Consider the following 54,538-nt stretch of genomic DNA (forward strand, 5'->3'; position numbering starts at 1 on the left):
GGGTCACCCCGCATGCTGCGGCGGCGGTCGCAAACTCTGCCGCGGTGGCCGGGCCCGACGGCACGACGCCAGCCCAGCAGACCATTGATGCCCATGCCCACCCCTTAGCGACAACGAGCGACAACGCGCGCGATCGTCCACAGGGCGCGGCCCACCGAGCAGTGAGGTCTCGGGGGTCACCCCGCATGCTGCGGCGGCGGTCGCAAACTCTGCCGCGGTGGCCGGGCCCGACGGCACGACGCCAGCCCAGCAGACCATTGATGCCCATGCCCACCCCTTAGCGACAACGAGCGACAACGCACGCGGTTGTCCACAGGGCGCGGCCGACGGGGCGGTGATTCGTCGGTGCCGCCCAGCATGCTGTGGCCATGACCGAACCACTGAAGCTGCGCGGCACTGCCCTGCGGTATGCGCTCACCAATCATCTGCTGCTCCATGGCATCTGCAGCGTGCAGGATCTCGTCGACGCACTCACCCGACAGGGCTTCGGCTTCTATGGCCGGCCCTCGAAGGTCGTCTCGGACGCGCTGCGCTGGGAGGTCCGCCGAGGTCGCGTGTGGCCAAGGGGCCGCGCCCTTTACGGCCCCGGCGAAATGCCGAGGAGCACCGAGCACCGTATCGGCCTGCGCGTGCTCCGCTTGCGCGAAGAAGCCGCGCTGAGGTGCAAGCCCGGCACCGAGCCACCCCACGTCCTGCGCCGCACGGACTGACCCGGATTGTCGCTCGGAGTCGCTACGAGGTGGGCATCACCGCTCATCCCCCGACCGAGCGCGGGACGCCGACCGCGCGCCGAATCTCCTCCACCGTCCGCATTGTCGCTCGGAGTCGCTACGAGGTGGGCATCACCGCTCATCCCCCGACCGAGCGCGGGACGCCGACCGCGCGCCGGATCTCCTCCACCGTCCGCATTGTCGCTCGGAGTCGCTACGAGGTGGGCATCACCGCTCATCCTCCGACCGAGCGCGGGACGCCGACCGCGCGCCGAATCTCCTCCACCGTCCGCATTGTCGCTCGGTGTCGCTACGAGGTGGGCATCACCGCTCATCCTCCGACCGAGGGCGGGACGCCGACCGCGCGCGGGATCTCGTCGACCGTCCGCAGGTCACGGGTGACCGAGATCCGCGCGACCAGCTCCGCGTCAGGCGGATAGTCGACACCGACGAGCGACAGCCCACGCGCCGGAGCCACCGCGAACGCGCTCGAACGGCGACTCTCGTCCAGGAACGCCGCGCACCGGGCCGGATCGATACGGCCCTCCCCCACCGCCAGCAGCGCCCCCACCAGCGAGCGCACCATCGACCAGCAGAACGCGTCGGCGCTCACGTACGCCGTCACCAGATCCCCGACACGCTCCCACTCGAGCCGCTGCAGGTCACGGATGGTCGTGGCACCCTCGCGGGGGCGGCAGAACGCCGCGAAGTCGTTGAGCCCCAACAATTCTCGCGACGCCGCCTGCATCGCCTCCAGGTCCAACGCCCGCGGCCACGGCGTGACGTACCGTGCCGCCGCAGGCTCCACGCCGTAGGGCGCCGTCGACAACCGGTACTCGTAGTGCCTGCGCAACGCCGAAAACCGCGCGTCGAATCCGGCCGGCGCGCGCACCACGTCGCGCACGCGGACGTCGGCGTCGAGCAACTTCGCCAACCGCCGCACCAGCGGTAGGAACTCGGCCTCTCCGGGACGCGGCGTCCGAGGATAGGCCAACGGCACGGCCGCCACGGGGACGTCGACGTGCGCCACCTGACCGGACGCGTGCACCCCCGTGTCGGTGCGCCCCGCCGCCCGCGTGACGATGGGCGTGCGGAACACCGTCGACAGCGCCTCGTCGATGACTCCCGCCACCGTGCGCTGCCCGGCCTGCGTTGCCCAGCCCGCGAAATCCGTTCCGTCGTAAGCGATGTCGAGCCGCAAACGAACATGCCCGCCACCGGAATCGGTGGCGGGCACGTTCACGACGTGATTACTTGGCGTCGTCGGCCTTCGCGTCGGCTGCCGCGTCGGCGGCCTGCTCCTCGGCGACCTCTTCGGCAGCCTCGGCAGCCTGACCCTCTTCGATGGCCTCGTCTTCGACCTTGGCGTCCTCGACGGTCTCCTCGCCCTTGGCGTCCTCGACGGTCTCCTCGGCCGCAGGCGCCGCCGCGGCAGCCGGAGCCTTCTTGGCAGCACGGCGAGCGCGGTCGGCCTCGGACGTCACGGTCTTCTCGCGCACCAGCTCGATCACGGCCATGGGGGCGTTGTCACCCTTGCGGTTCTCGACCTTGATGATGCGGGTGTAGCCACCCGCGCGATCGGCGAAGAACGGGCCGATCTCGGCGAACAACACGTGCACCACGTCCTTGTCGCGGATCTTCTTCATCACCTCACGCCGGTTGTGCAGCGTGCCCTTCTTGGCGTGGGTGATGAGCTTCTCCGCGTACGGCCGCAACGCCCGCGCCTTCGGCTCGGTGGTCTTGATGCGGCCGTGCTCGAACAGCGACGTGGCCAGGTTGGCCAGCAGCGCCTTCTGGTGCGAGGACGACCCGCCGAGACGAGGTCCCTTACTGGGCTTGGGCATTGCGACTATCTCCTAAATGGGGCCGGCCCCCGTATCAGGTAGGACCGGGACGGTGGTGTAGCTGGTGGTTGGAGCTGTTCGGCCTCGCGCCTAGAGCTGTTCGGTCTCGGCGAAGTCCTGGTTGTCGTCCAGGTCGTAGCCCGACGCCTCGCTGTTCCACGTGCCCGTGGCGACGTCGTAGCCGGCGACCTCCGACGGATCGAAGGTGGCCGGGCTGTCCTTGAGCGAGAGACCGAGCTGGTGCAGCTTGATCTTCACCTCGTCGATCGACTTCTGACCGAAGTTGCGGATGTCGAGCAGGTCGGACTCGGTACGCGAGACCAACTCGCCGACGGTGTGCACACCCTCGCGCTTGAGGCAGTTGTACGACCGCACGGTGAGTTCCAGGTCGTCGATGGGCAGCGCGAAGCTGGCGATGTGATCGGCCTCGGCGGGCGAGGGTCCGATCTCGATGCCCTCGGCCTCGACGTTGAGTTCCCGCGCCAGGCCGAACAGTTCCACCAGCGTCTTGCCGGCCGAGGCCAGCGCGTCGCGCGGGCTGATCGAGTTCTTGGTCTCGACGTCGAGGATCAGCTTGTCGAAGTCGGTGCGCTGCTCGACACGGGTCGCCTCGACCTTGTAGGTCACCTTGAGCACCGGCGAGTAGATCGAGTCGACCGGGATGCGGCCGATCTCGGCGCCGGAGGCCTTGTTCTGCACGGCGGGCACGTAGCCGCGGCCCCGCTCGACGACCAGCTCGACCTCGAGCTTGCCCTTGTCGTTGAGGGTCGCGATGTGCATGTCCGGGTTGTGCACGGTGACGCCGGCCGGCGGCACGATGTCACCGGCGGTGACCGCACCCGGGCCCTGCTTGCGCAGGTACATGGTGACGGGCTCGTCCTCCTCCGAGGACACGACCAGGCCCTTGAGGTTCAGGATGATGTCGGTGACGTCTTCCTTCACCCCGGGAACCGTCGTGAACTCGTGCAGCACGCCGTCGATGCGGATGCTGGTGACCGCCGCGCCCGGGATGGACGACAGCAGCGTGCGCCGCAGCGAGTTGCCCAGGGTGTAGCCGAAGCCGGGCTCCAGGGGCTCGATGACGAACTTGGACCGGTTCTCGGCCAGGTTCTCCTCGGACAGGGTGGGCCGCTGAGAAATCAGCATGGGTGTTCTTCTCCTTCTCGGCACCCGCTATTTGATGCCGTCTGGGCGGTGGCAGCGGACGCTGCCACCGATTACTTCGAGTAGAGCTCGACGATGAGCTGCTCGGTGAGCGGCACGTCGATCTGTGCGCGCTCGGGCAGCTGGTGGACGAGGACGCGCTGACGCTCGCCGACGACCTGGAGCCACGACGGGATGGGCCGCTCGCCCGCGGTCTGCCGCGAGACCTCGAACGGCAGCGTGTTGAGCGACTTGTCCTTGATGTCGATGATGTCGTACTGCGACACCCGGTAGCTCGGGACGTTGACCTTCACACCGTTGACGGTGAAGTGCCCGTGGCTGACCAGCTGACGCGCCATGCGACGCGTACGGGCCAGGCCCGCGCGGTACACGACGTTGTCCAGCCGGCTCTCCAGGATGCGGAGCAGGTTGTCACCGGTCTTGCCGGGAAGGCGCACGGCCTCCTCGTAGTACCGGCGGAACTGCTTCTCCATGACGCCGTAGGTGAAGCGAGCCTTCTGCTTCTCCTGCAGCTGCGTGCGGTATTCGCTCTCCTTGATCCGCGCGCGGCCGTGCTGGCCGGGCGGGTAGGGGCGCCTCTCGAAGGACTGATCTCCGCCGACCAGGTCGACGCCGAGGCGGCGCGACTTGCGGGTGACGGGTCCGGTGTAACGAGCCATGTGTCAGTTCCTCCCTAGACCCGGCGCCGCTTCGGCGGACGGCACCCGTTGTGCGGCTGCGGCGTGACGTCGGCGATCGCGCCCACCTCGAGGCCGGCGGCCTGCAACGAGCGGATGGCGGTCTCGCGGCCCGAGCCCGGGCCCTTCACGAAGACGTCGACCTTCTTGACACCGTGCTCCTGCGCCTTGCGGGCAGCGTTCTCCGCGGCCAGCTGAGCGGCGAACGGCGTCGACTTGCGCGAGCCCTTGAAGCCCACGTGACCCGAGGACGCCCACGCGATGACGTTGCCCTGGGGATCGGTGATCGAGACGATCGTGTTGTTGAACGTGCTCTTGATGTGAGCGGCGCCGTGCGGGACGTTCTTCTTTTCCCTGCGACGGGTCTTCTGACCCTTCTTGGCGCCGGTGCCCTTCTTTGCCTGTGCCATGAGGGGTTACCTGGCCTTCTTCTTGCCGGCGATGGTGCGCTTCGGGCCCTTGCGGGTGCGCGCATTGGTCTTGGTGCGCTGGCCACGCACGGGCAGGCCACGACGGTGGCGCAGGCCCTGGTAGCAGCCGATCTCGATCTTGCGACGGATGTCGGCCTGCACCTCGCGACGCAGGTCGCCCTCGACCTTGAGGTTGCCCTCGATGTAGTCGCGCAGCGCGGTCACCTGATCGTCGGTGAGGTCCTTGGACCGCTGGTCACGGCTGATGCCGGTGGCGTCGAGGATCTCCACCGAGCGGGTACGGCCGATGCCGTAGATGTAGGTCAGCGCGATCTCCATGCGCTTGTCGCGCGGGAGATCGACGCCCATGAGACGTGCCATCAGGCAGTGTTTCCTTCTTCTATGCGGAGGTCTGATCCCAGTCCGTTCCCCGTTCGGGGTCCGGCCTCCGTGCCGGACGTGTATGGGCGGCCCATCTCCGTTCGAGATGCCTGCCGCCCAGTGGTACTGGGAGGTCTGCATTCAGTTGTGGGTGGTGCGTGTCGGGCCCTCGGGCCCCGGGGCTCTAGCCCTGCCGCTGCTTGTGGCGGGGATCAGAGCAGATCACCATGACCCGCCCATGCCGGCGGATCACCCTGCACTTGTCGCAGATCGGCTTGACGCTCGGGTTCACCTTCACGGCTGTCGTCGATCCTTCTCGGTCTGGCCGTGACGCGCGGATGCGCGCCACGTCTCTGCTGGTGGTGCGGACGTGGGTTACTTGTATCGGTACACGATGCGGCCCCGGGACAGGTCGTAGGGAGAAAGCTCCACTACGACACGGTCCTCGGGCAGGATGCGGATGTAGTGCTGCCGCATCTTGCCGCTGATGTGAGCGAGTACCTTGTGACCGTTCTCCAGCTCAATGCGGAACATCGCATTGGGCAGAGGCTCGACCACGCGGCCCTCGACCTCGATGGCACCGTCTTTCTTGGCCATGCTCTTCGGCGATCCTTGCTTTTCGGTTTCGTATCGGGCTACGTCCGTAGCGCAGCCTTCGATCCGACTAAGAAACGTGAGTCGGTTCTCCGGAATCTCCGGGTGGATCCGGAATCCGAGACAGAGCACGCAAGAAGTCGGCGCGCAAGCCGCACCGTTGATCCATGGTACTCGCCGGGACGTCCTGCCCAAAATCGTGCTGTCAAGCACCTCGGGCAGATGAAAGGATCGTGTCCGGCACCCGTCGTCGGCAACGGTACTACGGGTGCCGGGGCCGTCGCGCACGATCGGCAGTCGCAGCACTCACGGGGGAAGGGGATCGCGTGACCGCGTACCTCGTCGCGTTCGTCGTGGGCGGCATCGCGGTCCTGGCATCGCTGCTGGTCGCCGAGTTCGACGTCGGCGGCGCCGGCCATCCGGGGCACGGGGACGGCCTGCCGTTCCTGAGCCTGACCAGCATCGCCGCCGCGCTGCTCGGCGCGGGTACCGGCGGCCTGATCGCCACCTGGGCGGGACTGGCCGCGCTGCCCGCGGGTGGTGTCGCCGCGGGCAGCGCCGCCGTGCTGCTCGGGGTGCTACAAGGCCTCGTCCTGCCCTACCTGCGCCGCCAGCAGGCCAATTCGCACACCGGCAGGCAGTCCTACGTCGGCAGGCTCGGCACCGTGACGCTCGAGATCCCCGCCGACGGCTGGGGTGAGATCGCGTTCGTCGACGCCGACGGCAACCGCGTACGGGCCCGTGCCGTCACCGCCGAACCCCACGCCCTGCCCAAGGCCGCCCGCGTGTACATCGCCGAAGCCGATGCCGACGTCGTGCACGTCGTCGCCATCCCCGAGGAATTCGACCCGGACCGACCGTTCCCATCAGAGAGGTACTGAGCCCATGTCCTTGCTGCTGATCGTCGTCATCGCGGTGATCGCCGCGCTCCTGATCTTCGTCGCGCTGCCCATCGTCTACGTGAAGAACTACATCAAGGTGCCGCCCAACGAGGTGGCCGTCTTCACCGGCCGCGGCACCCCCAAGGTGGTGCGCGGCGGCGCGCGGTTCCGGGTGCCCGGCATCGAGCGCGTCGACATCATGAGCCTGGAGCCGTTCAACGTCAGCATCAACCTGCAGAACGCGTTGTCCAACAACGGTGTCCCGGTCAACGTCGAGGCCGTCGGCCTGGTCCGCATCGGCTCGGCCGACGAGGCCGTGCAGACCGCCGTGCAGCGCTTCCTCACCTCCGACCTCAACGAACTGCAGCGCCAGATCAACGAAATCCTGGCGGGCAGCCTGCGCGGCATCACGGCGACGATGACCGTCGAGGACCTCAACTCCAACCGCGACAGCCTGGCCCGCAGCGTGGTCGAGGAGGCCGGCGGCGACCTCGCCCGTATCGGCATGGAGGTCGACGTCCTCAAGATCGCCGGCATCTCCGACGCCAACGACTACCTGAAGTCACTCGGCCAGCGGCGCATCGCCGAGGTCAAGCGCGACGCCACCGTCGGCACCGCCGAAGCCGAACGCGACGCGCAGATCCAGTCGGCCCGCGCCCGTCAGGAAGGCTCGATCGCCCAGGCCGAGGCCGACACCGCGATCGCCACCGCCAACCAGAAGCGCGACGTCGAACTCGCGCGGTTGCGCGCGCAGACCGAAGCCGAGAACGCACAGGCCAACCAGGCCGGCCCGCTGGCCAACGCCCGCGCCCAGAAGGACGTCGGCATCGCCACCGAGCAGGCCGAGGCCGCCCGCGTGCAGGCCCGCATCGAGGTGGAACAGCGACGCGCCGAACAGGCGCAGGCCGCGCTGCAGGCCGACGTGATCGCCCCCGCCGAGGCGCAGCGCCAGGCCGACGTCGCCCGCGCAGAGGGGCAGCGGCAGGCGACGATCCTGGCCGCGGAGGCCAACGCCGAGGCGCAACGGCGCGCCGGCCAGGCCGAGGCCGACGCCCGCAAGGCCGCCGCCGACGCGCTGCGCGTCGAGAAGCAGGCGGAGGCGGACAGCCTGCAGGCCAAGCTGGTCGCCGAGGCGGCGGGCAAGAAGGAACTCGCCGACGCCATGCGCGTCGAGCAGCAGGCCGAGGCCGCGGGCATCGAAGCCAAGCTGTTGGCCGAGGCCAACGGCAAGAAGGAGATCGCGGCCGCGCTCAACGGCTACACCGCCGACGCCGCCCGCCTGCTGATGCTGCCCGACGTCCTGGCGTCGGTGGTCAAGGCCACCGAGGCGGCCGCCGCACCGCTCGGCGAGATCGAGCGGCTGTCGATCGTCGGCGGCTCCGGCGACGCGCAGGACGCGGTGGGCGGCCTGCTGGGCGTCAGCCCGCTGGCGGTGGCGAAGATCCTGGAGACGCTCAAGGCGTCGGGCATCGACGTGGCCGCCCTGCTGGACCGCGACGGCCAGCGGCAGGGCTGACGCGTCAGCCCGCGTCGGCGGTGGCCTTGATGGCGGCGAGCGTCGCCGGGATGCCGCTCTTGGCCTGCTCGCTGCGCAGCGCGATCTGACGATCGGCGTCGTCGCCGAAACGGCCGCGGAAGCCCTCGATGCCCTTGGGCAGGAACTGCCACGACTGCGTCACCCGCGTGCCGCCGTCCTGCGCGCCGGCCGTGGCCGGCTCCAACGTGAACCCCCAGCGGACCCAGCCGTCGTTGACCTCCCAGGCGAACTCGCGCCCGGGGTCGGCGGCCACCACCTGGCTGCGCGTCTCCCACGTGCGCGCTGGAACGATGTCCCCGGTCGCTTCGCTCCTGCTCTCCGACAGTTCGTTGCGGCCCGTGAACCAGGCGCCCACCTGCCCTGCCTGCGCCTCGTCGTCCCACCAGCACGCCGTGCAGACGGGGCTCCACTGCCCCATCCGCGTGACGTCGGACAGCAGGGCGTAGGTGCGGTCGGCGTCGAGGGCGACGACGACCGAATCCGAGAAGGCGAGGTCGGTCATGGACGCCGATTCTGCCCTGGGCGATCGGGCGGTGCACCAGCGAGGTGTTGACCGGATACTCGCTGGACGCGCGGCGCATACTTGACGGTGATGACCGGACCCGAACACCAGCCCCGACGACCCGCGATCCTCACCGTCGACGACGATCCCGCGGTCTCCCGCGCGGTGGCGCGCGACCTGCGCAGGCACTACGGCGAGCGCTACCGCATCGTGCGCGCCGAGTCCGGCGCCGATGCACTCGACACGTTGAAGGAACTCAAGCTGCGCGGCGACACCGTGGCGGTGTTCGTGGCCGACTACCGCATGCCGCAGATGAGCGGCATCGAGTTCCTCGAGAAGGCCATGGACGTGTTCCCGCTGGCCCGCCGCGTGCTGCTGACCGCATACGCCGACACGCATGCCGCCATCGACGCCATCAACGTCGTCGACCTGGACCACTACCTGCTCAAGCCGTGGGACCCGCCGGAGGAGAAGCTCTACCCGGTGATCGACGGCCTGCTGGAGGAATGGCGCGCCGTCGGCGACCGCGGCATGCCCTACACCAAGGTGATCGGCCACCGCTACAGCGACCGGTCGTGGGAGGTGCGCCAGTTCCTGGCGCGCAACGAGTACTCGTTCCGGGCCATCGACGCCGAGGAGACCAAGGGCCAGCAACTGCTGCAGGCGGCAGGCCTCGACGACAGCCGCCTCCCGGTGGTCATCACCGAGAAGGGCGAGACGCTGGTCGAGCCCACCGACGTCGAACTCGCCACCCTGCTGGGGCTGTCCACCAGCCCCGCGCTGGAGATGTACGACCTGGCGGTCATCGGCGGCGGCCCGGCGGGCCTGGCGGCGGCGGTGTACGGCGCGTCCGAGGGTCTCAAGACCGTGCTGATCGAGAAGGCCACCACCGGCGGACAGGCGGGCCGCAGCTCGAACATCGAGAACTACCTGGGCTTCCCCACCGGCATCTCCGGCGCCGAGCTGACCACGTCGGCCCGCAGGCAGGCCGAACGCTTCGGCGCCGAGGTCATCACGACGCAAGAGGCCGGCAAGCTCGAGGTCAACGGCGTCGGCGCCGCCCACTCGATCGTGCTGAACGACGACCACACCATCGGCGCCCGCGCCGTCATCCTCGCCACCGGCGTCGACTACCGCCAGCTGCAGATCACCGGCTGCTGGGACGACCCCGACCAGCCCGACTGCAGCTACATCGGCCGCGGCGTCTACTACGGCGCCTCGGTGGCCGACAACAGCGAATGCGCGGGCGAGGACGTCTACATCGTCGGCGGGGCGAACTCGGCAGGGCAGGCGGCGATGTACATGTCGCAGACCGCCAAGTCGGTGACCATGCTGATCCGGGGCCCCTCACTGGAGGCGGGCATGTCGCAGTACCTGGTGGACCGGATCACCAAGTCGCCCAACATCGTGGTGCGGACCTGCACCGAGGTGGTCGACACCGAGAACGACGGCGACCGGCTGACCAAGCTGGTGCTGTTCGACAAGCGCTCCGAGCAACGCGAGACCGTGGCGTGCGACCGCATGTGCTGTTTCATCGGGGCCACCCCGCGCACCGATTGGCTCGAGGACGCGGGAATAGCCCGCGACGATCACGGCTTCATCTTGTCGGGACCGGATCTTCGCGAGAAGGTGGGCTGGACGCTGGACCGTCCGCCGCACCACCTCGAGACGAGCGTGCCCGGCGTGTTCGTGGCGGGTGACGTGCGCTCCCAGTCCGCGAAGCGCGTGGCGGCAGCCGTCGGCGAAGGGTCGATGGCCGTCATGCTGGTGCACAGGTATCTGGCGGAAGCCTAGAGAGAGGACCGCGATGGGCTCGAACGACCCAGGCTCGAACCACGAGGGGCCATGCGTCCGCGACGAGCTGCGAACGCTGTTCCTGTTCGAACACCTCTCCGACGAGCAGCTCGACGTGCTGTGCGCGAACGGGCACATCGAGACCTTCCCCGCGGGGCCGCTGCTGGTCGAGGGCGAGTCCGCCACGTGCTTCTACGTGCTGATCGACGGCGAGTTGATCATGTCGAAGCGTTCCGGCGGCGTCGACATCCAGACCAACCGGACCTCGCAGCGCGGCGTCTACTTCGGCGCCTGGTCGGCCTACGTACCCGGCGAGGAGCACCTCTACCAGGCGTCGGTCCGGCTGACCCAGCCGTCGCGCTGCTTCGTGCTCGACGCCGACGCCTTCGCCTGCTTCATGCAGACCCAGTTCCCGATGGCCGTGCACCTGCTCGAGGGCCACATGGTCGGCGGACGTCGCCAGAGCCAGATCATCGGGCAGCGTGAGAAGCTGCTGGCGCTGGGCACCATCACCGCCGGACTGACCCATCAGCTGAACAACCCGGCCGCGGCGACCGCGCGGGCCACCGCCGACCTGCGCGACACCGTCGGCAAGATGCGCCACAAGCTGGCCATGCTCGCCGACGGCAAGTTCAGTCCCGAGGCGCTGCGCGTCCTGGTGAGCATCCAGGAGGAGGTGGCCGAGCAGGTCGCCAAGCACAAGTCGGTCGAACTGTCCGCGCTGGAGGCCTCCGACCGCGAAGACGCCATCGGCGACTGGCTCGAGGATCACGACATCGTCGGCGCCTGGGACTACGCCCCGACGTTCGTCGACGCGGGCCTGGACACCGCCTGGCTGGAGCGCATCCTCGCCTCGGTCGACGACGTCGACGCCACCGCGTCCCTGCAGGGGGCGCTGGGCTGGCTGAAGTACACCATCGACACCGAGCTGCGGATGAACGAGATCGCCGAGGCCAGCAAGCGGATCTCGGCGCTGCTGGCCGACGCCAAGCAGTACTCACAGATGGATCGCGGTGCGTACCAGAGCGCCAACGTCCACGAGCTGCTGCGCAGCACGATCATGATGTTCGGCGACAAGATCGGCCACCCCGGCAAGGGCAGGCCGGTCACCCTCCACAAGGACCTGACCAAGGACCTGCCCGAACTGCTGTGCTACCCGGGCGACCTCAACCAGGTGTGGACCAACCTCATCGAGAACGCCATCCAGGCGATGGGCGGCGAGGGCAACCTCACCATCCGCACCGCGCGCGAGAACGAGGACATGGTGCGCGTGGAGATCTGCGACGACGGCCCCGGCATCGACCCCGACATCATCGACCGCATCTTCACCCCGTTCTTCACCACCAAGCCGTTCGGGGAGGGCACCGGGCTGGGCCTGGACCTGGCGTGGCGCATCGTCGTGGAGAAGCACCACGGCAACATGTCGGTGCAGAGCAAACCCGGTGACACCCGGTTCGTGGTGACCCTGCCGCTACAGGCGCCCGCGCCGGTCACGCCCACCCCCGGTGAACTCGCCGCGGCGGGCAGGGAATGACACTCGACCTCGGCCGCTACGGCGTCTTCGGCCACTACGAGCAGTGGCGACGCCTGAGCCCCGACCGGCTCCGCGAGATCGAGGCCCTGGGTTACGAGGCGCTGTGGGCGGGCGGTTCCCCACCCGCGGAACTCGATTGGGTGGATCCGATCCTCGAGGTCACCGACCACCTGAAGCTCGCCACCGGCATCGTCAACATCTGGACGGCGCCAGCCGATGCGGTGGCCGCGTCCTACCACCGGCTGGAGGCCGCCTACCCCGGCCGGTTCGTGCTCGGCATCGGCGTCGGGCATCCCGAGGCGCAGGGCGAGTACCAGAAGCCCTACGACGCCCTCAACACCTATCTCGACGACCTGGACCGCCACGACGTGCCCAAGGAGCGACGCGTCGTCGCCGCGTTGGGACCGCAGGTGCTCAAGCTGTCGGCCCGGCGGGCCGCGGGCGCCCACCCCTACCTGACCACGCCGGAGCACACCGCCACGGCGCGCGACCTCCTGGGCCCGGAGGCGTTCATCGCCCCGGAGCACAAGGTGGTGCCCACCACGGACACCACGGAGGCACGCGCGGTGGGCCGCAAGGCGCTCGACATCTATCTCGGGCTGGCCAACTACCTCAACAACTGGAAGCGGCTGGGTTTCACCGACGCCGATCTGGCTAAACCGGGTAGCGACGCGCTGGTCGACGCCGTCGTCGCCTACGGCACCACCGACGACATCGCGGCCCGGCTGGCCCAGCACGTCTCGGCGGGCGCCGACCACGTCGCGGTGCAGGTGCTCGCCGACCCCGACCGACTCGTACCCACCCTCGCCGACCTGGCCGGCCCGCTCGGGCTGCGCTGACCCCCGACCCAAAGGACCGACCACGTGACCGATGCAGTGTCCCTCAAGCCCGACCTCGGCCGCTTCGGCGTGTGGACGTTCGGTGCGCCGACGCCGGAGCAGGCCGCCGAGATCGAACGCCTCGGCTATGGCGCGGTGTGGGTCGGTGGGTCGCCCGCCGGCGATCTCGCCTTCGTCGAGCCGCTGCTCGAGGCCACCGAGACGCTGCAGGTCGCCACGGGCATCGTCAACGTCTGGACCGCCAAGGCCGACGAGGTCGCCGAGTCCTACCACCGCATCGAGGCCGCCTACCCGGGCCGCTTCCTGCTGGGCATCGGCATCGGCCATCCCGAGCACACGCAGGAGTACCGCAAGCCCTACGACGTGCTCGTCGAGTACCTCGACGCACTGGACGCCGCGAAGGTGCCCACCAGCAGGCGCGTGCTCGCCGCGCTGGGCCCGCAGGTGCTCAAGCTGTCGGCGCAGCGGTCCGCCGGCGCCCACCCGTATCTCACCACGCCCGAACACACCGGGCAGGCGCGCAACATCCTGGGCAAGACCGTCTACCTGGCCCCCGAGCACAAGGTGGTGCTCACCGACGGCTCCGCCGAGGAGGCCGAGCAGGCTCGGGCGACGGGCCGCGACACCGTCGACTTCTACCTGGGCCTGAGCAACTACGTGAACAACTGGAAGCGGTTGGGCTTCAGCGACGACGACGTCGCCAAGCCGGGCAGCGACAAGCTCATCGACGCCGTGGTCGCCCACGGCACCCCCGACGCGGTCGCCGCGCGGCTCGCCGAGCATCTCGACGCGGGCGCCGACCACGTCGCCGTCCAGGTGCTGGGCGGAGCCGACGCGCTGATCCCCACGCTCACGGCGCTCGCGGGACCACTCGGATTGAAGGGTGACGCATAGCCGCTAGGGTTTGACCCATGCGGTTGCTCGTCACCGGGGGCGCGGGATTCATCGGCGCGAACTTCGTCCACGCCGTCGTCAGGGAGCATCCCGAGGCGACGGTCACCGTTCTCGACTCGTTGACCTACGCGGGAACCCGCGAGTCGCTGGCGCCGGTCGCCGACGACGTCCGCGTGGTGCAGGGCGACATCGCCGACGCCGCGCTGGTCGACGAACTGGTGGGCCAGTCCGACGCCGTCGCCCACTTCGCGGCCGAGACGCACGTCGACAACTCGCTGCGCGATCCGGAGCCGTTCCTGCGGTCGAACGTGGTGGGCACGTTCGCCATCCTGGAGGCGGTCCGCAAGCACGACGTGCGACTGCACCACGTCTCCACCGACGAGGTCTACGGCGACCTGCCGCTGGACCAGGACGTGCGCTTCACCGAGACCACGCCCTACAACCCGTCGAGCCCGTACTCGGCGACGAAGGCCGCCGCCGACATGCTGGTGCGCGCCTGGGTGCGCTCGTACGGCGTGCGCGCGACCATCTCGAACTGCTCCAACAACTACGGGCCGTATCAGCACGTGGAGAAGTTCATCCCACGCCAGATCACCAATGTGCTCACCGGGCGGCGACCGATGCTCTACGGCGCGGGCGCCAACGTGCGCGACTGGATCCACGTCGAGGACCACAATCGCGCCGTCTGGCTGATCCTGCAGCACGGCGTGCTCGGTCAGACCTACCTGATCGGCGCCAACGGCGAACGCGACAACCTCACCGTGATGCGCGCCATCCTGCGGCTCATGGGCCGCGACCCCGACGACTTCGACCACGTCACCGACCGGGCGGGCCACGACCTGCGCTACGGCATCGACTCGTCGCTGCTCACCGAGGAACTGCACTGGTCCCCCAAGCACACCGACTTCGAGTCCGGGCTGGCCGAGACCATCGACTGGTACCGCGCCAACGAGGCGTGGTGGCGTCCCCTCAAGGACGGTGCCGAAGCCCGGTACGAGGAGCGGGGACGGTGAGCTTCCGCGAGCTGAAGGTGCCCGGCGCGTGGGAGATCACGCCCCGGATCTTCCCCGATCCCCGAGGCCTGTTCTACGAGTGGTTCACCGACCGCGAGTTCACCGAGATGACCGGTCACGGCCTGAACCTGCTGCAGGCCAACGTCTCGGTGTCGTCGGCGAACGTGCTGCGGGGACTGCACTTCGCGCAGCTGCCGCCCAGCCAGGCCAAGTACGTGACGTGCCTGCGCGGTGCGGTGTTCGACGTGGTGGTCGACGTCCGGGTCGGGTCGCCGACGTTCGGGCAGTGGGATTCGGTGCTGCTGGACACCCGCGATCGGCGCACCATCTACCTGTCCGAGGGACTGGCCCACGGTTTCCTCGCGCTCGAGGACGACTCGACGGTGAGCTACCTGTGTTCGGCGGGCTACTCCCCCGAGCGGGAGCACACCATCCGCGCCACCGACCCGGAACTGGGAATCGAGTGGCCCGGCGGCGAGCCCCTGCTGTCCGAACGCGACCTGGCCGCACCCACGCTGGCCGAGGTGCGGGCGGCGGGCCTGCTGCCCACGTGGGACGAGGCGCGCGCGTTCGACGAGAGCCTGCGCACGGGTTAGCACGATCAGGGGGTGGGCAGATGAGGCGAACGGCAGGCGGTGTGGGTGCCGGTGCGGGTGCGATCGTGGGCGCCGTGGCCGTCGCGGCGCTGGTGAGCGCGTGCGGCGGCGCGGCTGACGACACGGCGACGTCGTCGAGCACCGAGTTGAGTGCGCGTCCGCCGTCGAGCACGAAGGTGCCACCCGTCGCGAAGGCCGACGTGGGGCTCAATACCGCGGCGCGCGACGGCAACTTCGAGTTCGTGGTGACCGGCGTGCAGACGACGGTGGATCAGGCCGGGGACAACGCGTTCATCGACACCAGGCCCAAGGGCCAGTACGCGATCGTGGCGATGACCGTGACGAACGTCGGCACGACGGCGCAGCCGTTCAGCCCGTTCGCGCAGCGACTGGTCGACACCCGCGGCAGCGAGTACGAGAACAACACGCGCGCCCAGATCGCCATCGGCGGCGCCGACGTCGCCGCGTGGAACAGCGTGGCCCCGGGGACCACGCTGTCGGCGCGCATCGTCTACGACATCCCGCTGGACGCGGTGCCCGCCAGCATCGAGCTGCACGACTCGATGATGTCGGCGGGCGTGACGGTGTCGCTGCGCCCCTGACCAACGGCTGATTGCCAGCCACTTCACAGGCTGGTGCACTTTCATGGGCAGGGTGTCTGATCTCGATCGTCGCAGCCTGCTGTCACTGACCGGACTCGGCCTGCTGGCCGCCGCGGTACCGCTGGGGGCGGCCGCGCCGCAGGCCGCCGCCGCACCGTCGCCGCCGGCAGCACCGCCCGCCGGACGGAAGTACCTGTTCGTCGACGAGTTCGACGGCCCGGCCGGGTCCGCCCCGGACCCGTCGAAGTGGCTGGTGGCCAAGGCGCGCGAGTCCATGCAGGACCCGACGTTCTGGGAGCTGCCGGAGAACGTCGGCCAGTACCGCAACGACCGCCGCAACGTCTACGTCGACGGCAACTCCAACCTGGTGTTCCACGCCGCCAAGGACGGGTCGACGTATTACAGCGGCAAGGTGTTCAGCACGTTCTACGGCGGCATCGGCCACACGTGGGAAGCGCGGATCAAGCTCAACTGCCTCACCCCCGGCGCGTGGCCCGCCTGGTACCTGTCCAACGACAACCCCGTCAACGGGGGCGAGGTGGACATCATGGAGTGGTACGGCAACGGCAGCTGGGCACCGGGGACGGCGGTGCACGCCAAGCTCAACGGCGGTGAACACGTCAGCCAGACCATCTCCGTCGACAGCGCCTGGCACACGTGGCGCGTGACGTGGGACGACGCGGGCATGCGGTTCTGGAAGGACTATGCCGACGGCGCGCAGCCCTACTTCACGGTGCCGGCGAACTCGCTGCCGGACTGGCAGTTCAACGATCCCGGGTTCACGCTGTCGCCGGTGCTGGACCTCGCGGTGGCGGGCTCCGGCGGCGGCGATCCGCGCGGCGGCACCTACCCGGCGGACATGCTGATCGACTGGGTGCGCGTCTGGTAGTACCCCTCGGGTGCGCCTCTTGCGCGCCCACTCCCCCGATTACTAGGATTTCCTAGTATTCGGGCGGAAGGGGCTCCACGTGACCACTCAGATCACGCACTACATCGACGGTCAGCGCACGGCGGGATCGTCCCAGCGCACCGCGGACGTGTTCAATCCCAGCACCGGCGAGGTGCAGGCCCAGGTGGTCCTGGGCTCGCGCGCCGACGTCGACGCCGCCGTCGCCGTGGCCGTCGAGGCCCAGCGCGAGTGGGCGGCGTGGAACCCGCAGCGGCGCGCGCGGGTCATGATGAAGTTCGTCGACCTGGTCAACACCCACAAGAACGAACTCGCCGAACTGCTGAGCCTCGAGCACGGCAAGACGTTCGAGGACTCCCTGGGCGACATCCAGCGCGGCGTCGAGGTCATCGAGTTCGCGATCGGCATCCCCCACCTGCTCAAGGGTGAGTACACCGAGGGCGCGGGCACCGGCATCGACGTCTACTCGCTGCGCCAGCCGCTGGGCGTCGTCGCCGGCATCACGCCGTTCAACTTCCCCGCCATGATCCCGCTGTGGAAGGCCGGCCCCGCCCTGGCGTGCGGCAACGCGTTCATCCTCAAGCCCTCCGAGCGCGACCCCTCGGTGCCGGTGCGGCTGGCCGAGATCTTCGCCGAGGCGGGCCTGCCCAAGGGCGTCTTCCAGGTGGTCCAGGGCGACAAGGAGGCCGTCGACGCCATCCTGGAGCACCCCGAGATTCAGGCCGTCGGCTTCGTGGGCAGCTCCGACATCGCGCAGTACATCTACTCCACCGCCGCCGCGCACGGCAAGCGTTCGCAGTGCTTCGGCGGCGCGAAGAACCACATGATCATCATGCCCGACGCCGACCTCGATCAGGCCGTCGACGCGTTGATCGGCGCGGGGTACGGCAGCGCGGGTGAGCGCTGCATGGCCATCAGCGTCGCGGTACCCGTCGGCGAGGAGACGGCAAACCGGTTGCGCGCCAGGCTCGCCGAGCGCGTGTCCGAGCTGCGCGTCGGCCACAGCCTGGACCCCAAGGCCATCTACGGCCCGCTGGTCACCAAGGCCGCACTCGAACGGGTGCGCTCCTACGTCGACGCCGGGGTCGAGGCCGGTGCCGAGATCGTCGTCGACGGCCGCGAACGGGGCGCCGACGACCTGCAATTCGGCGACGCCAACCTCGAGGGCGGCTACTTCATCGGCCCCACGCTGTTCGACCACGTCACCACCGACATGTCGATCTACACCGACGAGATCTTCGGCCCGGTGCTGTGCATCGTCCGTGCGGCCGACTACGACGAGGCCCTCAGCCTGCCCACGAAGCACGAGTACGGCAACGGCGTGGCCATCTTCACCCGCGACGGCGACGCCGCCCGCGACTTCGTGGCCAACGTGCAGGTGGGCATGGTCGGGGTGAACGTACCGATCCCGGTTCCCGTGGCCTACCACACCTTCGGCGGCTGGAAGCGCTCCGGTTTCGGCGACCTCAACCAACACGGCCCGGCGTCCATCCAGTTCTACACCAAGGTCAAGACCGTGACGTCGCGCTGGCCGTCGGGCATCAAGGATGGGGCCGAGTTCTCCATCCCCACGATGAAGTAGGGCGCGTGCACCTCTACGATCTGGACGACGACGACCGCGTCATCGTCGAGGCCGCCACGGAGTTCGCCGCCAAGCGCATGGCCCCCCACGCCCTGGAATGGGATGCGGCCCAGCACTTTCCGACCGACGTGCTGCGCGAGGCCGCCGAGATGGGAATGGCCGCCATCTACTGCCGCGACGACGTGGGCGGCAGCGGGTTGCGGCGCCTGGACGGCGTGCGCATCTTCGAGGCGCTGTCATACGCCGACCCCGCCGTCGCGGCGTTCCTGTCGATCCACAACATGTGCACGTGGATGGTCGACTCGTTCGGCACGCCCGAGCAGCGCAAGACCCTGGTGCCCCGGCTCGCGACGATGGAGCTGATCGCCAGCTACTGCCTCACCGAACCCGGGGCCGGATCCGACGCAGGTGCGTTGCGCACCAAGGCCGTTCGCGACGGCGACAGCTGGGTACTCGATGGCGTCAAGCAGTTCATCTCCGGCGCCGGCGCCTCCGACGTGTACCTGGTGATGGCCCGTACCGGTGACCCGGAACGTGCCCCGGGACCGCGCGGCATCTCGGCCTTCGTCGTCGAGAAGGACGCCGCCGGGCTGAGTTTCGGCCCCAGTGAGCACAAGATGGGCTGGCACGCCCAGCCCACCGCGCAGGTGATCCTCGAGGGCGTGCGCGTCCCCGTCGACGCCATGCTGGGCGGCGCCGACGGCGAGGGCGCGGGCTTCGGCATCGCGATGCAGGGCCTCAACGGCGGCCGCCTCAACATCGCGGCGTGCTCGCTGGGCGGCGCGCAGGGCGCCTACGACAAGGCCGTGGGCTACGTGCGCGACCGCGAGGCCTTCGGCGGCACCCTGCTGGACGAGCCGACCATCCGGTTCACGCTCGCCGACATGGCCACCTCGCTGGAGACGTCACGAAACCTGTTGTGGCGCGCGGCAACCGCCCTCGACACCGATCATCCCGACAAGGTGGAACTGTGCGCCATGGCCAAGCGCTACGTCACCGACTCCTGCTACACGGTGGCCGATCAAGCGCTGCAACTGCACGGCGGGTACGGCTACCTCGACGAGTACGGCGTGGAGAAGATCGTGCGCGACCTCCGGGTGCACCGCATCCTCGAGGGCACCAACGAGATCATGCGCGTGGTGATCGGCCGAGCAGCCGCGGGCAGAGCCCGCGCGTCCTAGAGAAGGAGCAGCACCAGTGACGACGATCGCATTCCTGGGCCTGGGCAACATGGGCGGGCCGATGGCCGCGAACCTGGCCGCCGCCGGCCACGACGTGCGCGCCTTCGACCCGGTTCCTACGCTGCGCGAGGCCGCAGCGGCCAAGGGCGCCACCGCATTCGCCTCGGTCGGCGAGGCGGTCACCGGGGCCGACGTCGTCGTCACCTCGCTGCCCAACGGCCAGATCGTCGCGGCCGTGTACGCCGAGGCGCTGCCCGCGGCCGCGCCCGGCACGCTGTTCGTCGACACCTCGACCATCTCGGTCGACGACGCCCGCGCGATTCACGCCGACGCCGTCGCCGCGGGCTGTCAGCAGCTCGACGCCCCGGTCTCCGGTGGCATCAAGGGCGCTGCGGCGGGCACGCTGGCGTTCATGGTCGGCGGCGAGGACGAGGCGGTGGAGCGCGCCCGGCCCGTGCTGGAACCCATGGCGGGCAAGATCATCCACTGCGGGGCGTCGGGCGCGGGCCAGGCCGCCAAGCTGTGCAACAACATGGTGCTGGCCGTGCAGCAGATCGCGATCGGCGAGGCATTCGTGCTCGCCGAGAAGCTCGGGCTGTCCGCGCAGTCGCTGTTCGACGTCATCACCGGCGCGACCGGCAACTGCTGGGCGGTGCACACCAATTGCCCGGTGCCCGGACCGGTTCCGACGTCGCCGGCCAACAACGACTTCACGCCGGGATTCGCCACCGCCCTCATGAACAAGGATCTGGGGCTCGCGATGGCCGCGGTGTCGTCCACCGGGTCGGCGGCCCCGCTGGGCACGCACGCCGCCGAGATCTACGCCGAGTTCAACGAGGAGCACGGCGGGTTGGACTTCAGCGCCGTCATCGAGAAGCTGCGCGCGCAGTCCTAACGGCGCGCCCACCACCGGCGGTGCAGCCGCTCGCAGTCGGCGACCAGCAGCCCGTCGTAACCGGCCCGCACCTCGACGGCACCGACGTAGTCGGTGGCCGGTGCGGAGGTGACGACCAGCGTCGCGACCTTCGCGGCGCGCGCGGCGTGCAGACCGCGCCGCGTGCTGGTGAAGGCCAGCGCGCTCTCCGGCCCCAGGCCCAGCTCCCACAGCGCGTGCCCGTGCAGGTCCGGTTCACGGCCCGGCCGCTCCAGGTCGTCGGGCGTGACGACGGTGTCGGCGATGCCGTCGCCGACCAGCTGCCGGACCAGCGGCTCGACCCGCCCGCGGGCGCCCCGGCTCACCACCGCGATCGGGATGGCCGCGAAGTACAGGCTGTTCACCAGGTCGTCGAGACCCGAAGGGGCCGTCGCGTCGTCGACCGCCGTGTCGTCGAGGTCGAGCAGCACCGCCCCCAGCGGCTCGGTGGCGGCGTGCGCGGGCCGTCCGGCTTCCCACCAGAAGCCGCGCTGCGCTGGTTCACCGGACATGACATCAGAGTGGCCCACGTCACACGGCGGGAAACTCCCCCATCTGGGGGATTCGACAGGGCACCCGGGTGGTGAACTTCCTGAGCCAACCCGGGCGCCGACCCTATGGTGAACACATGCAGCCGGTGCGGTTGGTGCTGGTGGACGACCACGAGATGGTCATCGAGGGGCTCAAGGCCATGCTGGCGTCGTTCGACGACCGGGTGACGGTGGTGGGTCAGGCCATCGGCGCGGAGAACGCGCGGCAGGTGGTCACCGACCTCGACCCCGACATCGTGCTGTGCGACGTCCGCATGCAGGGCGCCAGCGGACTGGACCTGTGCGCCGCGCTGCGGGAACGCGAACCCGACCGCAAGGTCGTGATGCTGAGCGTCTACGACGACGAGCAGTACCTCTTCCAGGCACTGCGCGTCGGCGCGGCCGGCTACCTGCTCAAGAGCATCGGCAGCGAGGAACTGGTGCGGCAGCTCGAGCTGGTCCGCCGCGGCGAGACCGCGATCGACCCCGGCATGGCCGCGCGCGCCGTCGACACCGCCGCGCGACTGCAGCGCGACGAGTTCTGGCCCGGGGCCCGCCACGGCCTGACCCAGCGGGAGAGCGAGATCCTGTCCTGCGTGGTCAACGGGCTGTCCAACAAGGGCATCGCCACCCGCTTGGTCATCGGCGACGAGACGGTCAAGACACACCTGCGGTCGATCTACCGCAAGCTGGGCGTCAACGATCGCACCGGCGCCGTCGCCACCGCCCTGCGGGAAGGCATCTTCCAGTGAACGTGGGCGCGCGGGTCCTCGCCGCCGACCGCGAGCTGGCGCTGCTGCGCGAGCTGATCCAGGCCGCCTCCAGCGGCCCCGGCGTCGAACCCCTCGCCGCGGCGGCCGCGCGCATGATCACCGCCGCCACCGGCACCGACGTCTGCTTCGTGCACGTCCTGGACGACACCGAACGGTCCCTGACGCTGACCGGCGCGACGCCGCCGTTCGACAGCCAGGCGGGCAAGATCCGGCTGCCGCTGGGCCAGGGCGTCTCGGGCTGGGTGGCCAGCCACCGCGAGCCCGTCGTGATCATCGCCGACAAGGAGTCCGACCCGCGCTACCGGCCCTTCGAGTCGCTGCGCGGGTCCGACTTCACGTCGATGGTGTCGGTGCCCATGGAGACCGACCCCGGCGGCCTGGTGGGCGTGCTCAACGTGCACACCGTCGCCCGCCGCGAGTTCACCGCGCGCGACGTGGAGTTGCTGCTGGTCATCGGCAGGCTCATCGCAGGGGCCATGCACCAGGCACGGTTGCACCGCCAGCTGGTGGCCCGCGAGCGGGTGCACGAGAACTTCGTCGAACAGGTCATCGAGGCCCAGGAGATGGAACGCCGCCGCCTGGCCGGCGACATCCACGACGGCATCAGCCAGCGCCTGGTGACGCTGTCCTACCGGCTCGACGCGGCCGAGCGCGCGCTGAGCCGCGGCGCCACCGGGGCGGCGACGGCCGCCGAGCAGCTCACCCTGGCCAGGGAACTCGTCGCGCTGACCCTCGGCGAGGCCCGGGCGGCCATCAGCGGTCTGCGCCCCCCGGTACTCGACGACCTGGGCCTGGCCGGCGGGTTGGCCAGCCTGGCGCGGTCCATCCCGCAGGTCGCCGTCGACGTCGACCTCGCCGAGACCCGGCTGCCCGACCACATCGAGCTGGCGCTGTACCGCATCGCCCAGGAGTGCCTGCAGAACGTCGTCAAGCACGCACACGCCAGCCGCGCCCGGCTGGTGTTCACGGTGACCCCCGGTGAGCGGGTGCGGCTGGAGATCGCCGACGACGGCGTCGGCTTCGACATGCTGGAGAATCCGCTCGGTTCCGACGAGATGGGCGGCTACGGGCTGCTGTCGATGTCCGAGCGGGCCGAGATCGTGGGCGGCACCCTGAACATCCGGTCCCGACCGGGCGCGGGCACCACGGTGACGGCGACGATTCCGCTGCCGGGTTCTGCCTAGAAGTCGCCCGCGTGGTGGCGGAGCGACTCGATGGCCGCGGCCAGCGTGCGCGATTGGTCGTCGGACATGCCGATGTCGGCGAACACCTCGGCGTTCAGCGTCGCCGTCGCGTCCTCGACCGTCGCGCGTCCCAGTTCGGTGATCCGCACCAGCGTGGTGCGGCCGTCGGTGGGGTGCGGCAGCCGTTCCACCAGCCCGTCGGCCTCCAGCCGCCGGATGGCGTGGGTGACGCTGGTGACGTGCACCTGCAGCCGGTCCGACGCCTTGGTGATGGGCAGGGCCCCGCTGCGGGTGAACGCCAGCAGCCGCAGCAGCTCGAACCGGGAGAAGCTCAGATCGTAGGGTCGCAGCGCGGTCTCCACGCGGGCCAGCAGGATCTGGTGCGCCCGCATCACCGACGTCACCGCCACCATGCCGTCGGCGACGTCACCCCAGCCCGCCCGCTCCCAGTTCGCCCGCGCCAGCGCGATGGGATCCGGGTGATCGTCCGGGGCGTGGTTGGGCACGCTCCTTCATACCGCACGCCTCACTGCCGATGCTCCAGCAGCACCTGCCCGGTATCGGCCGAGACCAACTGCACCGCGGCGATGTCGTCGACCGCCATCGGGGTGTTGCCACTGGGCAGCGCCGTCGCACCGGACAGGCCGAGCCACGTCGCGATCTGGGTCCGGCTGCCGTCGCGCCCGACGACGACCATCCCGAGATTGCCGGGGGGCGGTGCCTCGCCGCCGGACCAGCTGCCGTAACTGCACGCCATGTCGACCCGCGTGCCCCAGCCGAACTGGCTGAGGGCGACCGAGGCGGCGAACGGGGTGTCGACGAGCTTGGTCATCGTCGTGCTCGGCGCCGCCGTCGCCGGCGCGCGGTCGTCGGGGTTCACCAGCAGCACCACCCCCACCGCCAGGACCGCGGCGGCGACCGCGACGGCGGCGACCGTGGCCGACGTCACCAGCCGGGATCGGCGCCGCCGCCGGCGTACCCGCTCCAGCACGGTGCGCCGCACCTCGGGGCGCGGCGGCGGTTCGGCGGCGGCCGCGCCAACGGTGCCGAGGTCGCGGACGTCGTCCGGGCCGAGCCGGGACAGTAGGCCGGGCATCCCGCCGATGTCGCACACCGCGGCGCGGCAGCGTGCGCACCCCTCGAGGTGGGCCTCGTACTCTCGGCGCTCGGCGCCCGACAGCGCCCCCAACACGTAGGCGGCATCCCACGTGGCGAACCGGTCCTCGTCCAGCGGGCCAGGTGTCGGGCCGTTCACCTGATCACCGAAGCGGGTCACCGTGTCACCCCCATCTCCTGCAGGTTCAGTCGGAGCGCGCGCACCGCATAGTGCAGCCTGGACTTGACCGTGCCCTCGGCGATGCGCAGGTCCGACGCGATCTGGGCCACGCTGTGCCCCTGGTAGTAGGCGCGCGTGATCACCGCGCGGTGGTCCTCGGAGAGCTGCCCGAGCGCCTCGGCGATGAGTATCCGGTCGAGCGCGAACTCGACGGCGTCCGGGCCGGGCCGGTCGACCACCTCGGCGACGTCGGCGGTCCCCGCCTCGTGCCGGCGCCGCGCGCTGCGGTGCTCGTCGATCACCATGTTGCGGGCCACCGTGAACAGCCAGGCCCGCACGGGGCGCTCGGTGTCCTCGGCGACCTCGGGATGCGTCCACGCCCGCAGCAGCGTCTCCTGCACGACGTCCTCGGCGCGGGCGGCGTCGCCGGTGAGACGCAGCGCGAACCGCCACAGCGCGGCGGCGTGCTCGTCGTAGAGCACCCGCATCATCGCGGCCTCGGGATCGTCCGACTTCATCTTCGCGTCACCCTCCACCAGGGACACGTGGTAGCGGCCCGGTGGGTTCAGCGTGCGCGTCAGGCAGGCAGCGTGAGGATGCGCGGCCCGTCGTCGGTGGCCGCGACGGTGTGCTCCCAGTGTGCGGCGCGCGACCCGTCGGTGGTGACCACGGTCCAGTCGTCGTCGAGCACGGCGGTGCGCGTGGTGCCCAGGGTCAACATGGGCTCGATCGCGAGCACCGACCCGGCGACGAGGTAGGGGCCGCGGCCCGGGGCGCCCTCGTTGGGCAGGAAGGGATCCATGTGCATCTCGCGGCCGATGCCGTGCCCGCCGTAGCCGGACACGATGCCGTAGCTGCGGCCGTGCCGTTGCTCGGCGGCGCGGGTGCCCTGCTCGATGGCATGGGAGACGTCGGTGAGCCGGTTGCCCGGGATCATGGCCGCGATCCCGGCCTCCATCGACGTCCGGGTGGCCTCCGACAGCGCCTCGTCGGCGGCGATCAGGGGGCCGACGCCGAAGGTGACCGCGGAGTCGCCGTGCCAGCCGTCGAGGATCGCACCGCAGTCGATGGACACCAGGTCACCCGCGGCCAGGATCTCGTCCTCGGAGGGGATGCCGTGCACCACGCGGTCGTTGACCGAGCTGCAGATGCTGGCCGGATAGTCGTGGTAGCCGAGGAACGACGGCACGCCGCCACCGTCGCGGATGACGGTCTCGGCGATGCGGTCCAGATCGCCGGTGCTGGCGCCGGGCACCGCGGCGGCGCGGACCGCGGCGAGCGCCGCGGCCACCAGCGCGCCGGCCGCCGCCATGGCGTCCAGTTCGGCGGGGGTGCGATGTGCGACGACCTTGCGCCCCCGCAGTCCGGGCAGGCCGATCACGTCAGCGTCCGAGTGCCCGCAGGGCCCTGGCGAAGACCTCGTCGAGGGTGCCGACGGCGTCGACGGTCTTCAGTTCGTCGGCGTAGTAGTCCAGCAGCGGCGCGGTCTCGTCGCGGTAGACCTTCATGCGGTTGAGGATCACGTCGTCGGTGTCGTCGGCGCGGCCGCGGCTCTTCAGCCGGGTCAGCAGCTCGTCCTCGGACACCCGGAACTCCAGCACCGCGTCCAGCGCCAGGTTGCGCTTGGCCAGCATCTCCTTGAGCGCCTCGGCCTGCTCCACCGAGCGGGGGTAGCCGTCGAGGATGAAGCCCTCGGCGGCGTCGGCGGCGTCGAGGCGGTCGTCGACCAGCGCGTTGGTCAGCGTGGCGGGGACCAGGTCACCGGCGTCGAGGTACTTCTTGGCCTCGAGGCCCAGCTCGGTCTCGTTGCTGATGTTGTGGCGGAACAGGTCGCCGGTGGACACGTGCGGGATGCCCAGCTTCTCGGCCAGCTTCTCGGCCTGCGTGCCCTTGCCCGCGCCGGGCGGTCCCAGCAAAACGATTCTCACCTGAGGAACCCTTCGTAGTTGCGCTGCATGAGCTGGCTTTCGATCTGCTTCACGGTGTCGAGGCCGACGCCGATCATGATGAGCACCGCGGTGCCGCCGAACGGCAGGTTCTGCACGGCCCCGTTGTTGCCCATCTCGAGGAACAGGTTCGGCAACACGGCGATGACACCCAGGTAGATCGAGCCCGGCAGCGTGATGCGCGACAGCACGTAGCGCAGGTAGTCCGCGGTGGGCCTGCCAGGACGGATGCCGGGGATGAAGCCGCCGAACTTCTTCATCTCGTCGGCGCGTTCGTCGGGGTTGAACGTGATCGACACGTAGAAGTACGTGAAGAACACGATGAGCCCGAAGTAGATCGCGATGTAGACCGGGCTGGCCGGATTGGTCAGGTAGTTGGCGACGAACTGGTCCCACCAGCCGTTGCCGGGGTTGCTGCTGCCGCTGCGGATCAGCTGCGTGATCAGCTGCGGCACGTAGATCAGCGACGACGCGAAGATGACGGGGATGACGCCGGCCTGGTTGACCTTCAGCGGCAGGTAGGTCGACGTGCCGCCGTACATCTTGCGGCCCACCATGCGCTTGGCGTACTGGACCGGGATGCGGCGTTGGCCCTGCTCGACGAAGACGACGCCGACGATGATGACCAGGGCGGCGATGCAGACCAGGGTGAACACGACGCCGCCGCGGCCCTCGAGGATCGTCTGGCCCTCGGCCGGGATGCGGGCCGCGATGCCCGCGAAGATCAGCAGCGACATGCCGTTGCCGATGCCACGCTCGGTGACCAGCTCGCCCATCCACATGACCAGCGACGCGCCTGCGGTGAGCACCAGCACGATGACGATCAGGGTGAAGATCGACGAGTCCTGGATGATGTCCAGGCTGCAGCCCTGCAGCAGGCCGCCGTTGGCGGCCAGGGCCACGATCGAGGTGGCCTGCAGGATCGCCAGCGCCACCGCGAGGTAGCGGGTGTACTGCGTCATCTTGGCCTGGCCGGACTGGCCTTCCTTGCGCAGCTGCTCGAACCGCGGGATCACCACCGTGAGCAGCTGCACGATGATGCTGGCCGTGATGTAGGGCATGACGCCGACCGCGAACACCGACAGCTGCAGCAGCGCGCCGCCGGAGAACAGGTTGATCAGCGAGTAGATCTGCGCCGAGTCACCGCCGCTGACCTGCTCGATGCACTTCTGCACGTTGGGGTAGTTCACGCCTGGGGACGGCAGCGTGGCGCCGGCCCGATAGAGGATGACTATGCCCAGAGTGAAGAGGATCTTGCGTCTGAGATCGGCCGTCCGCAACGACGAGATGAAAGCCGAGAGCACTCTTCCTCCTGCGCAGCCGAGTACGAGTCGCGGCGTGCAAATGGGGCTGGACAGACCAGCGCTGGGGTTACGTCGTGTGCGATCGAGGCGTTGGCTCGCGGGTGTGCCCGCTGCCTGCGACGTCGCGTGTCAAACAGTCTACGAGAGTAACAGTAGGCCCCCCGCTGCCCCGCATCCGTCGGCGGCCGGGCCCCTGCCAGTTTCGAGGCGTACAGTCGGGACCGGTTATTAAGCCAGCTAACCAATCTCCCCGAAGGAGCCTCGGTGGCGCGCACCTCGAACGACAGTTGGGACCTCGGCTCGAGCGTCGGAGCCACCGCGACCATGGTCGCGGCGGCCCGGGCCATCGCCTCACGCGCACCGGATCCGCTGATCGACGATCCCTGGGCCGAGCCGCTCGTCCGCGCGGTCGGCGTCGACTTCTTCACGAAGCTGATCGACGGCACGATCGCCCCCGCCCCCGCCGACGCCGACGGCATGGGCGTGGCGGCTGCCATGACCGACCACATGGCCGTCCGCACGCGGTTCTTCGACGACTTCTTCCTCGACGCCGGGACGCCGCAGGCCGTCATCCTGGCCTCGGGACTGGATGCGCGCGCCTACCGGCTCCCCTGGCCCGCAGGCACCCGCGTCTTCGAACTCGACCAGCCGGCGGTGATCGAGGCGAAGACCGCGACCATGGCCCGGTTGGGGGCGCAACCCACGTGCGACCTCCGCACGGTGGCCGTGGACCTGCGCGAGGACTGGCCTGCGGCCCTGCGCGCGGCGGGCTTCGACCCGACGGTGGCGACGGCGTGGAGCGCCGAGGGACTGCTGATCTACCTGCCGCCGGAGGCCCAGGACCGGCTGTTCGACGACGTCACGGCACTCTCGGCGCCGGGAAGCGCACTGGCCACCGAATACCACCCCGACGGCGGTGCCGGCCTCGCCGCCAGGAGCGCCGCGCTCGGTGGCGCGTGGTCGGAGCACGGGTTCGACCTGAAGTTCGGTGACCTGGTGTACCCCGGCGAGCGGGCCGCCGTCGACGACTACCTGGCGGCCGCGGGGTGGCAGGTGCAGGCGCGCACCCGCCCGGAGGTCTTCGCCCACTACGGCCGCACCTACGACGTCCCCGACGCCCTGTCCCCCATGCGGCAGTCGCTGTCGATCGTCGCGACCCTGCCGATCTCGACACCCACCACGACCTAGGAGCACGACGATGACCGACATCCGCCACGAGAACGACACCTGGGACCTGGCGTCCAGCGTCGGTGCCACGGCCACGGCCGTCGCGGCCATGCGTGCCATGGCGTCCCAGGGCCCCGACGCCCTGCTGCACGACCCGTGGGCCGCACCGCTGGTCCGCACCGTCGGCGTCGAGCCGTTCGTCACGCTCGTCGACGGCGGCCTGCTCGCCGAGCAGGCCGCCGACCCGGTGTTCGACCCGCAAGCCATGCGCGAGCAGATCGCCGTCCGCACGCGGTTCTTCGACGACGTGTTCCTCAACGCCGCACGCGACGGCATCCGGCAGGCGGTGATCCTGGCCTCGGGTCTGGACACCCGCGCCTACCGGCTGCCGTGGCCCGACGGCACCAGCGTGTTCGAGATCGACCAGCCGGCGGTGATCGAGTTCAAGTCCCGCACCCTGGCCGAGCTGGGCGCCCGGCCCAGCGCCCAGCGGCACGCCGTCGCGATCGACCTGCGCGACGACTGGCCCGCCGCGCTGCGGACCGCCGGCTTCGACGCGACCGCGCCGACGGCGTGGATCGCCGAGGGTCTGCTGGTGTATCTGCCACCCGAGGCCCAGGATCGCCTGTTCGACGCGATCACCGCGCTGTCGGCGCCTGGCAGCCGGCTGGCCACCGAGCACATGGACCTCGACGCGCTGCCCGCCGACTGGGCCGATCAGCTCAGCGAGCGCACCCGCCACCTGGGGTCCACGATCGATCTGGCGGGACTGTTCTACCTGGGCGAGCGGGCGAGTGCGCGGGACTACCTCGCAGGGCACGGCTGGGAGGTGGCGGTGCGCACCACCGACGAGGCCTACGCGGCCAACGGCTTCACCCTGCCCGCCGACGACCTGTTGTCACTGGGCAACGGCTCTGGTTATCTGACCGCGACGCGGCACTGACGGAACCGGCGAGGAGACGCGACATGGCACGTAGCGACGGTGACAGCTGGGACCTGGCCTCGAGCGTGGGTGCGACCGCGACCATGGTGGCCGCGCAGCGGGCGCTCGCCCATCGCGAGCACTTGATCGACGACCCGTTCGCCGACCCGCTGGTGCGCGCCGTCGGCGTCGAGTTCTTCACCAAGGTGCTCGACGGCGAGATCGACTTCACCGACGTCGACCCGGCGTTCACGGTGCGCCGGGCCGCCGAGGGCATGGCGGTGCGCACCCGGTGGTTCGACCAGATGTTCCTCGATGCCGCGGAATCGGGCGTGCGGCAGGCGGTGATCCTGGCGGCCGGACTGGACGCCCGGGGGTTCCGGCTGCCGTGGCCTGCGGGCACCACGGTCTTCGAGGTCGACCAACCCGAGGTGATCGAGTTCAAGACCGCCACGCTCGCGGCCCAGGGCGCCACGCCCACCGCCACCCACGTCACGGTGGGCGTCGACCTGCGCGAGGACTGGCCGAAGGCTCTGCGGGACAGCGGGTTCGATCCGTCACGGCCGACGGCGTGGAGCGCCGAGGGACTGCTGATCTACCTGCCCGCGGAGGCGCAGGACCGGCTGTTCGACGAGATCACCGCACTGTCGGCGCCGGGCAGTCGGCTGGCCACCGAACGCGTGGCGGACGTCGCGGCGTTCACCGACGGGGAGCGTCAACGCACGCTCCGGGAGCGGATGAAGCAGCTGGGTTCCGACATCGAGATCGGTGACCTGGTGTATGCCGGCGAGCGCAATCACGTGTCCGAGTACTTGCGGGCCAAGGGCTGGGCGGTGACCGACGTGCCGGCACGCGAGGCGCACGAGGCGCAGGGCTTCACGCTGCCCGACGGCGAGATGGGCGCCGAGTTCGGCCAGATCAGCTACGTCAGCGCGCGGCTGGATTAGTCCTGCGCGGCGCGCTGCTGCGCCTCGATGAGGTCGATCAGCAGTCGCCGCAGTTCGGGTTCCTGGTCGCCGATCGCCGCGATCAGCGCGGGATCGGTGCGCTCGCGGTCCAGCAGCTCGGCGTAGACGCGCTGCCCCTTGGCGGTGCTGGTCACCGACTTGCGCCGTTCGTCGCGGGCGTCGACGGTGCGGTCGACGTAGCCGAGGCGTTCGAGCCGCTCGACGGTGCGGCTGGCGGTCTGGTCGGTGACGCGGCAGGCCTTGGCGATCTCGCGCTGGGTCGCCGGGCCCTTCGCCACCACGTGCAGGACCACCAGGCCGGCGCTGGACAGCTCGTACTCGCGCAGCACGTGCTCCCATGATTGTTCGACCAGCCGGGCCGCCATGGACAGCAGCCGGCCGGTGGGCCAGCCACTGGACCAGCCGCTAGACCAGCGACTGGACAACTGCCCTGGACCGTCCATCGTTGGCATCGTTCCTTACGTCACACGTCACTTGCATTGTTCAGCAGGCTGAGCAATATTGGGACTCATGTCATCCGAAGCCCCCATCGCACCACGATCCCGGCAGGTCGTCGCTCTGATCGTCTCGCTGGTCGCCGTGGCGGTCGTCGCCGCGCTCGGCGGCCTGGCGTCGGTGAACGCGGCATCCGACTACGGCAAGCTCGCGCAACCGTCGTGGGCTCCGCCCCCGGACGTGTTCGGCCCGGTGTGGACCGTCCTCTACGTCCTGATGGCGGTGGCCGCCTACCTGGTCTGGCGCACCGACCCGCGCCCCGGCAACCCGGCCATCGTCGCCTACGTCGTGCAGCTGGTGCTCAACCTGCTGTGGTCCCCGCTGTTCTTCGGCCTGGGCTGGCGCGGCCTGGCACTGGTCGACATCGTCGCCCTCGACATCGCCGTGCTGGCGACCGTCGCGCTGTTCTGGAGGCGTCACCGCGTCGCCGCCGCACTGCTGGTGCCGTACCTGGCATGGGTGCTGTTCGCGACGGCGCTCAACTACTCGGTGTGGTCACTCAACGCCTGAGCCGGCACGTCAGAGCCGGACGTCGCCCAGCCAGACCGCGTTGACCCCGGACAGCGACTGCCGCACCGAGTCGACGGCGACGGTGAGCGAGCGGCCCAACAAGGCGCCGACGGCGTCGGGCAGCGTGGCCGCGGCCGGCTGCGACGACGGCTTGGGCCGCAGGAGGTCGCGCACCGAGGATCCCGGCAGGTGCGTCACCTTGACGTCGGCACCGGGGTCCAACCCGGCGAGCACCTTGGCCCGCTCGATCGCCGTGCGCAGGCCGCCGAGTTCGTCGACCAGACCCCGCTCGGCCGCATCGGCCCCGGTCCACACCCGGCCCCGCGCCACCGCGTCGACCTCGGCGACGGACAGACCGCGCCCCAGCGCCACCCGCTGTACGAAGTCGGTGTAGAACAGCTCGGTCTCGGCCTCCAGATGCGCGCGCTGCTCGGCGGTGAACGGGGCGTTCGGCGACCACGCGTCGGCGTTGTCGTTGGTACGCACCCCGTCGGAGGCGATGCCGAGTTTGTCCTTCAGCTCCCGGGCCACGAACTTCCCGGCGAGCACGCCGATGGACCCGGTGATGGTGCCCGGGTTGGCGACGATGGCGTCGGCGGCCATCGACACGTAGTAGCCGCCGGACGCCGCCACCGCTCCCATCGAGGCCACCACCGGCTTGCCCGCCGTGCGCAGCCGGTCGACCTCGCGCCACACGGTCTCCGAACCGTTCACCGAACCGCCGGGACTGTCGACGCGCAGCACCACCGCGGCCACCGCGTCGTCGGCGCCGGCCTGGCGCAGCGCGGCGGCGATGGTGTCGCCGCCCGCGCTCGAACTGCCCAGCGGCGACAGTTGCGGACCTCCCCGACCGCTGACGATGGGACCGTGCAGGGTCACGACCGCGATGGTCGGTTTACTCGTCACACCCGGCATGGGCGGAGCGACGGACCGCTTGGCGCGGGCGTAGCGCGACAGGAACAGCCGCGGCGGACCGTCGGGGCCGTCGGCGTCAGCGGTGGCCGGCGCGCCGCCCGCGAGTTCGGCGATGCGGGCGAACGCCTCGTCGCGGAAGCCGATGCGGTCCACCAGCCGGGAGGCGACGGCGTCGTCGCGCAGCAGCGGCGCGCGGTTGGCCAGCCCGTCGAGTTCGTCGGGGTCGACGTGCCGCGCCTCGGCCACCGCGGCGAGCACCTGCGCGTGCAGGCTCTCCACGAGCCGCGTGTCCGCCTCGCGGTGGGCCTCGGTGTAGCCGTCCTGGGTGAACAGGTTGGCCGCCGACTTGTACTCGCCGCGGGCCACGAACTCCGCCTGCACGCCGGCCTTGTCGAGGGCGCCCCGCAGGAACAGCGCATTGGTGGCGAAGCCCACCAGGGCGACGGTGCCCGACGGTTGCATCCACACCTCGCGGAACGCCGAGGCCAGGTAGTACGACATGGTCCCGGGATAGGTCTCGGCCCACGCCAGCGACGGCTTGCGGTCGCTGAACGCGACGACGGCCTCGCGCAGCTCCTGCACCGGGCCCGCCGCGGCGGCGGGCAACTGCACGCGCGCGATCAGGCCGGCGACGCGGTCGTCGGCGGCGGCCTGGTGCAGGGCCTCCACGACCTCGCGCAGCACCATCGGTCGGCCGCCGGAGAGCAGGGCGACGGGGTCGAAACCCGCGGTCTCGTTGGGCACCGCCGAGACGTCGAGTTCGAGTACGCAGCCGTCGGGGATGCCGCGGTGCCGGGCGGTGTCGACCTTGCGGGCGATCGTGCGGAGTTCGTCGACACCGGGAATCCCGGACAGCAGGCTGACCATGCCTCGAGGGTACCGACGACGCGATCCCGGTCCCCTTCGCGAACAGACGCAAAATCCCCCGAACCTCGAGGGGTTCGGGGGACTTTGCGTCTGTTCGCGAGGGTTATGCCTCGGTGGCGGAGCCGCCGGCGGCCGTGATGGCCTCGCGGGCCGAGCCGCTGAACTTGTGGGCGGTGACGTCGACCTTGACGGACAGCTTGCCGTCGCCGAGCACCTTCACCAACACGTTCTTGCGGACCAGGCCCTTGGCGACCAGGTCGTCGATGCCGACCGAGCCGCCCTGCGGGAACGCCTTGCCGAGGTCGCCGACGTTGACGACGGCGTACTCGGTGCGGAACCGGTTGCGGAAGCCCTTGAGCTTGGGCAGGCGCATGTGGATCGGCATCTGGCCACCCTCGAAGCGCACGGGGACGTTCTTGCGGGCCCCGGTGCCCTTCGTACCGCGACCAGCGGTCTTGCCCTTGGAGCCCTCACCACGACCCAGGCGGGTCTTGGCGGTCTTCGAGCCCGGGGCGGGCTTCAGATCGTGCAGCTTGATGACGCTCACTTGGTGGCCTCCTCAACCGCTTCAACTTCGACGAGGTGATGCACGGTCTTGATCAGACCGCGCGTCTGCGCGTTGTCCTCGCGGACCACGGACTGGCGGATCTTCCGCAGTCCGAGGCTGCGCAGGCTCTCGCGCTGCTTCCAGCGAGCACCGACGGTGCCGCGCACCTGGGTGATCTTGAGTTCGGCCATGACTATGCGCTTCCTTCACGTGCCGCGGCGACCGCCACGGCCTCGGCCTCGCGGCGTGCCTTCAGCATGCCTGCGGGGGCGACGTCCTCGATGGGCAGGCCGCGACGGGCCGCCACTTCCTCGGGCCGCTGGATCTGCTTCAGCGCGGCAACGGTGGCGTGCACCACGTTGATCGCGTTGTCGCTGCCCAGCGACTTCGCCAGGATGTCGTGCACGCCGGCGCATTCCAGCACCGCGCGGCACGCGCCACCGGCGATCACACCGGTACCGGGGCTGGCCGGACGCAGCATCACGACGCCCGCGGCAGCCTCACCCTGCACCGGGTGGACGATGGTGCCGCCGATGAGCGGCACGCGGAAGAAGCCCTTGCGAGCCTCCTCGACGCCCTTGGCGATGGCGGCCGGAACTTCCTTGGCCTTGCCGTAGCCGACGCCGACCATGCCCTTGCCGTCGCCGACGATCACCAGCGCGGTGAAGCTGAAGCGCCGACCGCCCTTGACGACCTTGGAGACGCGGTTGATGGTGACGACCCGCTCCAGGTAGTTGCTCTTGTCGCCACCGTTGTCGCGACCTCCGCGGCCACCCCGGTCGTCACGGCGACCCCGGCCGTCGCGGTCGCCACGCTGACCTCGGCTGTCCGACGCGCCGCCGGCACCAGTTGCCTGCTCGGCCATCATGCAGTCCTTCCAGTCTTCTTCGTCATTAGAACTTCAGCCCGCTTTCCCGAGCGGCGTCGGCGAGCGCAGCGATCCGGCCACCGTAGGTGTAGCCGCCGCGATCGAACACGACCGTCTCGACGCCGGCGGCCTTGGCGCGCTCGGCGATCAGCTGGCCGACCCGGACGCTCTGGGCCTTCTTGTCGCCCTCGACCGCACGCACGTCGGCTTCGATCGACGAGGCAGCGGCGATGGTGACGCCCTGCGAGTCGTCGATGAGCTGCACGTGGATGTGGCGTGCGGAGCGGTTGACCATGAGGCGGGGTGCCTCGGCGGTGCCGGCGACCTTCTTGCGCAGCCGCGCGTGCCGACGGATGCGAGCCGTGCGGCGGGTCTCGGAGATGTTCTGCCCCACGGGCTTGCGCTTCGCGGGCGCTTCGGCAGTCTTCGTGTTGGCCATGAGTTACTTACCCGTCTTTCCGACCTTGCGACGGATCTGCTCACCCTCGTAGCGCACGCCCTTGCCCTTGTAGGGGTCGGGGCGGCGCAGGCGGCGGATGTTCGCCGAGATCTGACCGACCTTCTGCTTGTCGATACCGCTGATCGAGAACTTGGTGGGCGTCTCCACCGCGAACGTGATGCCCTCGGGGGCCGTGATCACCACGGGGTGGCTGTAGCCCAGCGCGAACTCCAGGTTGGAGCCCTTGAGCTGCACGCGGTAACCGACACCGAAGATCTCCATCTTCGTGGTGTAGCCCTCGGTGACACCGGTGATCAGGTTGGCCACCAGCGTGCGCGACAGACCGTGCAGCGAGCGGTTCTCCCGCTCGTCGTTCGGACGCGTCACCACGATGGCGCCGTCGTCGCCGCGGCTGACCGAGATCGGCTCGGCGACGTTGAGTTCGAGGGTGCCCTTGGGGCCCTTCACCGACACGTTCTGGCCGGTGATCGTGACGTCGACCCCGTTGGGAACCGGGACCGGCTGCTTTCCAATGCGCGACATGTGTGTTCTCCCCCGCTACCAGACGTAGGCGAGGACTTCGCCGCCCACGCCTTGACGGGCTGCCTGGCGGTCGGTGAGCAGGCCGGACGACGTGGAGATGATCGCCACGCCGAGGCCACCCAGCACCCGCGGCAGATTGGTGGACTTCGCGTACACCCGCAGACCGGGCTTGGAAACCCGGCGCAGGCCCGCGATGCTTCGTTCACGGCTCGGGCCGTACTTCAGGTTGACGACCAGCGACTTGCCGACCCGAGCATCCTCGGTGCGGTAGTCGGTGATGTAGCCCTCGTTCTTCAGGATCTCGGCGATGTTCGCCTTGATCTTGCTGTGAGGCAACGTCACCTCATCGTGGTACGCCGAATTGGCGTTGCGCAGACGCGTCAAGAAGTCTGCGATCGGGTCAGTCATCGTCATGACAACCGGCTCACCTTCCTCGCGGCGGTTCCCCGGGACCTACGGTCCAAGGGGCCTGCCACAAAACTGTTCTAAGTGGTCTGTGGAATACGACGCCCGCGGCTCTGCGCGCGGACGCTCTGACGCTGCTGGCTTACCAGCTGGACTTCTGGACGCCGGGCAGCTCGCCGGCATGGGCCATCTCCCGCAGGCAGATTCGGCACAGGCCGAACTTGCGGAACACGGCGTGCGGACGGCCGCACTTGTTGCAGCGCGTGTATGCGCGGACCTTGAACTTGGGCTTCTTGTTGGCCTTGTTGACCAGAGCCTTCTTTGCCATGCTCAGTTCTCCTTGAACGGGAAGCCGAGCGCACGCAGCAGGGCACGGCCTTCGTCGTCGGTCGTCGCCGAGGTGACGACGGTGATGTCCATGCCGCGGGGGCGGTCGATCTTGTCCACGTCGATCTCGTGGAACACCGACTGCTCGTTGAGGCCGAAGGTGTAGTTGCCACTGCCGTCGAACTGCTTGGGCGACAGGCCGCGGAAGTCGCGGATGCGGGGCAGCGAGATCGACACCAGGCGGTCGAGGAACTCCCACATGCGGTCGTTGCGCAGCGTGACGCGGGCGCCGATGGGCATGCCCTCGCGCAGCTTGAACTGGGCGATGGACTTGCGGGCCTTGCGGATCTCCGGCTTCTGGCCGGTGATCAGCGCGAGGTCGCTGACCGCGCCGTTGATCAGCTTCGCGTCACGGGCGGCGTCACCGACACCCATGTTGACGATGACCTTGACGACGCCCGGGATCTGCATGACGTTGTCGTACTTGAACTCGGCGTTCAGCGCGTCCTTGATCTCGTCGCGGTAGCGCTGCTTCAGCCGGGGCTGAACCTTCTCTGCGGTGGTCATGTCAGATGTCCTTGCCGTTGCGCTTCGACACGCGGACCTTCTTGCCGGTCTCTGCGTCGACGCGGTAGCCGATGCGGGTCGGGTTGCCGTCGGAGTCGACCACCATCACGTTGCTCACGTGGATGGGGGCTTCCTGCGTGACGATGCCGCCCGAGGACGCGCCACGCTCGTTCTGCGACACGGCGGTGTGCTTCTTGATCCGGTTGACACCCTCGACGAGAACCTTCTCGCGGTCGGGGTAGGCCTGCAGGACCTTGCCCTTGGCGCCCTTGTCCTTGCCCGCGGTCACCAGCACGGTGTCGCCCTTGTGCACCTTCATTTACAGCACCTCCGGGGCCAGCGAGACGATCTTCATGAAGCGCTTCTCACGCAGCTCGCGGCCGACCGGGCCGAAGATGCGGGTGCCACGCGGATCGTTGTCGGCCTTGATGATCACGGCCGCGTTCTCGTCGAACTTGATGTAGCTGCCATCGGCGCGGCGACGCTCCTTCACGGTGCGCACCACCACGGCCTTGACGACGTCGCCGCGCTTGACGTTGCCGCCGGGGATGGCGTCCTTCACCGTCGCCACGATGACATCGCCGATGCCGGCATAGCGCCGCGACGAGCCGCCGAGCACGCGGATGCACAAGATCTCCTTGGCACCCGTGTTGTCGGCGACCTTGAGCCGCGATTCCTGCTGAATCACTCGATCTCCTCGATTACTTGCACGTACACGGCACGGCGAGCAGCACGAGATAGCTCGACGTAACGCGGTCTTCGTCGCCGAAGGGCACGCAGGGCCGTCTAGACACACGACAGCCGAGGTCTGCCCAAGGCAACCCCCATATAGTAGGCGAGCCGGGGCGTCGAACCAAATCGTTCGACCCGGCCCTACCTGGTCAGTCCTTCGCGAACGCCGCGGCCAGCTCCCGCTCGACGTCGACGTAGGGGGTGCCGGAGACGTCGACCACCACCTTGGCGATGGTGCCCCCGGTGAACGGGTACGGCGCCGTGTAGTTGCTCGACACCGTCTGCCCCTCGTTGCGGCCCACGGCGAACCCGGCCCCGGAGATACCGAACGTGCCGGGCTGCGTGCGCACGCCGGAGCGCGTCGCGACGACGGTGTCGTCGACGTGTAGCGAGACGTCGCCGAGCGGCGTGTGGCTGTTCTCGACGGTTCCGGTCCGGATGTAGCTGACTCCGAGGACGTGCCGACCCAGCGGGATCGGGTCGGGCGCCGCGACCAGCTGCTCCTCCTCTCCGAGGAAGTTGTAGACGTACTGCAGACGCCCGTCCTGGACGAAGAGCACGTGACCCCCGTGCCCGGCACCGTGTTTGAACAGCACGCCCTCGGCGTTCGCGGCCGTGACGTCGACCTCGGTCATGATCGAGTACGACTGACCCTTCAGTTCGACGCACGCGCCGCTGCCGACCTCCGCCGCATCGGGGTAGTACGTGAAGCTCTGCCGTTCGCCGGCGAGGTAGGGGCGGAAGCGCGAGATCGTCTCCATGATGTTCAGGTCGGACAACGGCAGCCCGCCGTACTTCTCGGCCTCGACGAACCACAGCTTCTTGAGTTCCTCGAGCTTCTCGGGATGCTCGGCGGCCAGATCGTGGCATTGGCTGCGGTCGGATTCGATGTGGAACAGCTCCCAGCGGTCCTCGTCGAAGCTCGACCAGCCGGACGGCGTCGCGGCGTGCAGCGTGTTGGCGAACCAGCCGTCGTGCCAGATGCCCCTGGTGCCCAGCATCGTGTAGAACTGCGTCGTCTTGCCGGTGTCGGCGCCCGGATCATTCAGTGCCGCTGCGAAACTCACCCCGTCGAGCGGTTTCTGCCGGATGCCGGCGACCTCGTCGGGCGCGGTGATGCCCAGCAGGTCGTAGATCGTCGGGGTCACGTCGCAGACGTTGACGTAGTTGTCCCGCACTTCGCCGTGCGCCGTGATCCCCTCGGGCCAGCTGATGATCGCGGTATCGGCGATGCCGCCCTCGTGGGAGGCGTATCGCTTGAACAGCTTGTAGGGCGTGTTGAACGCCATCGCCCAGCCGATCGGGTAGTGGTTGAACGTCTTGGGGCCGCCGAGGTCGTCGAAGAAGCGCAGGCTCTCCTCGACGGTGTCGATGTAGCCGTTGAAGAACTTGCCCTCGTTGACCGAGCCGTTGGGCCCTCCTTCACCGCTCGCACCGTTGTCGGAGATCGCGACGATGATCGTGTTGTCGAGCTGACCGGATTCCTCGAGGTAGTCGAGGATGCGGCCGATCTGCGCGTCGGTGTAGCTCAGGAAGCCGGCGAACACCTCGGCCATCCGGCTGAACAGCCGCTTCTCGTCGTCGCTCAGCGAATCCCACGGTCGCACGGTGTCCTGGAACGGCCACGGCTCCCCGTGCGGTCCCACGACGTCGAGGTACGGGTTGACCGGCGACAACTCGGTGTCCGGGGGCACGATGCCGAGCTTCTTCTGGTTCTCCAGCACGATGTCGCGGTAGGCCTCGTAGCCCATGTCGAATCTGCCCGCATACTTGTCGGCCCACTCCTTGAAGACGTGATGCGGTGCGTGGCCCGCACCGGGGCACACGTAGGAGAACCACGGTTTGTCGGGCGCGATGACCTTCGCGTCGCGGATGAACTCGATGGTCTTGTCCGCCAGATCCTTCGACAGGTGGTAGCCGTCCTCGGGGGTGGCGGGCGGGGCGACGGGGTGGTTGTCGTACACCAGATCGGGATACCACTGGTCGGTTTCGCCGCCCATGAATCCGTAGAATCGCTCGAATCCTCGACTGAGCGGCCAATGCCGTTTGGTGGCAGCAAGATTCGACTCCTCAAGCGGTGTGAGGTGCCACTTGCCGATGCAGTAGGTGTTCCAGCCGCGCTCGGCGAGCACCTCCGACAGCAGCGCGGTGTCGGCGGGGATGCGGCCGTTGCAGTTCGGGAAGCCGTCGGTGAACTCCTCGATGGTGGCCATCCCGACCGTGGTGGCGTTGCGACCCGTGAGCAGTGAGGCCCGGGTCGGCGAGCACAGCGCCGTGGTGTGGAACTGCGTCAGCCGCACGCCGCGGTCGGCGATGCGGCGCATCGCGGGCATGTCCACCAGGCCGCCGAAGCAGTCCCACGTGGCGATGCCCGTGTCGTCCCACACCAGATAGAGCACGTTGGGCGAGCCGGCGGGCGCCGTGGGCGCGGCATAGGGTCCCCAGTCGGGCTCCGAGTCCCGGATGTCGAGCGCGATCTTGCCCTGGAATTCGGTCGCCATCTGGGTCCCTCGCTTCTGCACGGTCTGAACAGATGGCCCGCAGAGTACACCGGCCGCACGAGCGGAACGTGTCGAATCGACGACGCCACCCGGGGTCGTCAGCCCGGTGTCGAACCGGGGCGCGGGGTCGGCTCGTTGACCCGGTAGAGCCGCCACGTCGGTTGGCTGTCACCGTCGTTGGGGATCTCGAGTTCCAGGGTGGCGACGTCGGCGCCGGTCTCGTAGAGCGTCGGGTAGCGGGTGTTGAGCGCGTCCGAGAGCCCGCGGCCCTCCGCGGGCACCGCGAGCAGGTACTCGATGCCCTCGTTGACCGGATCGTTGAGCAGTTCGGTGAAGTCCGGGTCCGACGGCACCACGAACGTCTTGGGACGCGTGGACGCGGCCACGACGGCGAACCCGTACACCGTGTCCACGATGACCGAACTCTCCGGCAGGTTCAGGCCGTCGAGGTAGCGCGCGATCTTGCGCTCGGTGGAGAAGCTGGCGACGATGCGCCGCTCGACGGCGCGCTCGTCGGACAGGCCGTCGCGGTCGGGGTCGACGATGGCCGCCAGCGAGTACTCCTGCGGCGCGTACTTCGGCAGGCTCATGCCGAACGTCGTCATGGGCACCGTCGCCGCGAAGACCAGGGCCACGGCGACGTACGCCGCCCAGCGCCACCTGCCCGGCGGACGGGGCGCCACCGCAGGCGGCGCGTACCTGCCCCGGCGGACCGCCGGGGCGTAGCGCACCTCGGGCACCGCGAGCATGGCAAGGCACGCCGCCAGGGGGATCGCGGCGATGTAGAACCGCAGGAAGCCGAACGTCGCGCCCGAGGCGTAGGTGTAGGCCTGGAAGGCCAGCACCGCGCCGAACAGCGCCAGCGGCACCAGCAGCGTGGGCCAGTACGGACGACGTGCCCGCACGACGCCGGCCCATACCGCCAGCGGGACCAGCGTGGGCGCGAGCAGCGTGATGCACGTGGCGGCGAACGCCAGCCCGGTGCCGACGTCCGCAACCGGCTGCCCCGACTGCGCCACGATGGCGGCATTGCCGTACTGGGAGGTGAACTGCGCGAAGGGTTCTCCCGTGATGAGCCAGCTGGTGACGGCCCACCCCAGGAACGCCGCCAGGCCGGGACCGCTGACCAGCAGCAGGTTCAGGAAGGCGCGCTTGACGCGCGGTTCCGGCGTGGCGCGTACGTAGGTGGTGACGGCGACCAGGATGCCCGCGGCGGCGATGCAGCCGACGGCGTCGTACCGGGTGAGGTACGACAGGCCCATCGCGATGCCGCCGGCGGCGACGAGGTGGTGCACGTCGTCGTCGATCATCCACGAGATCAGTCGGCGCACGGCCCAGATGAGGAAGAACAGGAACGGCGCCTCGCTCATGCCGTTGCTGCCGTAGAACACGATCATCGGGTTCAGCGCGAACAGCGCGGCGATGGCCAGCGTGTACCCGCGCGGCAGTCCACGGTCGGTGCCCAGCGACAGGATCTGGACGACGGCGCCCGCCATGAACACCGCGGACATGATCGAGCCCGCGAAGGCGCGGTCGGCCAACGCCGGGAACAGCGGGCTCAGGGCGATCTGCGGGATCTGCAGCATGGCGGTCAACGGGGTGAAGATGAAGCCGATCGCGGCCAGGTGCGGGTCGCGGCTGAACAGCACGCTCTGCGCGGCGGACACGCGTGACAGGGCGTCGCCGAGGATGAACCCGTGACCGACCTGCAGCCAGTAACCGACGCCGACGTACACGGCGAACGACACCACGTAGGCGGCGGCCTTGAGCCGACGGTCCGACGACCGCGTCACGTGGATCCGCCGGCCGGCCGAGACTCGTCGGCTGGTTCATCGGCCGACTTGTCGAGCCCGTGGAAGGTCTTCTCCCAGTAGGACGGATTGCGGATCAACTGGTAGGTGCCCTTGGCGGCGGCGATGCTCATCATCAGCCAGAACAGCGGCACCGTGAGCGCGGGCACGATGAGATCCGGCCGGTCGTCCTCACGCAGGGCGATGAGGTTCATGTAGAGCGTGGCGAAGTTGCCGAGGACCAGCGCGGTGAGCGCGGGAAAGTAGATGTACCAGGGGAACACGGCGCCGATGACCTCGGGCTGACCCAGGAACCACATCGCGGTGATCAACCAGAAGGCCAGGTTCAGCACGGCGATGATCGGCGTGCCGGCGAGCACCAGGTTGAACCGCACGAAGTTGCGCCACCCGATGGTCGTCAGCAGCTGGCGGGGCTTGCGCATGTGCACCAGCCACGTCTGCAGGTACCCCTTGTACCAGCGGGAACGCTGCCGGATCCAGTTGATGGGATCGCTGTTGGCCTCCTCCAGCGTCACCGAGTCGACCACGGCGGTGCGGTAGCCGGTCGCGGCGATCCGCAGGCCCAGGTCGGCGTCCTCGGTGACGTTGTGCGGATCCCACGCCCCGATGGTCGCGAGCACGTCGTGACGGATGTGATTGGACGTGCCGCCCAGGGGGATCGGCGACTCGCTGCTCATCAGACCGGGCAGCAGGTAGCCGAACCACAACCCGTACTCGGCGGTGAACCAGCCGGTCAGCAGATTCTGGTGCCCGTTGTGATAGGCCAGCCGGGCCTGGATGCAGGCGACGTCGTCGGGCAACTGGCGGAACGCGGCCACCACGCGGCGCAGCTGCAGCGGATCCGGCAGGTCCTCGGCGTCGTAGATCGTCACGATCTCGCCGGTCGCGAAGTGCAGCCCGTAGTTGCAGGCCTTGGGCTTGGTGCGGGGTTCGGCCGGGGGCACCAGCACGATCGTGATGGCCTCGGAGTCCTTGCACCGCCGTGCCGCGGTGATCGTGACCTCGTCGTCGGCTTCGAGGAGCAGCAGGATCTGCAGCTTGTCCTTGGGGTACTCCAGCGCCGCCATCGCCCCGATCAGGTCGTCGACCACCTCGGGTTCGTTGTAGGCGGGCACCAGGATCGTGTACGTCGGCAGGTCGTCGTCGGCGATGGCCCTGGCCCGCTCGTCGGAGATCACGATGGGCCGAGATGCCAGGCCCTGCTTGAAGATCAGGACGCGGTCGGCCATGGTGGCGACGTAGCCCAGCGTGCAGATGCCGATGAGGACCACCATGGTGTGCATCGGCCAGAGCACGAAGCAGACCACCACCACCGCGGCGGCGGCCGCAAGACCCAGCTTCTGCCACCCCATGATGGGCACCGACGCCGACCGCATCGGGTCGTCGTCGCGCAACCCGTTGATGGACCGGTCCAGCGCGTGGTCGCGTTGGACGTCGGTGAGGGTGTCGATCGAATAGGTCACGGCGCGATGCCCAGCGGTTGCAGTTGCGCGGACACCAGGTCGCGGCTGAACACCGTCAGCAGGTCGGCGTCCTTGAACTCGGGGTGGTCGTCGTCGACGGCGGAGTTGCCGCGGAACAGCACCGTCACCAGGGTGTTGAGGGTGGGCAACAGCGCTCCCGAGGGTTGCGGGAACGGTGCGTCGTCCTCGTGGTTGTCGACGGTGAACACCAGCACGCGTTGTGCGCGGGCGCCGTTGCGCCACGTCCACTGCATCATGTTCCACGTCACCAGCTCGTGGTCGTCGACACCCGACATGAGTTCGCCGGTCACCCCGTAGCCGAGGTCGACGCGGCGCACCTGGGACAAACGGGTGGCCGTGACGTCGTAGAGCACCTTGGCCGGGTAGACGTAGAACGAGAACGGCCGGTCCGTCATCACGTTGTCGACGACGACGGTGCGCGGCCGGGACAGCTTGTCCCACTTGAGGTTGCCGGCGTCGGCGACCATCCGCTGGCGGGTCAGGTCGGCCTGGCTGCCGTGCAGGCGCTTGACCCACGGGTAGTCCTCGGTCCGCGTGACCTGCCAGCCCTCCGGCGCCAGCAGCGGACCGGTGATCGGCATGGCGTCGAATCGCGACACCGGCGGACTGCCGGGGGCGGGCAGCTTCACCAGTGTCAGCGCGAACGTCACCACCAGCAGCAGCGGCACCATCGACCACACGGAGGTGGTGGCCGGCGGCGCCAACGCCGTCCGGCGCGCGCCGGGGGTGGCGGTGCGGTGGGACAGCACGGCGTCGACGGCCAGCACGATCAGCATGGCGGCCAGCGCGGGCAGGACCTGGTAGGCGACGACGGCCGCCTTCGGGGCCACCGCGTTGAGCGCGAACAGGCCGGCGATGCCCAGCGGCACGGTGCAGCACGCGGCGAGCAGCGCGCGTCGGCCGCGGCCGACGGCGATGGCGGCCGCTGCCGCGGCGATCAGGATGGACGTGACCGCACCTGCCGCGCGGCCACCACCCAGCACGATCACCATGACCTGGTAGGGCAGCGGGAAGACCGCCAGCGTCAGCAGCCACACCCCGGTGTAGCGGGTCACCGGGCGCAAGCCGAACAGCAGCACGCATGCGCTGAGGACGAACGTCCACATGCCCAGCAGGTCGAAGCGCAGCAGGTGGAACCACATGCCGTAGCGGCGCATGAGGACGCCGCACAGCAGCAGCGCGAAGCCCATGCCCATGATGCCGACGATGACGTCGGTCTGCCGATCGTGGATCGGCGGGCCGCGCCGCGGACGGCGCGCCACGCCCTGGGCGGCGAGGACGCCGGCCACCAGCACCAACCACGCGTAGCCGTTGAGGCCGCTACCGAGGGTGGTCTGGTACAGGCTCATCAGCGACGGCCAGAACGCGACGAGGGTCAGCGTCACGATCAGCAGCCACCGCAGGGCGATGCGCGCGGCGGTGCGGTCGCGGGGAGGCGGGGCAGGCCGGTCCTCGGCGGCGGGCTGCTCGACGAACTCCGAGGTGGTTGCCGTCATCGCCGTCGCCTAGCTCCGTCGCTTGCGGCGGACGGCCAGGAAGCCCAGCGCTGCGACGGCGGCGACCACCACGATGCCGGTGGCCAGCCACACGGCGGGGCTGACGCCGCGCGAGTCACCGTGGACGTCGGCGGCCGCGGTGCCTGCGTCGAACATGACGGGGTCGCGATCGGGTGCGGACAGCAGCGCGTCACCGGTGAGTGACGACCAGTGCCGCGGGTCGGCGTTGAGCCAGGCGAGCAGGCCGTCGAGTTCCTCGGGCGCCCCGTTGGAGGTGGCGACCACCACGGTGCGGTCCCCGGTGTGCACGGCCTGCAGCGAGCCGAAGCGCAGCCCCGGGTCGAGGGTCAGCGTCGTCGTGTCCCCTCCCCCGGCGGGACGCACGGTCAGCTGGCCGTCGGAGCCGGCGGAGACGGGCAGCGGCAGCGCGTCGTCGGTCCAGCCGTCCGCCGAGATCAGCACGGCGGGGCTGCCGTCACGCTCGGCGTCGGCCAGCGGCATGACGGCGGTGTCCAGCGGTAGGTTCCCCAGGCGCTGCAAACCCTCCATGATCGTGACGGCGCGGGCGGTGTCGGCGAAGGCGTCGTCACCGATGCCGATGACGGTGCGGGGCATCAGGGCCTGCGGCAGGGACTGGAAGCCGGCGGGCACCGGGGGCTGAGCGGCCTTGCTCTGCACCGTGGTGGCGCCGTCGATGGTGAGCTTCACGGGCTGGAACTCACCGCAGCGGCCGGTGTCGCCGGCCAGGTCGACGGCGACGTCGAGGTTGGTGTAGCGGGTGAGCCGCTCGTTGGGGATCGACACCCAGCGGTCGATGGTCCCGGTGGCGTCGACGGGCCAGCGGTCCACGGCCTCGCCGCCGACGGAGGCCACCACCTGACCGCCGACGCTCGACGGCAGCGGGGTGTAGGCGCCCTTGAGGTGCACGCGCACGTCGCGCACCGGCCGCCCGAAGCGGGTCTGGTCCAGGCCGATGGACACCTGCGGTTCCAGCGCGGTGGCGTTGACGCCGGGCTGGCCGAGGTCGCGGATCGTGGTCTCGTCGGCGGGCAGCTGGGGGCTGCTCTTGATGGTGCCCGCGACGGCTGCCGAGGCCAGCGCCAGCCGCGACAGGTCGCTGCCGAGCAGTCGGGATTGGTTCACCAGGTCGTTGCCGCGGCCGGTGATGAGCAGCGCGGGCACGCCCTGGTCGCCTTCCAGTGACACTCGGGGCGTGTCACTCTCGCGGATCACGATCTGGCGTTCGAACGGCTGGGACGGCAGGGGCGGCGTGTTCTGATCGCCGGCCAGCGGCACCAGGTCGACGTCGGTGTTCTGCTGGCCGTACCGGGCGATCACCGCGGTGGTGAGGCGCACGGCCGCATCGGATTCGGCTTGCGACGGGTTCTGGGGCACGAACAGCGTGAGCTTCTGCAGCACCGGCGGCAGGAAGTCCGCGACCACGCGGGGTGCGAGCTCTTGGCCGGTGTAGGCGACCGACGCATCGGACAGCCGCAGCGGGTTGTTGCTGTCGTAGAGGCAGTACTCGGTGGGCGGGATGAGCTGGCTGCGGATCAGCACGGTGATGGCATTGTTCACGACCTCGGCGCCGGCCAGCGGGATCGAGATGGGTGCGCGATCGCCCTCGGGCAGCGGGACTCGCGACACCGTGCGGTCGCCCTGGCTGACGGTGATGACGCCGGAGGCCACGTTGGGCGGCAACTCGACCACGGCGTTGAGGGCGGCGGGTACGAGCCCCTGCGGGACGGGCAACACCAGTTGTTGGGCGCCTGCGACGCCGTAGAGCGCGAGGTTGCCGTCGATGCCCACCGAGGACAGTCGCACGACGGGCGAGTCGGCGACCAGTCCGCCGGGTCCGGGTTCGGCCAGGGCGGGGGCGAGCCCGGACGACATCACCAAGGCAGCCCCGAGGAATACGCCCGAAACGGCTCGGATCACGGACGTCGCAGGCGAACTCACGGATGCCGATGATAATCACCGCCCGCGTAAAAGAATGGTGAATGTGGCTTTTCAGTTTCAAATGTGAGCTAACCGTCAAACGTTGCGCTGGAAACGACCAAACGGCCCGCCACCGGCGATTTACGTGCCGATGAATGCACGAAACCCCCGCACCGCGCAAGGCGGACGGGGGTTCGTTCGGGCACTGCCCGACGTTGGCGCTACTTGGCCTTCTCAAGCACCTCGACCAGGCGCCACCGCTTGGTCGCGGACAGCGGCCGGGTCTCCATGAGCGAGACGCGGTCGCCGATGCCGGCGTCACCGTTCTCGTCGTGGGCCTTGACCTTGGTGGTGGTCCGGACGACCTTGCCGTAGAGCGGGTGGCTCTTGCGGTCCTCCAGCTCGACGACGATGGTCTTGTCCATCTTGTCGCTCACCACGTAGCCGATCCTGGTCTTGCGGCGACCACGCGGCTTCTCGGTACGAGGCGTGTGCTTCGGACCCTTTTCCGTCGTTTCGGCCATTACGAATCCTCACCTCCGGGTCCGGCGGCCAGACCCAATTCACGTTCCCGCAGCACGGTGTAGACGCGTGCGATTTCCTGGCGCACCGTGCGAAGACGACGATTGTTGGACAGCTGGCCGGTGGCCATCTGGAAGCGAAGGTTGAACAATTCTTCCTTCGACTCCCGCAGGCGGCTGGTCAGCTCCTCGTCGGTCAGCTCGCGCAGTTCGCCAGGCGACGTTCCCACTGCCATCAGAACTGCTCCTCTCTGGTAACGATGCGTGCCTTGATCGGCAGCTTGTGGATGGCGCGCGTGAGCGCTTCGCGGGCGATCTTCTCGTCCGGGAAGCTGATCTCGAACAGCACGCGGCCGGGCTTGACGTTGGCGACCCACCACTCGGGCGAACCCTTGCCCGAACCCATGCGGGTCTCGGCGGGCTTCTTCGTCAGCGGGCGGTCCGGGAAGATGTTGATCCACACCTTGCCGCCACGCTTGATGTGCCGGTTGATGGCGATACGAGCGGACTCGATCTGCCGGTTGGTGACGTAAGCGTGCTCCAGGGCCTGGATGCCGTAGTCACCGAAGCTCACCGACGTTCCGCCGCTGGCGATGCCGCGCTGCTGCGGGTGGTGCTGCTTGCGGTGCTTGACCCTCCGGGGAATCAGCATGACTAGCTCTCCGTCTTCTCGGCCGCGGGGGCGGCCGCGGTGTCAGCGGTGGGCGCCACGGCGTCATCGGTGGAGGCCGCACGGCCGACGTCGGTGCTCGTCGCCGTGGTGCCCGACGCGCCGGAACGGCGCGGCCGGGTGCCCGACGGACGATCCCGGCGCGGACGCTCGGCGCCAGCGGGGACGGCAGCGGCCAGCTCGCGCTTGCCACCGACGATGTCGCCCTTGTAGATCCAGACCTTCACGCCGATGCGGCCGAAGGTGGTCTTGGCCTCGTACAGGCCGTAGTCGATGTCGGCGCGCAGCGTGTGCAGCGGCACTCGACCTTCGCGGTAGAACTCCGACCGGCTCATCTCGGCACCGCCCAGACGACCCGAGCACTGCACCCGGATGCCCTTGACGTTGGGCTGACGCATGGCCGACTGGATGGCCTTGCGCATGGCCCGACGGAAGGCGACGCGGTTGGACAGCTGCTCGGCGACGCCCTGCGCGACGAGCTGGGCAACGGACTCGGGGCTCTTTACCTCGAGGATGTTGAGCTGCACCTGCTTGCCGGTGAGCTTCTCCAGGTCGGCGCGGATGCGGTCGGCCTCGGTGCCGCGACGGCCGATCACGATGCCGGGACGCGCGGTGTGGATGTCGACGCGCACCCGGTCACGGGTCCGCTCGATCTCCACGTCGGCGATGCCGGCACGCTCGAGGCCCGTGGCCAGCAGCTTGCGGATGGCGACGTCTTCCTTGACGTAGTCCGAGTACTGCTTGTCGGCGTACCAGCGCGACTTCCAGTCGGTCGTGATGCCGAGGCGGAAGCCGTGGGGGTTGATCTTCTGGCCCACTACTCCGAGCCTCCCTTCGTCTCGGCCTTCTTGGTGGAGGCAGCCTTGCTGCCCTGGGCGCGACGCGATCGCGCCGACGCTGCAGACGCACCCTTCTGCTGGGTGGGCCGGCTCTCCACGATCACCGTGATGTGGCTGGTGCGCTTGCGGATCCGGTAGGCGCGCCCCTGGGCGCGCGGCCGGATGCGCTTGGCCGTCGGGCCCTCGTCGGCGTAGATCGCGGCGACCACGAGGGTCGACGGATCCAGGCCGTCGTTGTTCTGCGCGTTGGCGGCAGCGCTCGCGATGACCTTGGCCACCGGCTCGCTGGCGGCCTGCGGGGCCCAGCGGAGGATGTCGAGGGCCTGGGCCACCGACTTGCCGCGGACCAGGTCGATGACGCGGCGCGACTTGCTCGCCGAGACGCGCACGAAGCGCGCCTTCGCCGTCGCAGACGGGTATTCGGTCGTCGTAGTCATTACCGGCGCTTCGCCTTCCGGTCGTCCTTGATGTGACCCTTGAACGTGCGGGTCGGGGCGAATTCGCCCAGCTTGTGGCCGACCATCGCCTCGGTGACGAACACCGGCACGTGCTTGCGACCGTCGTGGACGGCGAAGGTGTGCCCGATGAAGTCGGGGATGATGGTCGAACGGCGCGACCAGGTCTTGATGACCTGCTTGGTGTTCTTCTCGTTCTGCACGTCGACCTTCTTCAACAGATGGTCGTCGACGAACGGGCCCTTCTTCAGGCTGCGTGGCATCGTCTAATCCTTTCCGGCCTAGCGCTTCTTGCCGGTGCGCCGGCGTCGGACGATGAGCTTGTCGCTCGGCTTGTTGGGCTTGCGGGTGCGGCCCTCGGGCTTGCCCCACGGGCTGACCGGGTGACGGCCACCGGAGGTCTTGCCCTCACCACCACCGTGCGGGTGGTCGACCGGGTTCATCACGACACCACGGACGGTGGGGCGCTTGCCCTTCCACCGCATCCGGCCGGCCTTGCCCCAGTTGATGTTCGCCTGCTCGGCGTTGCCCACCTCGCCGACGGTGGCGCGGCAGCGCACGTCGACGCGACGGATCTCACCGCTGGGCATGCGCAGCGAGGCGTAGCTGCCTTCCTTGCCGAGCAGCTGGATGCTGACGCCGGCCGAGCGGGCCAGCTTGGCGCCGCCGCCGGGCCGCAGCTCCACGGCGTGGATCACGGTACCGGCCGGGATGTTGCGCAGCGGCAGGTTGTTGCCCGGCTTGATGTCGGCGTTGGCACCCGACTCCACGACGGCGCCCTGCTTGAGGCCCTCTGGCGCGATGATGTAGCGCTTCTCGCCATCCAGGTAGTGCAGCAGCGCGATGTTGGCGGTGCGGTTCGGGTCGTACTCGATGTGCGCGACCTTCGCGTTGACGCCGTCCTTGTCGTGGCGACGGAAGTCGATGACGCGGTAGGCACGCTTGTGGCCACCACCCTTGTGCCGCGTGGTGATACGACCGTGCGCGTTGCGACCGCCCTTGCCGTGCAGCGGCTTGATCAGCGACTTCTCCGGGGTGGAACGCGTGATCTCGGCGAAGTCGGAGACGCTGGCACCGCGACGACCCGGGGTCGTCGGCTTGTACTTGCGAATAGCCATGTCTAAATCTCTCTAGTTCCTCGACGCCGGCCGATCAGGCCGGAGCTCCGAACAAATCGATCGGCTTGCTCCCAGCGGCCAGCGTGACGATGGCGCGCTTGGTGGCCTTGCGCTGGCCGTAGCCGGTGCGGGTGCGCTTGCGCTTGCCCTGGCGGTTGGCCGTGTTCACCGAATCGACCTTGACGTCGAAGATCTTCTCGATCGCGATCTTGATCTGCGTCTTGTTCGATTCCGGGTGGACGACGAAGGTGTAGGTGTTGTCCTCGATGAGCGAGTAGCTCTTCTCCGAGATGACCGGAGCCAGGATGATGTCGCGGGGATCGGTCACGGTAGCCATCAGGCCGACACCTCTTCCTTGTCCTTCTTCGAGGCGTTCTCGATGTAGGCGTTGAGCGCCTCGACGCTGAACACCACGTCGTCGGCCTCCAGCACGTCGTACGTGTTGAGCTGGTCCGGCGAGATCACGTGCACACCGGGCAGGTTGCGCACGCTCTTCGCGCCGACCTCGTCGGTGCGGCCGATCACGACGAGCACCTTGCGGCGGTCGGTCAGCGTGCCCAGGAACGTCTTGGCGTCCTTGGTCGACGGCGTCTGACCGCTGATCAGCTCGGTGATCGCGTGGATCCGCTCGTTGCGGGCGCGGTCCGACAACGCCGAGCGCAGGGCCGCGGCGATCATCTTCTTGGGCGTCCGCTGGCTGTAGTCGCGCGGCTTGGGGCCGTGCACCGTGCCACCACCGGTGAACTGGGGCGCGCGGGTCGAGCCCTGGCGGGCGCGGCCGGTGCCCTTCTGCCGGTACGGCTTCTTGCCGCCGCCGGAGACCTCACCGCGGGTCTTGGTGGAGTGCGTGCCCTGACGGGCCGCGGCCAGCTGAGCGATCACCACCTGGTGCATGAGCGCGATGTTGGGTTCGACGTCGAACAGTTCGGCGGGCAGCTCGATGCTGCCGTCGGTCGAGCCGGCCGGCGTACGAACGTCAATCTTGTTCGCCATGATTACTTCTCACCTCGTTTGATCGCGCTGCGCACCACGACCAGGCCGCCGTTGCGGCCGGGGATGGCGCCCTTGATCAGGATGACGCCGTTCTCGGCGTCGACCTTGTGCACCTTCAGGTTCTGCGTGGTGACGCGGTCGCTACCCATGCGGCCGGACATCCGGGTGCCCTTGAAGACGCGACCCGGGGTGGCGCAGCCGCCGATGGAACCCGGCCGGCGGTGCACGGCCTGCGCACCGTGGGCAGCGCCCTGGCCGCTGAAGCCGTGACGCTTCATGGTGCCGGCGAAGCCCTTGCCCTTGCTGGTGCCCGTCACGTCGACGAAGGCGCCGTCGGCGAAGATCTCCGCGGTCAGCTCCTGGCCGACCTCGTACTCGGCGGCCGCGGCCTCGTCGTCGAGCCGCAGCTCGGCGAGGTGGCGGCGCGGGTTGACGCCCGCGGCGGCGAACTGACCGGCGACCGGCTTGTTCACCTTGCGGGGGCTGATCTCGCCGTACGCGACCTGGACGGCGCTGTAGCCGTCGCGCTCGGGCGTGCGGATACGGGTCACCACGTTGGGGCCGGCCTTGACGACCGTGACCGGGACGACCTTGTTGTTCTCGTCGAACACCTGCGTCATGCCCAGCTTGGTGCCCAGAATTCCCTTGCGTGCCATGGTTTCTGGTTCTCCTACTGGATGTTCACGTCGACACTGGCCGGCAGATCGATGCGCATCAGGGCGTCAACGGTCTTCGGCGTGGGGTCGAGGATGTCGATGAGCCGCTTGTGGGTGCGCATCTCGAAGTGCTCCCGCGAGTCCTTGTACTTGTGCGGGGACCGGATGACGCAGTACACGTTCTTCTCCGTCGGCAGCGGCACCGGTCCGACCACGCTGGCGCCCGTCCGGGTGACCGTCTCGACGATCTTGCGCGCCGAGGCATCGATTGCCTCGTGGTCGTAGGCCTTCAGCCTGATGCGGATCTTTTGTCCCGCCACGCTTCTCCTACCTCACTGTTAACGGGCCCACGAATGGGCCTGGTTGCCACCCGCGCGCTGGGACCAACCCGGTCGCGCGGACTATGCCGCCGCTGTTTTCCTGTCTCTGGTTCACCGACCCCCGCGCTCGGGCGTGTCGCCCTCGCGCATACTCGTCGGCGACGACGCTTCGTCTCGACCGAGTGGGGACCGGACACACTCATACGAGTGCTGGTCGCATGCCAAGACCGGGCAGACCCTAGAGGGTTCCGTCCCGGCTCGAGGCAACCCGAACAGTATGCCTGACGATCCCGCCCGAGCCAAATCTCTCCCCACCAGGGAAAGGACGACTCGACGGACCTCTAGCGCAGGGCGCCCCCCAGGTAGTCGAACACCGCGCGATGCAGCTCGTGGGACGTCGTGGCACGGCAATGTACGTGCGGCCCGTGCAGGTGGGCCGCGATGGTGGCCGACTGTCCGGCGTACGCCCGCTCGACGTGACCCTCCACCAGGAGCATCGGGGTATCGATGGCACGGAGGTCGTCGAGCGTCAGGGTGTAGTCGGCGGTGGCGCGCACGTAGGCGGCCGCATCGGGTGTCCCGGTGACCCACGTCCCGCGGGTCAACCCCCGCGCGAGGTCGTCGTCGTCGGCCATCAGGGCGCCGAGGAGGCGATTGGCCCGGGGGTCGTCGCCGTCTTCGATCAGCGGCAGTACGTCCTCGGGCACCGACGGCGTCGACGCGTAGAACGTGACCATGCCGTCGTGGCAGACGATCGCCGCCGAGCGGTGGTCGCGGGCGGCGTAGCGAGACACCAGATAGCCGCCGAGGCCGCGGCCGTACTGCGCCAACCGGTCACCGTCGATCTCGGGTACCCGCAACGCCCAGTCCACCACCGCGCCCAGCACGCCCTCCCAGTCGGGGCGCAACGGGATGCCGCGGTCCCGGATCACCGCACCCTGACCCGGCCCGTCGTAGGTCAGGACGTGGTAGCCGTGTCGCAGCGCGGCGGCCCCGATGACCGTGACGCCCTCTTCGCTGGTGGAGTCGAAGCCCTGGGTGTAGATCACGGTGGGGCGGGCCACGCCGGTGTCGTCGGCGAGGAAGAGGCGACCTGGGAGTTCGATCACGCCCCGCTCGGGGTCCCGGTAGGGAATGCGCACGCGGCGCTGCGCCGGCCGGTCGACGGGAGTCTCGGCGGTACTGGTCGTCGTCATGGCGGGCGACCCTCTCGGCTCGACGGGTGATGCCTACAGATCCTGTCGTCGCAGGCGGACGCCGTCTGCCCGGCTTCCCGCCAGCATTGGCGGGGCCACCCGTACCGTCGGACTACCGGTTAGCCCTACCCGGGGCACCGAAGAAGGCCCACGGGTCCGTCGCGGACCGTTCGTCGGACATCGGGACGACACCTGGCGCGCTGTCGTCGGCCTCGGATATGATCGAACACGTGTTCGAAGCACTCGATCCGGATGCCGACGAGGCGGCCCTCGTCGCGCGCATCGCCGAACTCGAACGCGTGAAGTCCGCCGCGGCCGCCGAACAAGCCAAGGCCACCGCCGCGTTCGCCCACCTGCGCCGTGGCTGCGAGGAGGCCGCGGGGATTCCCGGCCGTCTGCGCGGCCGCGGCCTGGCCGGCGAGGTCGCCCTGGCCCGCCACGACTCCCCCCACCGCGGCAACCGCCACCTCGGGTTCGCCGAGACCCTGGTCCACGAGATGCCCCTCACCCTGGCCGCCCTGGAAACCGGCGCCCTCTCGGAATGGCGCGCCACCCTCATCGTGCGCGAATCGGCCTGCCTCACCCTCGAGGACCGCCGCGCGCTGGACGCCGAACTCTGCGCCGACCCCACCGCCCTGGCAGGCAAGGGTGACACGCGGATCGCCGCCGACGCCAAGGCCATCGCCTACCGCCTGGACCC

At 69.5% G+C, this 54,538-nt stretch carries 65 protein-coding genes and 1 pseudogene (1 of these 66 cut by a window edge); 21 read left to right on the forward strand and 45 right to left on the reverse strand.

Annotated elements, in window-relative coordinates; genetic code table 11:
- Window positions 1-368: 368 nt before the first annotated feature.
- Window positions 369-710, forward strand: coding sequence for a hypothetical protein (locus AC30CM_RS16715; protein ID WP_490118021.1), 342 nt, complete (start codon window positions 369-371; stop codon window positions 708-710).
- Window positions 711-1,041: 331 nt separating this feature from the next.
- Here the strand turns inward: AC30CM_RS16715 and truA are convergent, their stop codons facing one another.
- From truA to infA, 8 genes are all read right to left on the reverse strand, one after another.
- Window positions 1,042-1,953: a tRNA pseudouridine(38-40) synthase TruA gene (gene truA / locus AC30CM_RS16720; RefSeq protein WP_490118022.1), complete on the reverse strand. Its 912-nt coding sequence runs from the start codon at window positions 1,951-1,953 to the stop codon at window positions 1,042-1,044.
- A 7-nt stretch (window positions 1,954-1,960) separates the two neighbouring features.
- The gene (rplQ, locus tag AC30CM_RS16725) at window positions 1,961-2,554 is read right to left on the reverse strand and encodes a 50S ribosomal protein L17 (protein ID WP_490118023.1); all 594 of its coding nucleotides are present in this window, start codon (window positions 2,552-2,554) and stop codon (window positions 1,961-1,963) included.
- 90 nt (window positions 2,555-2,644) lie between these two features.
- Window positions 2,645-3,700: a DNA-directed RNA polymerase subunit alpha gene (locus AC30CM_RS16730; RefSeq protein ID WP_490118024.1), complete on the reverse strand. Its 1,056-nt coding sequence runs from the start codon at window positions 3,698-3,700 to the stop codon at window positions 2,645-2,647.
- A gap of 71 nt (window positions 3,701-3,771) precedes the next feature.
- Window positions 3,772-4,377, reverse strand: a complete 606-nt coding sequence (gene rpsD, locus AC30CM_RS16735; RefSeq protein WP_490118025.1) for a 30S ribosomal protein S4 — start codon at window positions 4,375-4,377, stop codon at window positions 3,772-3,774.
- Between the two features lie 14 nt (window positions 4,378-4,391).
- Complete coding sequence (rpsK, locus tag AC30CM_RS16740; RefSeq protein WP_490118026.1) at window positions 4,392-4,805, reverse strand: 30S ribosomal protein S11; 414 nt, start codon at window positions 4,803-4,805, stop codon at window positions 4,392-4,394.
- Between the two features lie 6 nt (window positions 4,806-4,811).
- A complete protein-coding gene (rpsM, locus tag AC30CM_RS16745) occupies window positions 4,812-5,186 on the reverse strand; it encodes a 30S ribosomal protein S13 (protein WP_490118027.1) in 375 nt (124 codons plus the stop codon).
- Between the two features lie 184 nt (window positions 5,187-5,370).
- Window positions 5,371-5,484 carry a 50S ribosomal protein L36 gene (gene rpmJ / locus AC30CM_RS16750; RefSeq protein WP_003879483.1) on the reverse strand — a complete coding sequence of 38 codons (114 nt, stop codon included), beginning with the start codon at window positions 5,482-5,484 and terminating at the stop codon, window positions 5,371-5,373.
- Window positions 5,485-5,561: 77 nt separating this feature from the next.
- On the reverse strand, window positions 5,562-5,783 hold the full coding sequence (infA, locus tag AC30CM_RS16755; RefSeq protein WP_003418601.1) for a translation initiation factor IF-1: 222 nt from the start codon (window positions 5,781-5,783) through the stop codon (window positions 5,562-5,564).
- Window positions 5,784-6,106: 323 nt separating this feature from the next.
- On the opposite strand from infA, the gene AC30CM_RS16760 reads away from it, so the two are divergent.
- Both AC30CM_RS16760 and AC30CM_RS16765 read left to right on the forward strand, forming a co-directional pair.
- On the forward strand, window positions 6,107-6,661 hold the full coding sequence (locus AC30CM_RS16760; RefSeq protein WP_490118028.1) for a hypothetical protein: 555 nt from the start codon (window positions 6,107-6,109) through the stop codon (window positions 6,659-6,661).
- A 4-nt stretch (window positions 6,662-6,665) separates the two neighbouring features.
- Window positions 6,666-8,177 (forward strand): flotillin family protein, encoded by a 1,512-nt coding sequence (locus AC30CM_RS16765; RefSeq protein ID WP_490118029.1) that lies wholly within the window; start codon window positions 6,666-6,668, stop codon window positions 8,175-8,177.
- A 4-nt stretch (window positions 8,178-8,181) separates the two neighbouring features.
- On the opposite strand, the gene AC30CM_RS16770 is transcribed toward AC30CM_RS16765, so the two are convergent.
- Complete coding sequence (locus tag AC30CM_RS16770) at window positions 8,182-8,700, reverse strand: SRPBCC family protein (protein ID WP_490118030.1); 519 nt, start codon at window positions 8,698-8,700, stop codon at window positions 8,182-8,184.
- 90 nt (window positions 8,701-8,790) lie between these two features.
- Between AC30CM_RS16770 and AC30CM_RS16775 the strand changes: the two genes are divergently transcribed.
- The 11 genes from AC30CM_RS16775 to mmsB all read left to right on the forward strand — a co-directional run bounded on the left by AC30CM_RS16775 (window position 8,791) and on the right by mmsB (window position 20,537).
- Window positions 8,791-10,494: an NAD(P)/FAD-dependent oxidoreductase gene (locus AC30CM_RS16775; RefSeq protein WP_490118031.1), complete on the forward strand. Its 1,704-nt coding sequence runs from the start codon at window positions 8,791-8,793 to the stop codon at window positions 10,492-10,494.
- Between the two features lie 13 nt (window positions 10,495-10,507).
- Entirely contained in the window at window positions 10,508-12,028 is a 1,521-nt protein-coding gene (locus AC30CM_RS16780; RefSeq protein ID WP_490118032.1) for an ATP-binding protein, read from the forward strand.
- A complete protein-coding gene (locus AC30CM_RS16785) occupies window positions 12,025-12,867 on the forward strand; it encodes an LLM class F420-dependent oxidoreductase (protein WP_490118033.1) in 843 nt (280 codons plus the stop codon). The genes AC30CM_RS16780 and AC30CM_RS16785 overlap by 4 nt, the downstream gene beginning before the upstream one ends.
- Before the next feature lie 24 nt (window positions 12,868-12,891).
- The gene (locus AC30CM_RS16790) at window positions 12,892-13,761 is read left to right on the forward strand and encodes an LLM class F420-dependent oxidoreductase (RefSeq protein WP_490118034.1); all 870 of its coding nucleotides are present in this window, start codon (window positions 12,892-12,894) and stop codon (window positions 13,759-13,761) included.
- 17 nt (window positions 13,762-13,778) lie between these two features.
- Window positions 13,779-14,774 carry a dTDP-glucose 4,6-dehydratase gene (gene rfbB, locus AC30CM_RS16795; RefSeq protein WP_490118035.1) on the forward strand — a complete coding sequence of 332 codons (996 nt, stop codon included), beginning with the start codon at window positions 13,779-13,781 and terminating at the stop codon, window positions 14,772-14,774.
- A complete protein-coding gene (gene rfbC / locus AC30CM_RS16800; protein WP_490118036.1) occupies window positions 14,771-15,370 on the forward strand; it encodes a dTDP-4-dehydrorhamnose 3,5-epimerase in 600 nt (199 codons plus the stop codon). The genes rfbB and rfbC overlap by 4 nt, the downstream gene beginning before the upstream one ends.
- A 20-nt stretch (window positions 15,371-15,390) precedes the next feature.
- Entirely contained in the window at window positions 15,391-15,972 is a 582-nt protein-coding gene (locus tag AC30CM_RS16805) for a DUF4352 domain-containing protein (RefSeq protein WP_490118037.1), read from the forward strand.
- A gap of 52 nt (window positions 15,973-16,024) precedes the next feature.
- The gene (locus AC30CM_RS16810) at window positions 16,025-16,861 is read left to right on the forward strand and encodes a glycoside hydrolase family 16 protein (protein ID WP_490118038.1); all 837 of its coding nucleotides are present in this window, start codon (window positions 16,025-16,027) and stop codon (window positions 16,859-16,861) included.
- A 79-nt stretch (window positions 16,862-16,940) separates the two neighbouring features.
- On the forward strand, window positions 16,941-18,461 hold the full coding sequence (locus AC30CM_RS16815) for a CoA-acylating methylmalonate-semialdehyde dehydrogenase (RefSeq protein ID WP_490118039.1): 1,521 nt from the start codon (window positions 16,941-16,943) through the stop codon (window positions 18,459-18,461).
- Between the two features lie 5 nt (window positions 18,462-18,466).
- Complete coding sequence (locus AC30CM_RS16820; RefSeq protein ID WP_490118040.1) at window positions 18,467-19,642, forward strand: acyl-CoA dehydrogenase family protein; 1,176 nt, start codon at window positions 18,467-18,469, stop codon at window positions 19,640-19,642.
- A gap of 16 nt (window positions 19,643-19,658) precedes the next feature.
- Window positions 19,659-20,537, forward strand: a complete 879-nt coding sequence (gene mmsB / locus AC30CM_RS16825; RefSeq protein ID WP_490118041.1) for a 3-hydroxyisobutyrate dehydrogenase — start codon at window positions 19,659-19,661, stop codon at window positions 20,535-20,537.
- On the opposite strand, the gene AC30CM_RS16830 is transcribed toward mmsB, so the two are convergent.
- Entirely contained in the window at window positions 20,534-21,067 is a 534-nt protein-coding gene (locus AC30CM_RS16830) for an HAD hydrolase-like protein (protein WP_490118042.1), read from the reverse strand. The genes mmsB and AC30CM_RS16830 overlap by 4 nt on opposite strands.
- A 116-nt stretch (window positions 21,068-21,183) precedes the next feature.
- On the opposite strand from AC30CM_RS16830, the gene AC30CM_RS16835 reads away from it, so the two are divergent.
- A complete protein-coding gene (locus tag AC30CM_RS16835) occupies window positions 21,184-21,837 on the forward strand; it encodes a response regulator (RefSeq protein WP_490118043.1) in 654 nt (217 codons plus the stop codon).
- Window positions 21,834-23,042 carry a GAF domain-containing sensor histidine kinase gene (locus tag AC30CM_RS16840; RefSeq protein WP_490118044.1) on the forward strand — a complete coding sequence of 403 codons (1,209 nt, stop codon included), beginning with the start codon at window positions 21,834-21,836 and terminating at the stop codon, window positions 23,040-23,042. The genes AC30CM_RS16835 and AC30CM_RS16840 overlap by 4 nt, the downstream gene beginning before the upstream one ends.
- On the opposite strand, the gene AC30CM_RS16845 is transcribed toward AC30CM_RS16840, so the two are convergent.
- Genes AC30CM_RS16845 through secY form a run of 6 tightly spaced genes read right to left on the reverse strand, consistent with a single transcriptional unit; the run spans window position 23,039 to window position 27,568 of the window.
- On the reverse strand, window positions 23,039-23,548 hold the full coding sequence (locus tag AC30CM_RS16845; protein WP_490118045.1) for a MarR family transcriptional regulator: 510 nt from the start codon (window positions 23,546-23,548) through the stop codon (window positions 23,039-23,041). The genes AC30CM_RS16840 and AC30CM_RS16845 overlap by 4 nt on opposite strands.
- A 20-nt stretch (window positions 23,549-23,568) precedes the next feature.
- Window positions 23,569-24,318, reverse strand: a complete 750-nt coding sequence (locus AC30CM_RS16850; protein ID WP_490118046.1) for a zf-HC2 domain-containing protein — start codon at window positions 24,316-24,318, stop codon at window positions 23,569-23,571.
- Window positions 24,315-24,836: a sigma-70 family RNA polymerase sigma factor gene (locus AC30CM_RS16855; protein WP_490118047.1), complete on the reverse strand. Its 522-nt coding sequence runs from the start codon at window positions 24,834-24,836 to the stop codon at window positions 24,315-24,317. The genes AC30CM_RS16850 and AC30CM_RS16855 overlap by 4 nt, the downstream gene beginning before the upstream one ends.
- Window positions 24,837-24,895: 59 nt before the next feature.
- Window positions 24,896-25,699, reverse strand: coding sequence for a type I methionyl aminopeptidase (gene map, locus AC30CM_RS16860; protein ID WP_490118048.1), 804 nt, complete (start codon window positions 25,697-25,699; stop codon window positions 24,896-24,898).
- 1 nt (window position 25,700) lies between these two features.
- Complete coding sequence (locus AC30CM_RS16865; protein WP_490118049.1) at window positions 25,701-26,246, reverse strand: adenylate kinase; 546 nt, start codon at window positions 26,244-26,246, stop codon at window positions 25,701-25,703.
- Window positions 26,243-27,568, reverse strand: a complete 1,326-nt coding sequence (gene secY, locus AC30CM_RS16870) for a preprotein translocase subunit SecY (protein ID WP_490118050.1) — start codon at window positions 27,566-27,568, stop codon at window positions 26,243-26,245. Before secY ends, AC30CM_RS16865 begins: the two co-directional genes overlap by 4 nt.
- A 264-nt stretch (window positions 27,569-27,832) precedes the next feature.
- Between secY and AC30CM_RS16875 the strand changes: the two genes are divergently transcribed.
- The 3 genes from AC30CM_RS16875 to AC30CM_RS16885 are packed head-to-tail and all read left to right on the forward strand — an operon-like array spanning window position 27,833 to window position 30,604.
- A complete protein-coding gene (locus AC30CM_RS16875; protein ID WP_490118051.1) occupies window positions 27,833-28,756 on the forward strand; it encodes an SAM-dependent methyltransferase in 924 nt (307 codons plus the stop codon).
- Between the two features lie 10 nt (window positions 28,757-28,766).
- Entirely contained in the window at window positions 28,767-29,678 is a 912-nt protein-coding gene (locus AC30CM_RS16880; protein WP_490118052.1) for a class I SAM-dependent methyltransferase, read from the forward strand.
- A 23-nt stretch (window positions 29,679-29,701) separates the two neighbouring features.
- Window positions 29,702-30,604, forward strand: a complete 903-nt coding sequence (locus AC30CM_RS16885; protein ID WP_490118053.1) for a class I SAM-dependent methyltransferase — start codon at window positions 29,702-29,704, stop codon at window positions 30,602-30,604.
- On the opposite strand, the gene AC30CM_RS16890 is transcribed toward AC30CM_RS16885, so the two are convergent.
- On the reverse strand, window positions 30,601-31,068 hold the full coding sequence (locus tag AC30CM_RS16890) for a MarR family winged helix-turn-helix transcriptional regulator (protein WP_490118054.1): 468 nt from the start codon (window positions 31,066-31,068) through the stop codon (window positions 30,601-30,603). The genes AC30CM_RS16885 and AC30CM_RS16890 overlap by 4 nt on opposite strands.
- Window positions 31,069-31,135: 67 nt before the next feature.
- On the opposite strand from AC30CM_RS16890, the gene AC30CM_RS16895 reads away from it, so the two are divergent.
- Window positions 31,136-31,630 (forward strand): TspO/MBR family protein, encoded by a 495-nt coding sequence (locus tag AC30CM_RS16895; RefSeq protein WP_490118055.1) that lies wholly within the window; start codon window positions 31,136-31,138, stop codon window positions 31,628-31,630.
- Window positions 31,631-31,639: 9 nt separating this feature from the next.
- Here the strand turns inward: AC30CM_RS16895 and sppA are convergent, their stop codons facing one another.
- The 28 genes and pseudogenes from sppA to AC30CM_RS17035 all read right to left on the reverse strand — a co-directional run bounded on the left by sppA (window position 31,640) and on the right by AC30CM_RS17035 (window position 53,838).
- On the reverse strand, window positions 31,640-33,412 hold the full coding sequence (sppA, locus tag AC30CM_RS16900) for a signal peptide peptidase SppA (protein WP_490118056.1): 1,773 nt from the start codon (window positions 33,410-33,412) through the stop codon (window positions 31,640-31,642).
- 103 nt (window positions 33,413-33,515) lie between these two features.
- Window positions 33,516-33,959: a 50S ribosomal protein L15 gene (gene rplO, locus AC30CM_RS16905; RefSeq protein WP_490118057.1), complete on the reverse strand. Its 444-nt coding sequence runs from the start codon at window positions 33,957-33,959 to the stop codon at window positions 33,516-33,518.
- Entirely contained in the window at window positions 33,956-34,150 is a 195-nt protein-coding gene (rpmD, locus tag AC30CM_RS16910; RefSeq protein ID WP_490118058.1) for a 50S ribosomal protein L30, read from the reverse strand. The genes rplO and rpmD overlap by 4 nt, the downstream gene beginning before the upstream one ends.
- A gap of 2 nt (window positions 34,151-34,152) precedes the next feature.
- Complete coding sequence (gene rpsE, locus AC30CM_RS16915; RefSeq protein WP_490118059.1) at window positions 34,153-34,824, reverse strand: 30S ribosomal protein S5; 672 nt, start codon at window positions 34,822-34,824, stop codon at window positions 34,153-34,155.
- A gap of 28 nt (window positions 34,825-34,852) precedes the next feature.
- Window positions 34,853-35,266, reverse strand: a complete 414-nt coding sequence (rplR, locus tag AC30CM_RS16920) for a 50S ribosomal protein L18 (protein ID WP_490118060.1) — start codon at window positions 35,264-35,266, stop codon at window positions 34,853-34,855.
- A gap of 3 nt (window positions 35,267-35,269) precedes the next feature.
- Window positions 35,270-35,809, reverse strand: coding sequence for a 50S ribosomal protein L6 (rplF, locus tag AC30CM_RS16925; protein ID WP_490118061.1), 540 nt, complete (start codon window positions 35,807-35,809; stop codon window positions 35,270-35,272).
- A 15-nt stretch (window positions 35,810-35,824) separates the two neighbouring features.
- On the reverse strand, window positions 35,825-36,223 hold the full coding sequence (rpsH, locus tag AC30CM_RS16930) for a 30S ribosomal protein S8 (protein ID WP_490118062.1): 399 nt from the start codon (window positions 36,221-36,223) through the stop codon (window positions 35,825-35,827).
- A 133-nt stretch (window positions 36,224-36,356) separates the two neighbouring features.
- Complete coding sequence (locus AC30CM_RS16935) at window positions 36,357-36,542, reverse strand: type Z 30S ribosomal protein S14 (RefSeq protein WP_490118063.1); 186 nt, start codon at window positions 36,540-36,542, stop codon at window positions 36,357-36,359.
- Window positions 36,543-36,544: 2 nt separating this feature from the next.
- On the reverse strand, window positions 36,545-37,108 hold the full coding sequence (gene rplE / locus AC30CM_RS16940) for a 50S ribosomal protein L5 (protein WP_490118064.1): 564 nt from the start codon (window positions 37,106-37,108) through the stop codon (window positions 36,545-36,547).
- Between the two features lies 1 nt (window position 37,109).
- Window positions 37,110-37,427 carry a 50S ribosomal protein L24 gene (gene rplX / locus AC30CM_RS16945; RefSeq protein ID WP_490118065.1) on the reverse strand — a complete coding sequence of 106 codons (318 nt, stop codon included), beginning with the start codon at window positions 37,425-37,427 and terminating at the stop codon, window positions 37,110-37,112.
- Window positions 37,428-37,796, reverse strand: a complete 369-nt coding sequence (gene rplN, locus AC30CM_RS16950) for a 50S ribosomal protein L14 (RefSeq protein ID WP_003883432.1) — start codon at window positions 37,794-37,796, stop codon at window positions 37,428-37,430.
- 193 nt (window positions 37,797-37,989) lie between these two features.
- Window positions 37,990-40,341: an arylsulfatase gene (locus AC30CM_RS16955; protein ID WP_490118066.1), complete on the reverse strand. Its 2,352-nt coding sequence runs from the start codon at window positions 40,339-40,341 to the stop codon at window positions 37,990-37,992.
- Between the two features lie 98 nt (window positions 40,342-40,439).
- Window positions 40,440-42,134 carry an ArnT family glycosyltransferase gene (locus AC30CM_RS16960; RefSeq protein ID WP_490118067.1) on the reverse strand — a complete coding sequence of 565 codons (1,695 nt, stop codon included), beginning with the start codon at window positions 42,132-42,134 and terminating at the stop codon, window positions 40,440-40,442.
- Window positions 42,131-43,615, reverse strand: a complete 1,485-nt coding sequence (locus AC30CM_RS16965) for a glycosyltransferase (RefSeq protein ID WP_490118068.1) — start codon at window positions 43,613-43,615, stop codon at window positions 42,131-42,133. The genes AC30CM_RS16960 and AC30CM_RS16965 overlap by 4 nt, the downstream gene beginning before the upstream one ends.
- Complete coding sequence (locus AC30CM_RS16970) at window positions 43,612-45,132, reverse strand: hypothetical protein (RefSeq protein ID WP_490118069.1); 1,521 nt, start codon at window positions 45,130-45,132, stop codon at window positions 43,612-43,614. The genes AC30CM_RS16965 and AC30CM_RS16970 overlap by 4 nt, the downstream gene beginning before the upstream one ends.
- Window positions 45,133-45,141: 9 nt before the next feature.
- Window positions 45,142-47,091, reverse strand: coding sequence for a hypothetical protein (locus AC30CM_RS16975; RefSeq protein ID WP_490118070.1), 1,950 nt, complete (start codon window positions 47,089-47,091; stop codon window positions 45,142-45,144).
- Between the two features lie 200 nt (window positions 47,092-47,291).
- Complete coding sequence (gene rpsQ, locus AC30CM_RS16980; protein WP_490118071.1) at window positions 47,292-47,594, reverse strand: 30S ribosomal protein S17; 303 nt, start codon at window positions 47,592-47,594, stop codon at window positions 47,292-47,294.
- Window positions 47,594-47,827 (reverse strand): 50S ribosomal protein L29, encoded by a 234-nt coding sequence (gene rpmC / locus AC30CM_RS16985; protein WP_490118072.1) that lies wholly within the window; start codon window positions 47,825-47,827, stop codon window positions 47,594-47,596. The genes rpsQ and rpmC overlap by 1 nt, the downstream gene beginning before the upstream one ends.
- Window positions 47,827-48,243 carry a 50S ribosomal protein L16 gene (gene rplP / locus AC30CM_RS16990; RefSeq protein WP_490118073.1) on the reverse strand — a complete coding sequence of 139 codons (417 nt, stop codon included), beginning with the start codon at window positions 48,241-48,243 and terminating at the stop codon, window positions 47,827-47,829. The genes rpmC and rplP overlap by 1 nt, the downstream gene beginning before the upstream one ends.
- 2 nt (window positions 48,244-48,245) lie before the next feature.
- Window positions 48,246-49,079 (reverse strand): 30S ribosomal protein S3, encoded by an 834-nt coding sequence (gene rpsC, locus AC30CM_RS16995; protein ID WP_490118074.1) that lies wholly within the window; start codon window positions 49,077-49,079, stop codon window positions 48,246-48,248.
- Between the two features lie 35 nt (window positions 49,080-49,114).
- Window positions 49,115-49,537 (reverse strand): annotated as a pseudogene (gene rplV, locus AC30CM_RS17000) (50S ribosomal protein L22); the annotation flags it as partial.
- Window positions 49,537-49,818 carry a 30S ribosomal protein S19 gene (gene rpsS, locus AC30CM_RS17005; RefSeq protein WP_010908582.1) on the reverse strand — a complete coding sequence of 94 codons (282 nt, stop codon included), beginning with the start codon at window positions 49,816-49,818 and terminating at the stop codon, window positions 49,537-49,539. The pseudogene rplV and the gene rpsS, both read right to left, overlap by 1 nt.
- Before the next feature lie 18 nt (window positions 49,819-49,836).
- Window positions 49,837-50,673 (reverse strand): 50S ribosomal protein L2, encoded by an 837-nt coding sequence (gene rplB / locus AC30CM_RS17010; protein WP_490118075.1) that lies wholly within the window; start codon window positions 50,671-50,673, stop codon window positions 49,837-49,839.
- Window positions 50,674-50,707: 34 nt separating this feature from the next.
- Window positions 50,708-51,010 carry a 50S ribosomal protein L23 gene (rplW, locus tag AC30CM_RS17015; RefSeq protein ID WP_490118076.1) on the reverse strand — a complete coding sequence of 101 codons (303 nt, stop codon included), beginning with the start codon at window positions 51,008-51,010 and terminating at the stop codon, window positions 50,708-50,710.
- A complete protein-coding gene (rplD, locus tag AC30CM_RS17020; RefSeq protein WP_490118077.1) occupies window positions 51,010-51,666 on the reverse strand; it encodes a 50S ribosomal protein L4 in 657 nt (218 codons plus the stop codon). The genes rplW and rplD overlap by 1 nt, the downstream gene beginning before the upstream one ends.
- Before the next feature lie 2 nt (window positions 51,667-51,668).
- Entirely contained in the window at window positions 51,669-52,322 is a 654-nt protein-coding gene (rplC, locus tag AC30CM_RS17025) for a 50S ribosomal protein L3 (RefSeq protein ID WP_490118078.1), read from the reverse strand.
- A gap of 14 nt (window positions 52,323-52,336) precedes the next feature.
- Entirely contained in the window at window positions 52,337-52,642 is a 306-nt protein-coding gene (rpsJ, locus tag AC30CM_RS17030) for a 30S ribosomal protein S10 (protein WP_003883485.1), read from the reverse strand.
- 341 nt (window positions 52,643-52,983) lie between these two features.
- Window positions 52,984-53,838: an alpha/beta hydrolase family protein gene (locus AC30CM_RS17035; protein ID WP_490118079.1), complete on the reverse strand. Its 855-nt coding sequence runs from the start codon at window positions 53,836-53,838 to the stop codon at window positions 52,984-52,986.
- 230 nt (window positions 53,839-54,068) lie between these two features.
- Between AC30CM_RS17035 and AC30CM_RS17040 the strand changes: the two genes are divergently transcribed.
- Window positions 54,069-54,538 carry the beginning of an HNH endonuclease gene (locus AC30CM_RS17040; protein WP_490118080.1) on the forward strand. 805 nt of this gene lie beyond the right edge of the window, so the window shows 470 of its 1,275 coding nt (coding positions 1-470); the start codon lies at window positions 54,069-54,071; its stop codon lies beyond the right edge, outside the window.

Source organism: Mycobacterium sp. DHQP2018-32-09 (genome assembly GCF_058148405.1).

What these genes read in the sequence shown, in the direction of transcription:
- AC30CM_RS16715 (WP_490118021.1), top strand. Translation starts at nt 369, where the DNA reads ATGACCGAACCACTGAAGCTGCGCGGCACTGCCCTGCGGTATGCGCTC.
- rplQ (WP_490118023.1), bottom strand. Translation starts at nt 2,554, where the DNA reads ATGCCCAAGCCCAGTAAGGGACCTCGTCTCGGCGGGTCGTCCTCGCAC.
- AC30CM_RS16730 (WP_490118024.1), bottom strand. Translation starts at nt 3,700, where the DNA reads ATGCTGATTTCTCAGCGGCCCACCCTGTCCGAGGAGAACCTGGCCGAG.
- rpsD (WP_490118025.1), bottom strand. Translation starts at nt 4,377, where the DNA reads ATGGCTCGTTACACCGGACCCGTCACCCGCAAGTCGCGCCGCCTCGGC.
- rpsK (WP_490118026.1), bottom strand. Translation starts at nt 4,805, where the DNA reads ATGGCACAGGCAAAGAAGGGCACCGGCGCCAAGAAGGGTCAGAAGACC.
- rpsM (WP_490118027.1), bottom strand. Translation starts at nt 5,186, where the DNA reads ATGGCACGTCTCATGGGCGTCGATCTCCCGCGCGACAAGCGCATGGAG.
- infA (WP_003418601.1), bottom strand. Translation starts at nt 5,783, where the DNA reads ATGGCCAAGAAAGACGGTGCCATCGAGGTCGAGGGCCGCGTGGTCGAG.
- AC30CM_RS16765 (WP_490118029.1), top strand. Translation starts at nt 6,666, where the DNA reads ATGTCCTTGCTGCTGATCGTCGTCATCGCGGTGATCGCCGCGCTCCTG.
- AC30CM_RS16770 (WP_490118030.1), bottom strand. Translation starts at nt 8,700, where the DNA reads ATGACCGACCTCGCCTTCTCGGATTCGGTCGTCGTCGCCCTCGACGCC.
- AC30CM_RS16775 (WP_490118031.1), top strand. Translation starts at nt 8,791, where the DNA reads ATGACCGGACCCGAACACCAGCCCCGACGACCCGCGATCCTCACCGTC.
- AC30CM_RS16780 (WP_490118032.1), top strand. Translation starts at nt 10,508, where the DNA reads ATGGGCTCGAACGACCCAGGCTCGAACCACGAGGGGCCATGCGTCCGC.
- AC30CM_RS16785 (WP_490118033.1), top strand. Translation starts at nt 12,025, where the DNA reads ATGACACTCGACCTCGGCCGCTACGGCGTCTTCGGCCACTACGAGCAG.
- rfbB (WP_490118035.1), top strand. Translation starts at nt 13,779, where the DNA reads ATGCGGTTGCTCGTCACCGGGGGCGCGGGATTCATCGGCGCGAACTTC.
- AC30CM_RS16805 (WP_490118037.1), top strand. Translation starts at nt 15,391, where the DNA reads ATGAGGCGAACGGCAGGCGGTGTGGGTGCCGGTGCGGGTGCGATCGTG.
- AC30CM_RS16830 (WP_490118042.1), bottom strand. Translation starts at nt 21,067, where the DNA reads ATGTCCGGTGAACCAGCGCAGCGCGGCTTCTGGTGGGAAGCCGGACGG.
- AC30CM_RS16835 (WP_490118043.1), top strand. Translation starts at nt 21,184, where the DNA reads ATGCAGCCGGTGCGGTTGGTGCTGGTGGACGACCACGAGATGGTCATC.
- AC30CM_RS16855 (WP_490118047.1), bottom strand. Translation starts at nt 24,836, where the DNA reads ATGAAGTCGGACGATCCCGAGGCCGCGATGATGCGGGTGCTCTACGAC.
- AC30CM_RS16880 (WP_490118052.1), top strand. Translation starts at nt 28,767, where the DNA reads ATGACCGACATCCGCCACGAGAACGACACCTGGGACCTGGCGTCCAGC.
- AC30CM_RS16885 (WP_490118053.1), top strand. Translation starts at nt 29,702, where the DNA reads ATGGCACGTAGCGACGGTGACAGCTGGGACCTGGCCTCGAGCGTGGGT.
- AC30CM_RS16890 (WP_490118054.1), bottom strand. Translation starts at nt 31,068, where the DNA reads ATGGACGGTCCAGGGCAGTTGTCCAGTCGCTGGTCTAGCGGCTGGTCC.
- AC30CM_RS16895 (WP_490118055.1), top strand. Translation starts at nt 31,136, where the DNA reads ATGTCATCCGAAGCCCCCATCGCACCACGATCCCGGCAGGTCGTCGCT.
- sppA (WP_490118056.1), bottom strand. Translation starts at nt 33,412, where the DNA reads ATGGTCAGCCTGCTGTCCGGGATTCCCGGTGTCGACGAACTCCGCACG.
- rpmD (WP_490118058.1), bottom strand. Translation starts at nt 34,150, where the DNA reads ATGGCCGAACTCAAGATCACCCAGGTGCGCGGCACCGTCGGTGCTCGC.
- rpsE (WP_490118059.1), bottom strand. Translation starts at nt 34,824, where the DNA reads ATGGCCGAGCAGGCAACTGGTGCCGGCGGCGCGTCGGACAGCCGAGGT.
- rplR (WP_490118060.1), bottom strand. Translation starts at nt 35,266, where the DNA reads ATGGCCAACACGAAGACTGCCGAAGCGCCCGCGAAGCGCAAGCCCGTG.
- rplF (WP_490118061.1), bottom strand. Translation starts at nt 35,809, where the DNA reads ATGTCGCGCATTGGAAAGCAGCCGGTCCCGGTTCCCAACGGGGTCGAC.
- rpsH (WP_490118062.1), bottom strand. Translation starts at nt 36,223, where the DNA reads ATGACGATGACTGACCCGATCGCAGACTTCTTGACGCGTCTGCGCAAC.
- AC30CM_RS16935 (WP_490118063.1), bottom strand. Translation starts at nt 36,542, where the DNA reads ATGGCAAAGAAGGCTCTGGTCAACAAGGCCAACAAGAAGCCCAAGTTC.
- rplE (WP_490118064.1), bottom strand. Translation starts at nt 37,108, where the DNA reads ATGACCACCGCAGAGAAGGTTCAGCCCCGGCTGAAGCAGCGCTACCGC.
- rplX (WP_490118065.1), bottom strand. Translation starts at nt 37,427, where the DNA reads ATGAAGGTGCACAAGGGCGACACCGTGCTGGTGACCGCGGGCAAGGAC.
- AC30CM_RS16955 (WP_490118066.1), bottom strand. Translation starts at nt 40,341, where the DNA reads ATGGCGACCGAATTCCAGGGCAAGATCGCGCTCGACATCCGGGACTCG.
- AC30CM_RS16970 (WP_490118069.1), bottom strand. Translation starts at nt 45,132, where the DNA reads ATGACGGCAACCACCTCGGAGTTCGTCGAGCAGCCCGCCGCCGAGGAC.
- rpsQ (WP_490118071.1), bottom strand. Translation starts at nt 47,594, where the DNA reads ATGGCCGAAACGACGGAAAAGGGTCCGAAGCACACGCCTCGTACCGAG.
- rpmC (WP_490118072.1), bottom strand. Translation starts at nt 47,827, where the DNA reads ATGGCAGTGGGAACGTCGCCTGGCGAACTGCGCGAGCTGACCGACGAG.
- rplP (WP_490118073.1), bottom strand. Translation starts at nt 48,243, where the DNA reads ATGCTGATTCCCCGGAGGGTCAAGCACCGCAAGCAGCACCACCCGCAG.
- rpsS (WP_010908582.1), bottom strand. Translation starts at nt 49,818, where the DNA reads ATGCCACGCAGCCTGAAGAAGGGCCCGTTCGTCGACGACCATCTGTTG.
- rplB (WP_490118075.1), bottom strand. Translation starts at nt 50,673, where the DNA reads ATGGCTATTCGCAAGTACAAGCCGACGACCCCGGGTCGTCGCGGTGCC.
- rplW (WP_490118076.1), bottom strand. Translation starts at nt 51,010, where the DNA reads ATGGCTACCGTGACCGATCCCCGCGACATCATCCTGGCTCCGGTCATC.
- rplD (WP_490118077.1), bottom strand. Translation starts at nt 51,666, where the DNA reads ATGGCGAACAAGATTGACGTTCGTACGCCGGCCGGCTCGACCGACGGC.
- rplC (WP_490118078.1), bottom strand. Translation starts at nt 52,322, where the DNA reads ATGGCACGCAAGGGAATTCTGGGCACCAAGCTGGGCATGACGCAGGTG.
- AC30CM_RS17035 (WP_490118079.1), bottom strand. Translation starts at nt 53,838, where the DNA reads ATGACGACGACCAGTACCGCCGAGACTCCCGTCGACCGGCCGGCGCAG.